We start from the raw sequence: 56687 nt of genomic DNA, 5'->3' as shown, positions 1-56687 counted from the left end.
CGAAGACGTGCTGGGCCTGCCTCGCAACACCCTGAAAGTCGGGATCATGGACGAGGAGCGCCGTACCACGGTCAACCTCAAGGCCTGTATCAAGGCTGCCAGCGAGCGCGTGGTGTTCATCAACACCGGCTTCCTCGATCGCACGGGCGATGAAATCCACACCTCCATGGAAGCCGGCCCGATGGTGCGCAAGGCCGACATGAAGGCCGAAAAATGGATTGGCGCCTACGAGAACTCCAACGTTGATATCGGCTTGAGCACCGGCCTGCAAGGCCGTGCACAGATCGGTAAAGGCATGTGGGCCATGCCCGACCTGATGGCGGCGATGCTGGAACAGAAAATCGCTCACCCACTGGCGGGTGCCAACACCGCATGGGTGCCTTCGCCGACCGCTGCCGCGCTGCACGCGCTGCACTACCACAAGGTTGACGTGTTCGCCCGTCAGGCCGAACTGGCCAAGCGTGCCCCTGCGTCGGTGGACGATATCCTGACCATCCCGCTGGCAGTGAACCCACAGTGGACCGCCGAACAGATCCAGAACGAACTGGACAACAACAGCCAGGGCATTCTGGGTTATGTGGTGCGCTGGATCGACCAGGGCGTTGGTTGCTCGAAGGTGCCGGACATCAATGACGTCGGCCTGATGGAAGACCGTGCAACGCTGCGTATTTCCAGCCAGCACATCGCCAACTGGCTGCGTCATGGCATCGTCACCGAAGAGCAGGTGATGGAAAGCCTCAAGCGCATGGCGCCAGTGGTGGACCGTCAGAATGCCGGTGATGCGCTGTACCGTCCGCTGGCACCGAACTTCGACAGCAACATCGCCTTCCAGGCGGCCGTCGAACTGGTGGTGGAAGGCACCAAGCAGCCCAACGGCTACACCGAGCCGGTCCTGCACCGTCGTCGTCGCCAGTTCAAGGCTGCCAATGGCCTGTAACTGAGCACTGACGCCGGACACAAAAAAGCCCTGATCGAAAGACCAGGGCTTTTTTATTCCACGCTCCGCGTGGGAATGCCTCTACGGACGCTCCGCGTTCGGCTCTTAACGGGACGCGGAGCGTCCCGGGCTGCATTCCCACGCAGAGCGTGGGAACAATCCCTGCTAAGGCTCCATCCCCAACTCATGCTTGACCAACTCAAGCAACTTGCCGCTATCAATGGGCTTGAGCAGGAAGTCCACCACGCTCAGGTGCATCGCGGCGATGGCGTCCTTCACGTCGGCGTCGCCAGAGACGATGATGATCGGCATCGCCGCCCGCACCGATTCGCGCACTTGGCGGATCAGCTCCAGGCCATCGACATGTCCCATGCGCAGGTCGGTGATCACCAGGCCAATCGAGGGTTTCTCTTCCAGCATCTTGAGTGCGGTTTCGCCACTGGCGGCCGTCAAGCAACGAATGCCGTCCATTGCCAGAATCTCCGAGAGCAACTCCCGGGCATCCTTGTCGTCGTCGACGATCAGCACCCGCTGGGGCGGCAGGTCGGGTTCCAGCATGACGTCACTGAGCGCCTGGCGCTCGTCGTCACTCAAAATATCGTGGTCGGACATGGCATTCTCTACATGTTCAATTCAATTCCCTAGCACAGTGGTGAGACATCGCTAAGCAGACCTTCAATGTGCACTCCGTCGGAAAATTTTCCAAGAGGGACAAGGTGAGGTTTTTCCTACATTTGCGTAGGGTTTTTCTGTATCAGCATTACAACTGCGTCCTACCTAGACTTACGTCCAATGGGCACCCCGACCGTAGGGGTGGACCATGAATGAGTCATCCGACAACAACAATTCAAAAAGACTGCGGTAATGGTTATGAGTAAAGCGGACGCCTTCACACAGGCAGGGAAAACCGCGGTGTTGCAGAACATCCAGGGTACTTTGCAATTTCTTCAACGCTTCCCGCCCTTCAACCAGATGGAACACGCCCACCTGGCGTACCTGGTAGAACAATGCCAGCTGCGTTTCTACGCCCCCGGCGAGAGCATCATCAAGCCCGCGGACGGTCCGGTTGAACACTTCTACATCGTCAAGCAAGGCCGGGTGGTCGGCGAGCGTCCGCACTCGGCCAAGGGCGGGACCGAAACCACCTTCGAAATCACCACAGGCGAGTGCTTCCCCCTCGCCGCGCTGCTGGGGGAGCGGGCGACACGCACCGAACACCTGGCCGCCGAAGATACCTTTTGCCTACAGCTGAACAAACTTGCATTCATCAAGTTGTTCGCCATTTCCGGCACCTTTCGCGATTTTGCCTTACGGGGCGTTAGCAGCCTGCTGGATCAGGTCAATCAACAGGTCCAGCAAAAAGCCGTGGAAACCCTCGGCACCCAATACTCGCTTAATACCCGCCTGGGCGAATTGGCCATGCGCCATCCGGTGACATGCACCCCAACCACACCCTTGCGCGAAGCCGTGACCCAAATGCACGAGCAGCAGGTCGGCAGCATCGTGATCGTCAATGAACATAAAGCGCCGCTGGGCATTTTCACCCTGCGCGATTTGCGCCATGTCGTGGCCAACGGCATCGGCGATTTCAACGAGGCGATCGAGCGGCACATGACCCCGTCGCCGTTTTACCTGTCTCCAGACCATAGTGCCTTCGATGCCGCGATTGCGATGACCGAGCGGCATATCGCCCATGTGTGCCTGGTCAAGGATCAGCGCCTGTGCGGTGTGGTCTCGGAACGCGATCTGTTTTCCCTGCAACGGGTCGACCTGGTTCACCTGGCGCGCACCATCCGCAGCGCCCAGCGTGTGGAAAACCTGGTGCTGCTGCGTGGCGAAATTGGTCAACTGGTGGAACGCATGCTGGCCCACGGTGCGTCTTCGACCCAGATCACCCACATCATCACCCTGCTCAACGACCACACCGTGTGCCGGGTGATAGAGCTGACCCTGGCTGAGAAAGGCGATCCGGGCATTCCGTTCAGCTGGCTGTGTTTCGGCAGCGAAGGACGCCGCGAACAGACACTGCACACCGATCAAGACAACGGCATTCTGTTCGAAGCGCGGGACGCGGCCCACGCCGCCGAGATTCGCGGGAAATTGCTGCCCATTGCCCATCAGATCAACCAAAGCCTGGCGCTTTGCGGTTTCACGCTGTGCAAAGGCAATATCATGGCCAGCAACCCGGAACTCTGCCTGTCGCGGGTCGAATGGGCCCGACGATTTGGTGCGTTCATTCGCGAAGCCACGCCGGAGAATCTGTTGGGGTCGAGCATCTATTTCGATTTGCGCGTGGTCTGGGGCAGCGAGCAAGGCTGCGAACAACTGCGCCGCGCGATTCTCGACCAGGTGGCCGACAACCGACTGTTCCAGCGCATGATGGCTGAAAACGCGTTGCGCAATCGTCCGCCCGTAGGACGTTTCCGTGAGTTCGTGCTGGCGCGTAAAAATGGCGAAAAAGCCACGCTGGACCTGAAGATCCAGGGCCTGACCCCCTTTGTCGACGGGGCGCGGTTACTCGCCCTCGCCCACGGCATCGAAGCGAACAATACCCTGGAGCGCTTTCGCCAACTGGTGGCCAAAGAGGTCATCGAGCCACTGGATGGCGCAGCGTATGAAGAGGCCTATCACTTCATCCAGCAAACCCGCATGCAGCAACATCAGCTACAGACCCGGGAGAATTTGCCTTACTCCAACCGGGTCGACCCCGACAGCCTCAATCATCTGGATCGACGCATCCTGCGCGAATCCCTGCGCCAGGCCCAACGCCTGCAAAGCAGCCTGTCCCTGCGATACCAATTATGAGCTACCAACTATGAGCCTTTTTTCATGGTTGCGCCCCGCCGGCCCGAGCTTGTCCGCGGACCTGCAACAACGCCTTCAACGCCTGCCTGTGGTCCAGGGATTAAGTGAATGCAGCCTGCGCGAACAGCGCTGGGTAGTGCTCGACCTGGAAACCACGGGACTGAACATGAACAAGGACCGGGTACTGTCTATCGGCGCCGTGGTGATCGAGGATGGCGCGATCGATTTCAGCCGGCAGTTCGAGCGCACCTTGCAATGCGACGAACTCAAACTCGGACCCAGTGTGCTGATTCACGGCTTGGGGCCCAGTGCAATCGCCGCCGGCAGTGACCCGGCTGAGGCGTTGCTCGAGTTCATGGAGTTTGTCGGCGACAGCCCGGTGCTGGCCTTTCATGCGCCTTTTGACCAGCACATGCTCGGACGCGCATTGAAAGAGCACCTGGGCTACAAGTTGCAACATCCCTTTATGGATGTTGCGGACATCGCCCCGCTGCTGTGCCCGCAGGCCAATATCCGCGAGGCCGGCCTGGACGAATGGATCGATTGGTTCAAGCTGGAAGTCTTCGAGCGCCATAACGCCAGCGCCGACGCCCTGGCGACCGCCGAACTGGCGCTGATCCTGTTCAGTCGCGCACGGCAGCAGCAGATTCACAGCCCGCTGAACCTGCAACAGCGGTTGAACCAGTGGAAGCGGCGGCAGCAAACGCCATCTTTCTAACGGTCACGCCGTTCCGTGTAGGAGCTGCCGCAGGCTGCGATCTTTTGATCTTGGAAATCAAAATCAAAAGATCGCAGCCTGCGGCAGCTCCTACAGGGTCATCCGACAATCTCCTACCCGACCAACGCCAATTGCTTTCACTCCCCCGCCTCTGACACAATCGCGAACAATTCTCGTTAGTTAATATTTCCCAATCGGTGATGCTGCGTGTCGTCAGTTCCAAGCCCCCAAAGTGAGCTCGTCGGTGCGCTATATCGCGACCACCGCGGTTGGCTACTGGCCTGGCTACGGCGCAATGTCGCCTGCCCGCAACGGGCCGAGGACCTGAGCCAGGACACTTTCGTGCGCTTGCTCGGGCGCGAAGAACTGAAAGAGCCGCGCGAGCCGCGGGCATTACTGGTGGCGATTGCCAAGGGCCTGCTGTTCGACTACTTCCGCCGCGCCGCGCTGGAGCAGGCTTATCTCACCGAACTGATGCTGATTCCAGAAGCCGAACAACCGTCGGTGGAAGAACAGCAAATGATCCTCGAAGACCTGAAAAACATCGATCGCCTGCTCGGCAAGCTGTCGAGCAAGGCCCGCGCGGCGTTCCTCTACAATCGACTCGATGGCCTCGGCCACGCGCAAATCGCCGAGCGCCTTGGTGTATCGGTGCCGCGAGTGCGCCAGTACCTGGCCCAAGGCATCCGTCAGTGCTACATCGCCTTGTACGGGGAGCCGACATGAACCCGGTCAGTTCCAAGCCGGTGTCGGCACAGGTGCTCGACGCGGCCATCGCCTGGCAACTGTCCCTGGACTCCGGCAGCCCTGTGGAACGCGAAGAGTTCGCCAAATGGCACGCCGCCCACGAAGAACATGCCCGCGCCTGGCGTCAATTGGGCATGCTCGACCAGCGTTTCAGCGTCGCCAGCGGCCCGGCCCGCACCGCCCTGCTGCAATCGCGCGAAGGCATTCGCCGCCGGGTGCGCAAGCTCGGCAGCGGCCTGGCCAGCATCGTTGCGGTGTTCGGCCTGGCGCTATACGCCGGTGAGCGCTATCTGCCGATCGATTATTGGCTGGCCGACCAGCGCACCGCCACCGGCGAACAACGCACGATTCGCCTGGACGACGGCACCCTGATCAACCTCAACACCCACAGTGCCGTGGACGTGCGCTTCGATGACAAGCAGCGGCGGGTCATCCTCCAGGAAGGCGAAATACTGATCGAAACCGGCCACGGCGACGCACGGCCGTTCATCGTTGAAACCCGCGAAGGCCGCATGCGCGCCTTGGGCACAAGGTTCCTGGTCAAGCGTGAAGAGCAAGGTACGCGCCTGAGCGTGTTGCAATCGGCGGTGGCCGCCCATCCGCAATCAAGTCCTGAGGAGCAGGTCCTGCGCGAAGGCCAGCAAATGCTGATTCGCAGCGACGGCCTGGGCCCGATTGTCGCGCTCAACCTCGGCGCCGATGCCTGGACCCGCGGCATGCTGGTGGTGGACAACGCGCGACTGGAAGATCTGGTGCATGAAATCGGTCGCTATCGCCCGGGTCTACTGGGTGTGGCGCCGGAAGTGGCCGACCTGCGGATCACCGGTAGCTTCCCGTTGCAAAACACCGACCTCGCCCTGAGCGCGCTGTTGCCAACGCTGCCGGTGCAGATTGAGCATCGTACGCAATGGTGGGTGACGGTGGCGGCGAAGACCGAGGCCAGGCCCTAAAAGGTGCTGCGTCAGTGAAGCCGCCTTCGCGGGCAAGCCACGGTCACAAAATTACCGGTCAGTGCAGAACCTGTGGCAGCGGGCTTGCCCGCGATGAGGCCATCAGATCCGCCACAAAACCCAACTTTATTGACTGAATCTAAATTATTTCCATCCAGCCCTATCACTTTTTGATTTTCGTTCGGTACTTAGGCAATTGAGAAGTATTCACTTTCAGGAGCCGCCGTATGTCCCGTTCGTTAGACGCCTTGTTGCGCCCCGGTTTGCTGGCGCTTGCCATTGCTCTTTGCACGCCTTTGGCCAGCAGCCAACTGGTCGCCGCTGAGCAGGCGTCCAGCGTTCGTGCCTACAACCTGCCGGCCGCACCACTGGCCAGTACCCTGAACCAGATTGCCAGCCAGGCCGGCCTGGCGTTGTCGTTGAACCCGTCGCTGGCCGCCGGCAAGCGTTCGGCCCCGGTCCAGGGCCAGTTCGACGCTGCCGGCGCCCTGCGCGAAGCCCTGCGCGGCACCGAGCTGCAACTGGAGCAAAGCGGCGGCACCTACACCCTGGTGGCCATGCCTGAGGGCGTGATGGCTTTGCCGGCAACCAGCGTCATCGGTGTAGAAGCAGAGACTGAAAACGCTTGGGGTCCGGTGCAAGGCTACCTGGCCAAGCGCACCGCTGCCGGCACCAAGACCGACACGGCACTGGCCGAAGTACCGCGCTCGATCTCTGTTGCCACCCGCGAGCAGATGCAAGACCGCGCCGTACAGAATCTCGATGACGCCGTACGCTACATGCCCGGGGTCATTGCCAGCAGCTACGGCAGCGATAGCCGTGCCGAGTGGCTGAAAGTTCGTGGATTTGAGCCCACTCAGTTTCTCGATGGATTGCAGCTGCCAAAGGGCACTTACACCATGCCGAAAATAGAGACTTGGGACCTGGAGCGAGTAGCCCTGCTGCGCGGCCCTGCCTCCTCGCTTTACGGCCAGACACCGCCTGGCGGCCTGCTCGACATGGTCAGCCGACGCCCTGATGCGTTGGCCAGCAACGAAGTGCAATTGCAAGTTGGCAGCTATGAGCGTAAGCAGATCAGTTTCGACAGTACCGGTCCGGTCGATGACGAAGGGCGTTTTTTGTACCGTGTCAGCGGTGTGGTGCGCGATAGCAACACCACCATCGAGCACATCGACGACAAGCGTTACAACATCGCTCCCAGCCTGACCTGGAACATCGATCCCGATACCAAACTCACTTTCCTTAGCCAGTACAACCGTGACGATACCGGCACCACCAGCCAGTTCCTTCCGCTACAGGGCACCAAACTGTCCTCGCCCGCTGGAGAAGTGAAGTTCCACAAGAATCTTGGCGATCCGGAATGGGAGTTCTACGACAAGACCTATTACGCGTTGGGATATGCCTTTGAGCATCGGATGAACGACGTTTGGCAGTTCCGTCAGAACCTTCGCTATACCAAGAGCGATCTGTCCTTCCAGAGCATTACCGCGGGCGGTTTCTATGGTTCGGTCGAAGACGACGGCACCCTGTCCCGGGGTGCCAACGTAGTTGACGAAGACCTCAGCCAGTTTGCCGTGGATAACAATTTCCAGGGCGATTTCGACACCGCTGCCATCAGGCACACACTGTTGCTGGGGCTGGATCACCAACGCGTCAACACCAACTACAAATGGCTGTTCGGCAACGCGCCAACCAGCAACATCACCCACCCCATCTACGGCCAGGACTTCAGTAACGTCCAATACACCGCGTTCAATGACTACAACCAGAAGACCCATGACACAGGCCTCTACGTCCAGGACCAGATGGCCCTCGACAACTGGCGCCTGACCCTGGGCGGTCGTCAGGACTGGCTGCACACGGATTCGACGTTCTACAACATGAACAATGCCAAGGACACCCGCGACGACACCCACTTCAGCGGCAACGCGGCCATCAGCTATGTGTTCGACTCCGGCTTCACTCCCTACATCTCCTATGCCGAATCCTTCCAGGCAGAAGCGGGTGGCGCCAACGGCGAGGCATTCCGCCCCGGAACCGGCAAGCAATATGAAATCGGACTCAAGTACCAACCACCGGGCATCGACATGCTGTTCACAGCCGCCGCCTATGACCTGACCCGCAAGGACATCGTACTCAGCGACACCCTGGGCGTATCTCGCCCTTTGGGTGAAGCGAAAGTCCGAGGCTTCGAGCTGGAGGCAACCGGCAACGTCAACGAAAACCTGAACCTGACGGCTTCGTACACCTACGCCAACAGCAAGATGACCAAAGTCACCGATCCGCTGGACAAAAACCGCCCGCTGCCACTGACCCCGGAAAACCAGGCCGCTGCATGGGCTGACTACACCTGGCATACCGGTTTCCTAGACGGCTTTGGAATCGGCTTTGGTGTGCGCTATATCGGCGAAACCGACAACATCGCCATCGGCAGCATGGCCTTTGTTCGCGATCCGTCAGACGGCCACAGCGATGCCTATACCGTCTATGACGCGGCCGTTCATTACGACCTTGGCCGCCTGGACAATGCACTCAAGGGCGTCAGTGTCAGCGTCAATGCCAACAACGTATTCGACAAGGAATACATCTCGACCTGTGACGGTTTCTACTGCTACTACGGCGACCGCCGCAACGTCATGGCCAGCCTTGACTACAAGTGGTAACGACTTGATTTGACACGCCCGGTACCCAGGCCGTCCTTCGAGGACGGCCTGGGTATTTCTGGAGGCCACGAAATGAAAAGTAAAACAATTCGCCGCTGGTCCTTTGTCCACACCTGGACCAGCCTGATCTGCACGGTGTTCCTGCTGATGCTGGCATTGACTGGCCTGCCGTTGATTTTTCACCATGAGATCGACCATTTGCTGGGCGATGCCGCCGAGTTGAAGCAAATGCCGGCAGATACGCAGCAACTGAATCTGCAGCAGCTTGTGCAGGCAGCTGAAAAGCATCGTCCCGGTGACGTCATGCAGTATTTCGGTTTCGACGAAGATGAGCCCAACGGCGCAATCGCGATCATGGCGGCCACCGCCGGCACCGAGCCGAACTCGTCCCACACCTTCATGCTCGACACCCGCACCGGCGAAGCGCTGGAGATGCCGTCGGCCAATGGCGGCTTCATGATGGTCATGCTGCGCTTGCATGTAGACATGTTCGCCGGGCTGCCGGGCAAATTGTTGCTGGCGTTCATGGGTTTGCTGTTCGTCGTCGCGATCGTGTCCGGCACCGTGCTGTACCTGCCGTTCATGCGCCGCCTGAAATTCGCCACCGTGCGCCAGGACAAATCCACCCGCCTGCGCTGGCTCGACCTGCACAACCTGATCGGCGTGGTGACCCTGACCTGGGCCCTGGTGGTCGGCGTAACCGGCGTGATCAGTGCCTGCGCCGACCTGTTGATTGCCGCGTGGCGCCACGACAGCCTGAGCGCGATGGTTGCGCCGTATCGCGATGCGCCCCCGCTGACGCAACTGGCGCCGGCTACACGTTTGCTCGACATCGCCAAGGAAGTCGCACCCGGCATGCAACCGGATTTCATTGCCTTCCCCGGCACGCGGTTCTCCAGCGAACACCATTACGCGGTGTTCATGAAAGGCAGCACACACCTGACCTCGCACTTGCTGACACCGGTGCTGATCGACGCCAGCACCCTGGAAGTCACCGCCGTGGCCGAGCGCCCCTGGTACATGGACGCCATGGGCATGTCGCAGCCTTTGCATTTCGGTGACTACGGCGGCATGCCGATGCAAATCCTCTGGGCCACCCTGGATGTGCTGACGATCATTGTGCTTGGCAGTGGCGTTTACCTGTGGGTGGTGCGGCGCAAGGCGATGAAACCCGTACTGGAAAAAGCGGAGAGCGTGGCATGAGGCCCCGGCAGTCGAGTTTCTGGAAGGTGTTCGCCACCCCGACCGTAATCGCCTTGTTCAGCGCGGGCGGGTTGTTTGCCGCGTTGCTCGGCGATGGCGTTTGGGATGGCCTGAGCTGGCTTGGATTAGGCATCCCTGCCGTCCTCGCCCTGCGCGGCCTCCTGCATCGCCGGTAACGTGCATCCCCCTGTAGGAGCGAGCATGCTCGCGAAAAACCTGAGAACGCCGCGTTCATTCAGGCTGCCCTCGTCATCGTTGACGACCATCGCGAGCGCACTCGCCCCTACAGGTTATACGATGACACTCTGTCCCGCCCGTCGACTCACCCTGCAAAATCCCTGACATATTTGTTGACACATTCATCCTTGCACTCCTATAAATGCGAATGTTGTACGACAACCTACAACAATGGCAGCGCCCATAACTCCAAAAATAAAATGATGGTGAAGAGATGAAAGTCAAAGGCATCCGCTGGTGGATGGTCGGTTTGGTAACGGCCGGCCTCATAGTCAACTACCTGGCTCGCAATACCCTCTCAGTGGCCGCGCCGACCCTGATGAGCGAAATGAACATCTCCACCGAACAGTACTCGCACATCGTCGTCGCGTGGCAGGTTTGCTATGCGCTGATGCAACCGGTGGCCGGCTACATCATCGATGCCATTGGCACCAAAATGGGCTTCGCCATTTTCGCTTTCGCCTGGTCGATTGCCTGCGCACTGGCTGCGCTGGCGAGTGGCTGGCAGGGCCTGGCATTCGTTCGAGGCCTACTCGGGCTCACGGAAGCAGCGGGCTTGCCGGCGGCCGTAAAAGCCACTACCGAATGGTTTCCGGCCAAGGAACGTTCGGTGGCGATCGGTTGGTTCAATATCGGTTCGTCGATTGGCGCACTGCTGGCGCCACCCTTGGTGGTCTGGGCAATCCTGCACAGTGGCTGGGAACTGGCCTTCCTGATCGTCGGCGGCCTTGGAGTGCTCTGGAGCTTCCTGTGGGTAATCCTCTACAAACATCCTCGGGATCAAAAGCGCTTGGGCGATGAAGAGCGCAATTACATCCTCAGCGGCCAGGAAGAGCATTTCAAGGAACCGGCCACTCAAAAAGGCAGCTGGAAGAAAATCATCGGCAGCCGTAATTTCTACGCCATCGCCAGTGCACGGATTCTCTCCGAACCAGCCTGGCAGACCTTCAACGCGTGGATTCCGCTGTACCTGATGACCGAGCGGCACATGAACATCAAGGAGATCGCAATGTTCGCCTGGCTGCCGTTCCTCGCCGCCGACCTTGGCTGCGTGCTCGGCGGTTATCTGAGCCCGTTCTTCCATAAGCACTGCAAAGTTTCGCTGTTCACCTCGCGCAAAATGGTCCTGCTGTTCGGTGCCTCGTGCATGATCGGCCCGGCGTGCATCGGCCTGGTCGCCAGCCCGTACACGGCGATTGCGCTGCTATGCATCGGCGGCTTCGCGCACCAGACATTGTCGGGGGCGCTGTATGCGATCACCTCTGACTCGTTCGGCAAAAACGAAGTGGCCACGGCTACCGGCATGGGTGGCATGTTCGGCTACCTCGGCGCGGCCGCTTTCACCCTGGTATTCGGCGTGATGGTGACCAAGATCGGCTACAGCCCACTGTTCGTGACCCTGGCGATCTTCGACATCGTCGCCGCGTTCATCGTCTGGACCGTTGCCCGCGAGCTTAAGCCTCAGCAGGCTGTTGCGGGCCCGGAGGGCACATTGCAACCGGCGGGCTAACCACCCCCCGGGTGGGAGCGAGCCTGCTCGCGAAAGCGGTGTGTCAGACAGCATTGATGTCAACTGACACGGCCTCTTCGCGAGCAGGCTCGCTCCCACCATTGAATGTGATCTTGAGCTCTCGCCGCCACACGTTATGCTGCGTGACACCGCCACCATCAACCGAGTCACTGCCATGTCTACCCCGAGCATGACCCTGTACCACAACCCCCTCTCCCCCTTCGTCCGCAAAGTCATGGTGCTCTTGCACGAAACAGGTCAACAGGACCGCGTTGCCCTACAGAATTGCGTGCTCACACCGGTTGATCCGGACCAGACCCTGATCGACGACAACCCCTTGAGCAAGATCCCCGCCCTGCGCCTGGCCGATGGCAGCATCATCCACGACAGCCGGGTGATCCTCGACTATCTGGATCACCAGCACGTCGGCAACCCGCTGATCCCCCGCGAAGGCTCGGCCCGCTGGCGGCGCCTGACACTCGCCTCCCTGGCCGACGGCATCATGGACGCCGCGGTACTGGTGCGCTACGAAATCGCCCTGCGCGCCCCGGAAAAACACTGGGACCAATGGCTCGACGGCCAGCGCGACAAAATCCGCCGTGCCCTGGCGTTGCTGGAAAAAGACGCGATGGCCGAGCTGGCCAGCCATTTCGACATCGCCGCGATCGGTGTGGCCTGTGCGTTGGGGTATCTGGATTTGCGCCATCCGGATCTGGACTGGCGCGAAGCGAATCCGCAGTTGGCGGCGTGGTATTTCGAGGTGAGTCAAAGGCCTTCGATGTTGGCGACGATGCCTAAAGTGTGATCCCTATCCAGATAACCACCCTAGCAGTTCTAATAGTGGTCAAGAATGGATAAAGCGCCGATGCTTAAGGTCCAGCCATATGGACCTTGAGCGGAGTTCGAGCCATGCCCACACAGTCACGCATTACGATTCTGCTGGCAACCGATCAACAGCAATCGGTGTTGAATGCACGCGACTCGGGGCGAGCCCATCCCCTCTCCTACACCCCCTACGGCCATCGCCCACTCGTAAGCTGTTTGCTCAGCCTGCCCGGCTTCAATGGCCAACCGCCAGATCCGGAGACTGGACATTATCATTTGGGCAATGGGTATCGGCAGTTCAATCCGGTGTTGATGCGGTTTCATTGCCCGGATAGTTGGAGCCCGTTTGAGGAGGGGGGGTTGAATGCGTATGGGTACTGCTTCGGGAATCCGATAACTGGCAGCGACTCCACAGGACACACACCTGTCTTTATCAAATCCGCCCTGAGGGGACTCGGGCTTATGAAACAGTCCGCGGCTAAAGGTGCACAAAACATATCGCAGACAGTGGCCAGTCGCGCGGGTGCCTCAATAGCAAGTCAAGTACCTGAGGTATCGAACGCTGGCACCCTAATTGGCAGCGGTTCAAATCTTGTAGGAACCTATAAGCCCGGCCAGGCTTATCAGCGGTTAGGGGGCATTGATTATAACATCTATATAAAACCTTTTAAGAGCTCCAAAGGCTATGACAATATCAAAATCAAGGCAGCCGCACGACGCCCCGAAAGCACTCTTCCTAATCTGACACTGTCTGATTTTCACAAACTGCGTTCGAGCACAAAAGGTAAGAATATTGGAGAGCCGGCTGCTTTGGAGCGTCGACTTATGGAGACCGTCTCCGGTAGATTCGACCAATCCTCACCTGAGTTTTCAGCTTTGCAGAAAAAATTTCAGATGTCTCTAAATCAGGAAAGTACAAGCACTCGTGAAAACGTGATGTTCAAAAAAGTTGCTGGCGGCGTAAGGGAGATTCGCCGCTGAAGCGTTTTAGAATAAGTAGAAACAAGGGGACAGATGTACTTTGATTCGGCAGCATTGGGCTATTGATTGTTGCACCATGGCCTATCTGTTCTGCAAGTAGGCAATGGCTGAAAAAGGATCGATGCTCAAGGAACAGCTTTTGGACATTGCTCGGAGCTCAATCAATGACTAATCCTTCACGTAAAACGATACTGTTGGCAACCGATCAACAGCAGTCGGTGCTGAACGCCCACGCAACGAATCAAGCCCATCCCCTCGCCTACTCACCCTATGGCCACCGTCCATGGGATAACGGTTTTCTCAGCCTACTTGGGTTCAATGGCGAACTTCCGGACCGATTCACCGGGCATTATCATCTGGGGAAAGGGTATCGGCAGTTCAATCCGGTGTTGATGCGATCTAACAGTCCGGATAGTTGGAGTCCGTTTGGGGAGGGAGGGATCAATGCGTATGCTTATTGTTCTGGAGATCCCATTAATAGAGTAGATCCAACAGGGCATTCATTTTGGGCACTTTTACCCTTCGTCCGACCGTCAAAATCTTTAGCAAAAGTTCCTACTATCAGTAAAAAAACAATAGACACCGCTGCCAGAATTGCGAATATGCAACAGGGGATGCTCTACAAAAAACAAACGCTAGGCTATCAACTCGGCGACAAAGCCTCCAGGCTGGATCTGAACGGCAAAAGCGTTGAAAAAATCAATAAATACACCAACATTATCAAGGAAAACAACGATATATTAAAAGACAAAACAAAACAATTACTTGATCAAATGCCAGACTCCCAGGAAAAGGCGACAGCAGTTAAAAACTTTCGGGATCATTTCATTCAATTTCCAACCGTCATAAATCCCACCTCGCATAAAGATCGTGCAGTCGTGGAACTCCATTCACAAGCAATGTACTTCCAAACACAAAAAAACCATATAGAACACCTCCAGAAAATTCAAAGAAGGCAACGACCAGCAATCGCAAACTCATCCATAAGACAACTCACATAAATACCATCAACTATAAGATCGCCTTAAAAGACTCAAGAGAATAAATGAACATTGTCAATCAACAATCCGGCTTGTCCGCCGTAAACCTGCGAGCCGGATTCACCGCCGCGCCAAACTCGCGCAACGCCTTGGCGCCGATCAACAATGGGTAATTGAAGCTACTGCGATCCGTCAAATTGACCTCGACCGTGCGTTTCACATTGCCCAGGCACAATTCCAGATCGACCACCGGTCGCTTGGTGGGCGCGATCACTTCGCTGTCATCCTCGTCCTCTTCGGAACGGGTCTTGATCTTGCTGATGCGCGCGACCTTGTGTTCGTAAACCTTATTGCTCGCATCCTTCGTGGCGAGGCGGAAGCGCACCCAGTCTTCGCCGTCGCGGGTGAAGGTTTCGATGTCCTTGGCCGACAGCGACGCGGTCAGGGCGCCGGTGTCCATCTTGGCCTTGAGGACTTCGCCGCCGATTTCCGGTAGCGCGATGTATTCGTAGCGACCGTACAGGGTCGGCTCGGCAGCCATGACCGGTAGGGCGATGAGTGAAAGCAGTGCAAGAAGGGATTTCACGTACTGGGAGTCCTTGAGGGTGGGCAGCGCAATTTTAGACCGTTGTTGAATAGATCGTTCCCACGCGCCGCAAAGGATTGCCTCAACGTACGCTTCGCGTTCGGCCCCTGATTTGGGACGCAGAGCGTCCCGGGCTGCATTCCCACGCAGAGCGCGGGAACGATCGGTGTCAGGAGGTTAGCGCGTCAAAGGTGAAACATTCGTCACCGGCGATTTGGCCTGCCGCCCGAAGCTGCTTATCATGGCGCGCCCAAACGCTTCCAAGAGTTCTTTATGCGCCGCCTGCTCACCGGCTGTTTCGTTACATTGCTGCTGTTGCTCAACACCCTGGTCCTGATCGGCCCCTTGATGGTGTTTGCCCTGCTCAAGCTGGTCCTGCCCGGCCGTTTGCGCGATTACGCGTCCTGGGTGGTGATGTGGATTGCCGAGACCTGGTCGGAAATCGACAAGCTGATCTTTCGCCTGTGCATCCCCACGCGATGGGATATTCGCGGCGGCGACGATCTGCGCCGTGACACTTCGTATCTGGTGATCAGCAATCATCAGTCCTGGGTCGATATCCCGGCGCTGATCCAGACGCTGAACCGACGCACACCCTTCTTCAAATTCTTTCTCAAGAAAGAACTGATCTGGGTGCCGTTCCTCGGCCTGGCGTGGTGGGCGCTGGATTACCCGTTCATGAAGCGCTACAGCAAGGCGTTCCTGGCGAAACACCCGGAACTGGCTGGCAAGGATCTGCAGATTACCCGGCAAGCTTGCGAGTTGTTCAAGCGCCAACCGGTGACGGTGGTCAATTATCTGGAAGGCACCCGTTTTACCACCGCCAAAAGCGTTCAGCAGCAGTCGCCGTTCACTCACTTGCTCAAGCCCAAGGCCGGTGGCGTGGCGTTTGTGCTGGCGGCGATGGGTGAACAACTGGATGCGGTGCTGGACGTGACTGTGGTGTATCCGCAGCAGGCGATCCCGGGGTTCTGGGACTTGATCAGCGGTAAGGTGCCGAGGGTCATCGTCGACATCAAGACCCGCGAACTCGACCCGGAGCTGTGCCAGGGCGATTACGAAAACGATCCGCTGTTTCGCGAAAAAATCCAGAACTGGGTCAACCAGCTCTGGATCGAGAAGGACCGGCGTATCGACAATTTGCGCGCCGAGAGTCGCTGAGTCAGCTACCGGTGCTGGTGCCGAAGCCTGTGCCTGTGCCTGTGCCCCAGATGCTGCCCAAGCTACTTAGCAGGGAACCGCCGACGCCTTGTTGACCTAGGTACTGCAGGATCACCGGGGTAAACATCCCGATCATGCCGGTGTCCATGCCCAGGGCGCTGAAGGCGTTGTTCAGGTCATTGGTGTCCTTGACGTTGCCCAGGGCGTTATCCAGCCCTGCGGCCTTGCCGCTCGAACCGAGCAAACCGGCGAGCGCCCCCAGCTCTCCCCCACCCGAGAGAATGTCGATGCCCGGCACGCTTTTGGCCAGCTCCGAATAATCGGTCGAACTCAGCTGATTCTTCGCCAACCCAAGCATCGCCCCGGCGCCGCCGACGGCTTGCTCTGGCGTGATGTTCAATTGGGTCAGCGCGCCCAGCAGGTCTGCTGTCTCAGAGGTCGGCGCCGCCTCCGTGGCCTCGTTGCCCTTCATGCCGGAAATGGCACTGGCTGCATCGCTCAGGCTGAATTGTGCAAAAGCCGGGCTGACCACCAGGGTCATGAGCGATGCCAGGACAAAACCGCGTGAAATCTTCATTCAGACATCCTCTTGCGTCGAGAAAAAACACCCGGCTTTCGGGCGCAAAGCTGCCGGTTTGACCGGGCAGCCGCGGGCATGTTCCTCAGGCCTGCATCCATTTCTCATCCGTTCGTCACAAAGGAGCCCTGAAGCCTGCGGCAATATCAGATTTTCAAACGAAAAAGTGATGTGCACACGCAGCTCTAAAAAACGCGCATTGAGCAAATGCAACTTACAAAAAAAGGGCGATCCAAGATCGCCCTTTTTTACCTATACAGCGTTTACGCCGCACTGAACAACTTATGCGGATCAATCACAAACTTCTTCGGCACGCCCGCATCAAACTCGCCATACCCTTCAGGCGCCTGATCCAGGCTGATCACCTGCACACCCACCACTTCGGCAATGTTGATGCGATCCCACATGATCGCCTGCATCAACTGGCGGTTGTACTTCATCACCGGGGTCTGACCGGTGTGGAAACTGTGGGATTTGGCCCAGCCCAGACCGAAGCGGATGCTCAGGCTGCCCATTTTCGCGGCGGCGTCCACGGCGCCCGGGTCTTCGGTGACGTAAAGACCTGGGATGCCGATCTTGCCAGCTACGCGTACTACGCCCATCAGCGAGTTGAGCACGGTGGCCGGAGCTTCGTGCTTCACGCCGTCATGGCCGTGGCCGCGGGCTTCGAAACCTACGGCGTCGATGGCGCAATCCACTTCTGGCTCGCCCAACAGTGCGGCGATTTGCTCGTGCAGCGGGGTGTCCAGGGACAGGTCGGCGATTTCGAAACCCTGGGCCTTGGCGTGGGCCAGGCGCACGGTATTGACGTCACCAACAACTACCACTGCCGCACCCAGCAGGCGGGCGGAAGCCGCGGCCGCGAGGCCAACAGGGCCGGCACCGGCGATGTAAACCGTGCTGCCTGGGCCAACACCGGCGGTCACTGCGCCGTGGTAGCCGGTCGGCAGGATGTCGGAGAGGCAGGTCAGGTCGCGGATTTTTTCCATCGCGCGATCGCGATCCGGCAGTTTCAGCAGGTTGAAGTCGGCGTAAGGCACCATCGCGTATTCAGCCTGGCCACCGGTCCAGTCACCCATGTCGACGTAACCATAAGCACCACCGGGACGTGCCGGGTTAACGCTCAGGCACACGCCGGTGTGCATTTCCTTGCAGGAACGGCAGCGCCCGCAAGCCACGTTGAACGGCACGGATACCAGGTCGCCGATCTGCAGGTTCTCGACGTCGCTGCCCTTCTCGATTACTTCACCGGTGATCTCGTGACCCAGGACCAGGCCGGTTTGCGCAGTGGTACGGCCGCGCACCATGTGCTGGTCGGAACCACAGATATTGGTGGAAACCACGCGCAGGATGACGGCGTGGTTGATTTTCCTGCCGCGCGGGTCCTGCATTTTCGGATAGTCGATTTTCTGTACTTCGACCTTGCCAGCGCCGAGATACACCACACCACGATTGCCAGACATGCTTTCACCTCGCTGTTGTTTTTATGGAACCGCACTGCCCAATCAGGCAGCGCGTTAAGTGCTCGGGTACAGATGCTGTTTCTTGTATTGCCTGTTATGGCCTCTTCGCTGGCAAGCCAGCTCCTACAGGAGATCGCGGTCAACTGTAGGAGCTGGCTTGCCAGCGAAGGCGATCTAAAGAACGACCGTACGATTGGCGTTCAAGAACACTCTTCTCTCAATGTGATAACCCACCGCCCGGGCCAATGTCAGCCCTTCGATATCGCGCCCCTTGGCGATCAGGTCTTCCGGGTAATGACTGTGATCCACCACCTCGACGCCCTGGGCGATGATCGGCCCTTCGTCCAGGTCGTTGTTGATGTAGTGCGCCGTGGCACCGACCAGCTTCACGCCTTTGTTGTAGGCCTGGTGATAGGGTTTGGCACCCTTGAAACCCGGCAGCAGGGAGTGGTGGATGTTGATCGCCCTGCCGTCGAGTTTGCGGCACAGCTCCGGCGACAGCACCTGCATGTAGCGGGCAAGAATCACCAACTCGGCACCGGACTCCTCGATCACCTGCAAGACCTGACGCTCCTGGGACGGTTTGTCGTTCGGGTCCAGCGGGAAATGGTAGTACGGGATCTGGTGCCAGTCGGCCAGCGGCTTGAGGTCCGGGTGGTTGGAGACCACGGCGACCACGTCCATCGATAATTGGCCGATGCGTTGGCGGTAGAGCAAATCGTTGAGGCAGTGATCGGCCTTGGAGACCATGATCACCACTTTTGGCCGGTAATGCGGCGGCGTCAGTTCGAAGACCATGCCGAAGGATTCACCGCGTTCGGCCAGGCCTGCGCGAAACGACTGTTCGTCGAAACCCTCCGGCTGACGGAATTCCACACGAATGAAGAAACGCCCCGAGAGGCGATCATCGAAGGAGTGGTGTTCGGTGACATAGCAGCCCTGCTCGAACAAAAAGCGGGTCACCGCGTCCACCGTGCCGAGCACGCTGGGGCAGTCGGCGGTCAAAATCCATGTGTCTGGGGCGCGGCTCATAGTGCGGTGACTCCTGAGGCATCGATAAACGAAAGCTGCATCTTGTGGGAGCGAGCCTGCTCGCTCCCACAGTTGATCGCCTCCATGACTGGCTCTAATCAAGCCTGAACGCTAAGGCCGTATTCGGCAGACGCATCCTGCAACCACAACCACCAGTAGTCCGAGAAACTGCGACGAATCAGCAGCTCCCAGGTGTCTTCAGCGGTGTGACGGATCACCAGTTGCGATTTGGCGAACACCGTGCCGACAGCTTTGCCCACCGGGAAGTTGTTGGGGTGCACGTCGTAGCTGGTGGACTTCATCAATACCTGGCGCACGTTCGGGCCGCTCAGTTCGAGAATCTGCTGGCCACCGCTGACGTTGACGATCTGGATGTGCAGGTCGCCCAGCGCTTTGCGCAGTTTTTGCTCGGCGGCGAATTCTTCGCCGGTCGGCACGATCAGCAGCCACTCATCCGGCCCCATCCATTGCAGGCTGGTCTCGCCTTTGACGATAACGGTCAGCGCGCTCGGCAATTCGATGCCCAGGGCCTTGTGCACACCCGCGGCAAATGCGGCGTCGTGGCCATCACCACGGATGGTCAGGTGACCGAGGAGTTTTTTCTCACGCACGGTCACGCCGGCGTTCTTGCGACCCTTGCCCACCAGGCTGGCGAGGTCGGCGTGATGCAGCGACGACTCGGCCTTGGCCCCATTGGTTGGGCGTTGTTGGTAAACATTGGCTGCGGTCATAAAGCACCTGTCTTGAATTCTGTTGGTTCCGGCCCTTGTGGTGGCATTACCGTCGCCTTCGCGAGCAAGCCCGCTCCCACATTTGACCGCGTTCCCCTGTGGGAGCGGGCTTGCTCGCGAATCGATCAGACGACTCGCAGCAATTGCCCGCCCACAGGCCCCGAAGCCGCTTACACGTTCTGGCGTTCGCCTTTCGGATCGAAGAACACCGAGGAAACGATTTCCGCCTCGATCACGCTGCCATCCGCCAGTGGCGCGAACACACGTTCGCCCATGCGGTTCAGGCCGCCCTTGACCACGCCCATGGCAAACGAATAGCCCAGGGAGTTGTGCAAGTAGCTGGAGGTCACGTGACCGACCATGGTCATCGGGATGGCTTGCTTGGTGTTGAACACCAGTTGCGCACCTTCCGGCAGCCACTTGTTCGGATCGATCGGCTTGAGGCCGACCAACTGCTTGCGCTGATCACGCACGCAGTCTTCACGGTTCATCCCGCGCCAGCCGATCCACGAGAACGGTTTGTTGCGACCGACACACCAGCCCATGTTCAAGTCGTCGGGGGTCATCGAGCTGTCAGTGTCCTGGCCGACGATGATGAAGCCCTTCTCGGCCCGCAGTACGTGCATGGTTTCGGTGCCGTACGGCGTCAGGTTGTACTTCTTGCCCGCGTCGACGATTTTTTCCAGCACGCCCATGGCGTAGTCGGCTTGCACGTTGACTTCGTACGACAGCTCACCGGTAAACGAAATCCGGAAAATCCGCGCCGGCACGCCACCGACCAGGGCTTCTTTCCAGGTCATGAACGGGAAGGCTTCGTTGCTCAGGTCGGCGTCGGTGACTTCGCTGAGCAGCTTGCGGCTGTTCGGCCCGGACAGGGTCATGGTTGCCCAGTGATCGGTCACGGAAGTGAAGTACACCTTCAGGTCCGGCCATTCGGTCTGGTGGTAGATCTCCAGCCATTGCAGCACGCGTGCAGCGCCGCCAGTGGTGGTGGTCATCACGAAATGGTTGTCGGCGAGGCAGGCGGTTACGCCGTCGTCGAAGACCATGCCGTCTTCTTTGCACATCAGGCCGTAGCGGGCCTTGCCCACGTCGAGCTTGGTCCAGGCGTTGGTGTAGATGCGGTTGAGGAACTCGCGTGAATCCGGGCCCTGGATGTCGATCTTGCCCAGGGTCGAAGCGTCCAGCAGGCCGACGCTGTCGCGCACGGCTTTGCATTCGCGCTTGACTGCCGCGTGCATGTCTTCACCGGATTTCGGGAAGTACCATGGACGTTTCCACTGGCCAACATCTTCGAACTCGGCGCCATTTTTCAGGTGCCACTGATGCAGTGCGGTGTAGCGCACTGGCTCGAAGATGTGCCCACAGTGACGACCCGCTACCGCGCCGAAGGTCACCGGCGTGTAGTTTGGACGGAACATAGTGGTGCCCATCTGCGGGATGGTCACGTTCAGCGAACGGGCAGCAATGGCCAGGCCGTTGACGTTGCCGAGCTTGCCCTGATCGGTGCCGAAGCCCAGCGCGGTATAGCGCTTGACGTGCTCGACCGACTCGAAGCCCTCGCGGGTCGCCAGTTCGATGGCGGCGGCGGTGACGTCGTTCTGCAGGTCGACGAATTGCTTCGGCGCCCGTGCGGTGTTCTTTTCGTGCGGCACCTGGAACAGTGCCAGGGTCGGCTCTTCCAGACGGGTCAGGGCTTTTGGCAAGGTCGCTTCGACCGCACCGAAACCGGCTTCGCTGGCAGCGCGAACACCGCCTTCAAAACCGTCAGCCAGGGAATCGCCGAGGCCGTAGACGCCGTTGATGCCACCGACGCATACACGTTTCTGCGGTGCTTCGCCCGGTACGAAACCAAGGATATCTTCGCGCCAGATCGGCTTGCCGCCCAGGTGCGAGGCCAGGTGAACCACCGGGCTGTAACCGCCGGAACTGGCGACGATGTCGCAGTCGAGCCATTCACCAGGGCTGGTGACTTTGTGGCCTTTGACATCGATCGCGGCCACGCGGGCTGCGGTCACGTGCTTGGTGCCACGGGCCTCGATCACGGCGCTGCCGGTGAGGATGCGGATGCCCTTGGCGCGTGCTTCTTCCACCAGCGCACCGCGCGGGTTGCTGCGGGCGTCGGCGACGGCCACCACTTGCAGGCCGGCATCGAGCCAGTCCAGGGCCACGCGATAGGCGTGGTCGTTATTGGTCGACAGCACCAGCTTCTTGCCCGGTGCTACACCGTAGCGGCGCACATAAGTCGAGACGGCACCGGCCAGCATGTTGCCCGGCACGTCGTTGTTGCCGTAGACCAATGGACGCTCGTGAGCGCCGGTCGCCAGCACGACACGCTTGGCGCGAACACGGTGGATGCGCTGACGTACCTGGCCAATCGGCGCGCGGTCGCCGAGGTGATCGGTGAGGCGTTCGTGAATGGTCAGGAAGTTGTGGTCGTGGTAGCCGTTGACCGTGGCGCGCGGCAACAGCAGCACGTCCGGGGTGTTCTTCAGCTCGGCGATGACGCTGGCGACCCACTCGGTCGCAGGCTTGCCGTCGAGGCTTTCGCGGGAGTCGAGCAGGCTGCCGCCGAACTCTTCCTGTTCGTCCGCCAGGATCACCCGGGCACCGCTACGCGCAGCCGCCAGGGCAGCGGCCAGGCCTGCAGGGCCGGCGCCGACGATCAGCACGTCGCAGTGCTGGTTCATGTAGTCGTAGGTGTCCGGATCGTTCTCGGTCGGCGAGCGACCAAGACCGGCTGCCTTGCGGATGTACTTCTCGTAGGTCATCCAGAACGATTGCGGGTACATGAAGGTTTTGTAGTAGAAACCCGGTGGCATCAGCTTGCCGCCGACCTTGCCGAGAATCCCCATCATGTCGTTGTTCACGCTTGGCCAGCCGTTGGTGCTGGTGGCGACCAGGCCCTGGTACAGCGCTTGTTGCGTGGCGCGCACGTTCGGGATTTGCGTGGCTTCGGTGGCACCGATCTGCAGCACCGCGTTCGGCTCTTCGGCACCGGCGGCGAAGATGCCGCGCGGACGGGAATACTTGAAGCTGCGACCGATGATGTCGACGCCGTTAGCCAGCAGTGCTGCGGCCAGGGAGTCGCCTTCAAAGCCTTTGTAGCTCTGACCGTTGAAGGTGAATGTCAGGACTTTGTTGCGGTCGATCCGTCCGCCGCTGGACAGGCGATTGATCTGGCTCATACCTTCTCTCCCAGAGCCGTGGTGGCCGCTTTCGGGCTATCGGTCTTGTCAGTGAATTGTGGCTTGGTGCCGATCTTGTAGGTTTCGAGAATCTCGTAGGTCACGGTGTCGCGGGTGACGTTGAAGTACTGGCGGCAACCGGCAACGTGATCCCACAGCTCGTGGTGCAAACCGCGAGGGTTATCGCGGAAGAACATGTAGTCGCCCCACTCCTCGTCGGTGCAGCTGTTGGGGTCCAGTGGGCGCGGGATGTGCGCCTGGCCGGATGCGTGGAATTCCTCTTCGGAGCGCAGTTCGCCGCAGTGAGGACAGAAGATATGCAACATGGGGATTTCTCCTGTTAGTGGGCAACCGCAGCAGCGCCGTGTTCATCGATCAACGCACCGTTGTGGAAACGGTCGATGGAGAATGGTGCGGCCAACGGGTGCATTTCACCCTTGGCCAGGCTTGCGGCAAACACGTTGCCCGAGCCAGGTGTTGCCTTGAAGCCACCGGTACCCCAACCGCAGTTGAAGAACATGTTCGGGACCGGGGTTTTCGAAATGATCGGGCACGCATCCGGCGTGGTGTCGACGATGCCGCCCCACTGACGGTTCATGCGTACGCGGGACAAGACCGGGAACATCTCGACGATGGCCTGGATGGTGTGCTCGATCACCGGGTACGAACCACGCTGGCCATAGCCGTTGTAACCATCGATACCGGCGCCGATCACCAGGTCGCCTTTGTCGGACTGGCTGATGTAGCCGTGTACGGCGTTGGACATGATCACGCTGTCGATAATCGGCTTGATCGGCTCGGACACCAGTGCTTGCAGCGGGTGGGATTCGATCGGCAGACGGAAACCGGCCAGCTTGGCCATGTGCCCGGAGTTACCGGCGGTCACTACGCCGACGCGCTTGGCACCGATGAAGCCCTTGTTGGTTTCCACGCCGATGCACACGCCGTTTTCCTTGCGAAAGCCAATCACTTCGGTCTGCTGGATCAGGTCCACGCCCAGTGCGTCGGCGGCACGGGCAAAGCCCCAGGCCACGGCATCGTGACGGGCCACGCCGCCGCGACGCTGGACGGTTGCGCCCATCACCGGGTAGCGGGTGTTTTTCGAGCAGTCGAGGTACGGGATCTCATCGGCCACTTGCTTGGCATCGAGCAGCTCGCCGTCCACGCCGTTGAGGCGGTTGGCGCTGACCCGACGCTCGGAATCACGGATGTCCTGCAGGGTGTGGCACAGGTTGTAGACGCCGCGCTGGGAGAACATCACGTTGTAGTTCAGGTCCTGGGACAGGCCTTCCCACAGTTTCATTGCGTGTTCGTACAGGTGCGCCGACTCGTCCCACAGGTAGTTGGAGCGAACGATGGTGGTGTTGCGCGCGGTGTTACCGCCGCCCAGCCAGCCTTTCTCGACCACGGCCACGTTAGTGATGCCGTGTTCCTTGGCCAGGTAGTAGGCCGTTGCCAGGCCATGACCGCCACCGCCGACGATGACCACGTCGTAGACCTTTTTCGGGGTCGGCGTGCGCCACATGCGCTGCCAGTTTTCATGGTGGCTGAGAGAGTGTTTGAAGAGGCCGAAGCCCGAGTAGCGTTGCATAGTCATTTACTCCAAAACCGCACTCAGCGATAAACCGGGAAGTCCGCGCACAGAGCCGACACTTGCTGCGCAACATTGGCCTCGACGTCGGCATCGCCGAGGTTGTCGAGGATGTCGCAGATCCAGCCGGCCAGCGTCACGCACTGGGTCACCTTGAAGCCGCGAGTGGTCACCGCCGGGGTGCCGATACGCAGGCCGGAGGTCACGAACGGCGACTGTGGATCGTTCGGGACAGCGTTCTTGTTCACGGTGATGTGGGCGCGACCGAGGGCTGCATCCGCCTCTTTGCCGGTGAGGCCCTGACGGATCAGGCTGACCAGGAACAGGTGGTTGTCGGTGCCGCCGGACACTACATCGTAGCCGCGTTTGATAAACACGCCGGCCATGGCCTGGGCGTTGTCGATCACTTGTTGCTGGTAGGCCTTGAAGCCTGGTTCCAGCGCTTCCTTGAAGCACACCGCCTTACCGGCGATCACGTGCATCAGCGGGCCACCCTGGGCACCGGGGAACACTGCAGCGTTGAGCTTCTTCTCGATTTCTTCGTTGGACTTGGCCAGGATCAACCCGCCACGTGGACCGCGCAGGGTCTTGTGGGTGGTGGTGGTGACCACGTCGGCATAAGGCAGCGGGTTCGGGTAGAGGCCTGCGGCGACCAGGCCGGCAACGTGGGCCATGTCGACGAACAGCAGCGCACCGACTTTGTCAGCGATCTGACGGAAACGTGGGAAGTCGAGGGTCTTGGAGTAGGCCGAGAAGCCGGCGACGATCATCTTCGGCTTGCACTCGACGGCCAGGCGCTCGACTTCGTCGTAGTCGATCAGGCCGGTCTTGGTGTCGATGCCGTACTGCACGGCGTTGTACAGCTTGCCCGAGGACGACACTTTCGCACCGTGGGTCAGGTGACCACCGTGGGCCAGGCTCATGCCGAGAATGGTGTCGCCGGCGTTCAGCAGGGCCAGGTACACGGCGCTGTTGGCCGAGGAACCGGAGTGCGGCTGCACGTTGGCGTAGTCGGCACCGAACAGCTGCTTGGCGCGTTCGATGGCCAGGGCTTCAACCTTGTCCACGTGCTCGCAGCCACCGTAGTAGCGCTTGCCCGGATAGCCTTCGGCGTATTTGTTGGTCAGGCCGCTGCCTTGCGCTTCCATCACGCGTTTGCTGGTGTAGTTCTCTGACGCGATCAGCTCGATGTGATCTTCCTGGCGTTGCTCCTCGGCATTCATCGCCGCCAGCAGTGCATCGTCGTAACCCTGGATCTGGTCTTGCTTGCTGAACATCGCGTCTCTCCCAGCGGCGGCACTGCGCCATTCGTCTCGGTGAGGCACTGGCTTTTCGGCAGTGCCCTTTGATAGCGATGGTATGACCGGCTTCGAGTCGTCAAATGCCTACGCGCGCCACGCAAAGGTGCGTTTACGACATGGCGGGAAATGGACATGCCGAACACAGTCGCAAGACCGATACGACCCCCTGTGGGAGCGGGCTTGCTCGCGAAAGCGGTGGGCCAGCAACATGGATGTCGCCTGACACGCCCTCTTCGCGAGCAAGCTCGCTCCCACAGGGTTATGCGGCGATCTGACGGACAATTAGCAACACCAGGAAATGCACGGGATACAACGCATACGCCCAGCGCCGCATCGGCGGTGGTTTTACGTCACTGGCGTGTCGCAACAGGAACAGCCCCAGCCATGGCGCAATCAGGCAAGTGGCAATGGCCGCCATCGCCACCTCATTACCCTGTCGAACGGAGTAATAAAGCACCTGCCATTGGTTGGCCGCCAGGCACACCACTCCCGGCAACAGCGCGAAATACCAGGGACGGCGGATCACCAGCAGCAGCGCCAGCGGCAACATCACGCCGAAGAATCCGAACATCAGTTGGGGCGCAAACAGTGCCGCCAGCACGACGGCGCCGGCCGCCACCAGACGCGCCTGCAGGGTCCGGTCCTGCCAGCCGCGCACCACCAGCAGACCGAGTGCCAGCGTGGGCATCACATTCAACGTGTCGGGGCCGGGAATGAACATTCGGTAGGGAATTTCACTCACTGCGCTAAACATCAGTAACCAACCCAGATAGCGCCACTGTCCGCTGGTCTCCACCGCCGGCTTGCGCGCCAGATTGATCGCCATCGCCAGGCAAAACCACGGGAACGCCAAGCGCCCCGGCACATACAGCCAATCGGCGGAGTAACCTATATATCGCAGGTGATCGAGCACCATGCTCAAAAGCGCCAGCCACTTGAGTAAATCCAGTGCACGGTCGCGCTGCTTTAAGTGTGTAGCCGTGTGCATAATTGCCCGACATCCTTGTAATGTTCTGACAGTGACATCCCGTGCGCCTCCCGAACGATCTTCGGTACAGTGCGCACCATCATCGACCACGAGGCGCTTCACCATAAGCGCCCCGACCACGGAAGCAGGCCATGACCGATAAGAGCCAACAATTCGCCAGCGACAACTACTCTGGCATTTGCCCTGAAGCCTGGGCTGCCATGGAGCAGGCCAACCATGGCCACCAGCGCGCTTACGGCGACGACGAATGGACCGCCCGCGCGTCCGACGGTTTCCGCAAATTGTTCGAAACCGACTGCGAAGTGTTCTTCGCCTTCAACGGCACCGCCGCCAACTCGCTGGCCTTGTCGTCGTTGTGCCAGAGTTACCACAGCGTGATCTGCTCGGAAACAGCCCACGTCGAAACCGACGAATGTGGCGCCCCGGAATTCTTCTCCAACGGCTCCAAGTTGCTGATCGCCCGCACCGAAAACGGCAAACTGACGCCGGAATCGATCCGTGAAGTCGCCCTCAAGCGCCAAGACATTCACTACCCCAAACCCCGCGTCGTGACCCTGACCCAGGCCACCGAGGTCGGCAGCGTCTACACCCCGGACGAAATCCGTGCCATCAGTGCCACCTGCAAGGAGCTGGGCTTGAACCTGCACATGGACGGCGCACGGTTCTCCAACGCCTGCGCGTTTCTCGGGTGTACGCCAGCGGATCTGACCTGGAAGGCCGGTGTTGATGTGCTGTGTTTCGGCGGTACTAAAAACGGCATGGCGGTGGGAGAAGCGATTCTGTTCTTCAACCATAAGCTGGCTGAAGACTTCGATTACCGCTGCAAACAGGCTGGGCAACTGGCGTCGAAAATGCGCTTCCTCTCGGCACCCTGGGTCGGCATCCTGGAAAACGAAGCCTGGCTCAAATACGCGCGCCACGCCAACAGCTGCGCGCAATTGCTGGCTGAACTGGTGAGCGACATTCCCGGAGTGGAACTGATGTTCCCGGTGCAGGCCAACGGCGTGTTCCTGCAACTGTCGGAACCGGCCATCGCCGCGCTGACCGCCAAGGGCTGGCGGTTCTACACCTTCATCGGCAACGGCGGCGCACGCTTCATGTGCTCGTGGGATACCGAAGAAGAACGCGTACGGGAATTGGCGCGGGACATTCGGGAAGTGATGTCCCACTAACCCGTAATGAGCGTTCCCACGCTCTGCGTGGGAACGCAGCTCGTGACGCTCTGCGTCACAACGATGTTCGACTCCACACTGGCGGCGAAGCAGGAACGCGGAGCGTCCCGAGAGGCATTCCCACGCAGAGCGTGGGAACGATCATAGTGAGCGAGATCAGAACTCGATGCGCACATCGCCCTTAGGCACACTGCAGCACGACAGGATGTACCCTTCGGCTTCGTCTTCCTCGGTGATCCCGCCGTTGTGCTCCATCTCCACTTCACCTCCCAGCTTCAGCACCTTGCAGGTGCCGCAGATGCCCATGCCGCAGGCTTTCGGGATCAACAGGCCAACCTTGGCCGCGGCAGCATGAACGGTCTCGCCAGGCGCCACGCGAATGCTTTTGCCCGAAGTGATGAACTCCACTTGATGCAGATCGGCCGCATCGACTTCCGGTGCTTCGGCCGCCTGTTCAGCGTGTTCCACAGCGTCGGCACGCGCCTCTGGCGGCGTCGCGCCGAAGGATTCCTCGTGATAACGCTTCATGTCGAATCCGGCGGCTTCCAGCAGACGCTTGACCGCATTCATATACGGTGTCGGACCGCAGCAAAATACTTCCCGCTCCAGGAAATCCGGCGCCATCAATTCAAGCATTCTGTGGTTGAGGTAACCGCGATAGCCGGCCCAAGGCTCACCCATACCGTGCTTCTCGCAGATCAGGTGCAGGCTGAAGTTGTCGATCCGCGACGCCATGTGCTCCAGCTCGCGGTGGTAAATGATGTCCTTGGGCGAACGGGCGCTGTGGATAAACACCATGTCGACATTGCCGTTGGTGTCGTAGAACCAGCGCGCCATGGACATGACCGGCGTGATACCAACGCCGCCGCTGAGGTAAAGCACCTTTGGCGCAGTGAAATCCATGGCGTTGAACAGGCCGACCGGCCCGTGTACCGCCAGCTCCTGGCCTTCGTGCAAGGTATCGTGCAGCCAGTTGGAAACCTTGCCGCCCGGCACTCGCTTGATGGTCACCGAAAAGCTGTACGGCACCGACGGCGAGCTGGAAATGGTGTACGAACGCATGATCTGCTGGCCTTCGATTTCCAGCTCCAGGGTGACGAACTGCCCCGGCTTGAAGAAGAACATGATCGGCTGGTCGGCCATGAAGCAGAAGGTGCGCACATCCCAGGTTTCCTGGATGACTTTGACACAACGGACGATGTGCCGACCATTGGCCCAGGTCTGGGTGGTTACCGGGTTCAGGAAGCTGTTGGACATGCTGATCTCCACGGCCGACTGTCGGCCTTCATGTTGGCGATTCTGCGTATAGCGCGAAATAGCCATTTACCTATCTGCGACATTCACATGCTTATCGCGACCAGCCCCCAACGACCGGGGCTTGCGCGTCGGGAACAGATTGCACCATGTCGCCCATGGATAAGGTTCTGGCCAGCGCCGGCCCCACACTCGCCCCATACCAAGACACAATCTCTACACCTTGCGTAGCACCCTTAGCAGTACACCTGATCAGCCACTTTCGCCGGCCACGCAGATGGCCTTTGAGGATTAAACGATGGACGTCACTACTACCCTGAGCCTGGGCGATCCGCTGGAACCCGCACGCAAGGCCACCGCGCAGATGCTGCAAGAGCGCGAGCGCACGTTCTCGCTGCCGCAGCCTTTCTACTCTGACGAGCGCCTGTTTGATATCGACATGCAGGAAATCTTCCAGAAAGAGTGGTTGATCGCCGGTATGACCTGCGAAATCCCAGCCAAGGGCAACTACCTGACCCTGCAAGTGGGCAAAAACCCGATTATCGTGATTCGCGGTGCGGAGGGCGTGGTGCATGCCTTCCATAACGTCTGCCGCCACCGTGGTTCGCGCCTGTGCACCAGCGAAAAAGGCAAGGTCGCCAAACTGGTCTGCCATTACCACCAGTGGACCTACGAACTCGACGGTCGCCTGCTGTTCGCCGGCACCGAAATGGGCGCCGATTTCGACATGAAGCAGTACGGCCTGAAGCCGGTGAACGTGAAGACCGCCGGTGGTTACATCTTCATCAGCCTGTCGGAGAATCCGCCAGCCATTGATGACTTCCTGTCGACGCTCAGCCATTACATGGAACCGTACGACATGGAAAACACCAAGGTGGCGATTACCACCACCTTGATGGAAAAGGCCAACTGGAAGCTTGTGCTAGAGAACAACCGCGAGTGCTACCACTGCAATGCCTCGCACCCGGAGCTGCTGAAAACCCTGCTGGAATGGGACGACGTCACCGACCCACGCGCCGACCAGGCGTTCAAGGACCACGTGGCCGCCTCCGCCGCTGCCTGGGAAGCCGAGAAGATCCCTTACGCCCACGCCAGCTTCGGCCTGCGTAACCGTATCGTGCGCATGCCGTTGCTCAAGGGCACGGTGTCGATGACCCTGGACGGCAAACAAGGCTGCGCCAAACTCATGGGCCGCATCAAGAACCCGGACCTGGGCTCGATGCGCATCCTGCACCTGCCACACTCGTGGAACCACTGCATGGGCGACCACATCATCGTGTTCACCGTGTGGCCGATCAGCGCGCAGGAAACCATGGTCACCACCAAGTGGATCGTGCACAAGGACGCCGTTGAAGGTGTGGATTACGACGTGGACCGCATGCGCCAGGTCTGGGACGCCACCAACGACCAGGACCGTCGCCTGGCCGAAGAGAACCAGCGCGGCATCAACTCCACGGCATACCAGCCAGGCCCGTACTCCAAGACTTACGAGTTCGGCGTGGTGAACTTCGTGGATTGGTACAGTGAGCGCCTGCTGAGCAACTTGGGCGCCGAACCTGCGTCGTACCTCAAAGGCGTCCCTGTCCAGGGCTAACGCCCACGCCCCCCCCTGTAGGAGCGAGCATGCTCGCGATGAACCTGAGAACGCCGCTGGGTGTCAGGTTGCCAACGTTATCGTTGACGTTCATCGCGAGCATGCTCGCTCCTACAAGGGCGGGTTCGCTCACGAACTCATATCCAAACCACCTATTTAGCACTGTACGAAATATGATCTATTTCGTTCAGAGCTATACCGCGCGTGCCTCCCAGCCTTCCGCAAACAAGTTATCCACAACTCCACCCACAGCAAATGGGGACAACTGTGGAATTGTTGAAAATTTTTTCCACAAAAGCCAAAGAAAATCCGTGACTTATCCAGAACACGGGTTTTCCATGGCAGCTGATCAATTATTAATCAAACTTCTGAAACGCACGATACACGTGGCCTGCAGCGGATCGCGAACACCTTATCCACAGAAGCGCCAACAGACTTTGGGGGCAACTCTTGCGCCTCTGTGGAAAAGCGCTGAAAGCCACGATTTTCGCGGGTTTGCGCAGGGGATAACCGTTAAAAACCTCTCTTTGATCAATTTTTAACCAGAATCCTGAAAGCCGCTATTTATAAGGCCCTCAGCAGTAAGCAAACATCTTATCCACAGAAGCGCCAACAGAGATTGGGGGCAAGTATGGGCCTGCACCTGATAAAAAAGCGTTGGAAAATCGCTACTTATCCTGGTTATTTTTTGATCTAAGACTTCAAGGCCACGGTTTTTATGGGGCGGAGCAAGGGGCGAACATGTTATCCACAGAAGCGCTAACAGGGATTGTGGGTAAACAGGTCAATCCTTATTGATGCGGATTGACCGCACGCCAGCCCAGCAAAAACGAAGGTGGAATGGCAGGACCTCAGAAAACTCCGTAGAGCCGTGTCTACCCTAACAGCGCTCAATGAAATGTAGCTCAACGAAGCTCGATTATTCTCTGATCTTCCGAGCGTCAACCGCTGGCGGGGCGGGCATTTCCGGTGTAGGAATATTGATCGTAATCGGGAGGTCCACATTCAGGACCACATTCGGCTGAGCAGGCGGTTTAACGACCTTCGCCGAATCAGACCAGCCCACAATGTTTTTGACGTTATCCCTGACGGTTTTCCACAGTACGTTTTTCTGATAGGCCGTCTTCACCGCAACAGCGCCACGCGTCACAGCGCCGGCTAACAGAGCTGTGGTACCTGCGGCGGAGATGTACGTTCCGATTGGGTTTCCAGCCACACTGATGGCCGCACCGGCAGCAGTGCCGACAGAACCAAGCAGGCTGAATCGCGTGGCATGCAACGCGACACCGGAAACTTTGGGCCCGAACACCATGCCCGCCGGGATGACGGTATGCAGCGCTATAAGCAGGCCTCGCTGAACAACCTGAAAAATAGCCGATAGATATTGACCCGTCGGATCCGTGTAGTTGACCGGGTCCCCCATGCAATAGACATAGGCGTTCAACCCTCCCTTATCAAACGGGCTTAACCTATCAGGACTGTGAAACCGCATCACCACTGGGTTATAGACCCGATACCCATTGCCCAAGTGATACCAACAGGTAGGGTTTTCTTTGAGTTGCCCGTTGAAACCCAAGCGCCCTCTGGCAAGACTCTCGCCACTTTGCAGGCCATACGGGGAATACAAGAAGTGGTTCGGACTGCTGCGGTCCAACTCGGCGAGTACGCTTTGTTGCAGGTCAGTCGCCAGCAAAAACGTTTGGGAAGACCGCGGATTGGCTGCTGGGGAGCGAGCTAAGGGCTGGGGCTGGCGTGAAATGTGCATTTTCCGCTGCGTCCTCAGAAAGGCGTTATTAACCCGCAGCGACATGCCTGATTCGAAGTCGGAACCACAGCCCAACCCTGCGGAGAAAGTGGGTATTAACTATTAAATACCCTACCAAACTGCCCGTTCCGCCAACACTAGCAGCTCTGCTAGTTTTATCCGCCAGCAGGAGCCCACTAAGGCCGATACATCAAATAGGCTTCCCCGGTGACCCGAATCATCGGATGCGGCGTGATCTGGCAGGTATCGACAATACGGAAGCCATGACGCTCGTAAAACCGACGGGCGCCGGTGTTCGCCGCGTAGTCGATCAAGCTCAAGCCATTGAGCCCAAGCCGGTTCGCGCGGTCGTAGGCGTAGGCAAGGAACTGCTTGCCCAGTCCCTGGTTGCGCCAGCCTTCATGCAGCGCCAGGCTGGAAATATAAAGGGTGTCGGGGATTTCCATCCTGGCGTACGGCGCCAGCACCGGGTCGGTCACCGGGGCTGCGAACGGATCGTGACGCATCACGTAGCTGTGCAGCATGCCAATGACTTTACCTTCGGCTTCGGCGATCAGGCAGTTCTGCCAGGAAAAATCCACATCGTCACGGGCGTAACGCAGCGCCCCTACATCCAGCAGATCCTGCCCAGGTTCTGCTATCTGGCTCCAGATATAATCTGCAGCACCTTCCGATGAAATCTGGAACAAACGCGCAATCTCGCGCGCATCCGCGCGCACTGCCGAACGAAATTCAACTGCCATTGACCTGCCCCCAAATGGACCGCTAGCGGACCACACCTTCTTCGATCAGCAACTTAAGGATGGCTTCAGCCCCCGCCTGCGCCGTCACGCCCTTGAGCACTTGCCCGCCACCACCACTGGCTTTCGCCGTTGCGGCCTTCATGCGATCGGCGCCGCTCTTGGCCTTGATTACCTTCAAGCGCTTCGGCCGTGGCTTGGCCGGTTGCAGGGTAGCGACTGCCAGCAATTCGTCGTCGATGACTTCCACATCATTGGCCTGCAGTACCCCGCGCCGGGCCGGGCCGTAGGCGCTCTGCCGAGGCTTGGGCGCGGCGTTATCCACTGTAGCGAGAAACGGCAACCGCACCTTCAAGCGACGCCGCTGACCGCGCGGCAAGGCTTGCAACACCAGCGCCGAACCGCCATCGATGGACTCGACCTGCGCCAACCCCACCACCAGCGGCCAACCAAGGCCTTCGGCCAGCAGGAACGGCAGCATGCCCGAGCCCTCGCCGGTCTCCGCCTGGCTGCCGGTCAGGACCACCTGTGCCCCGGCATCGCGCAAATAAGCGGTCAACGCCGGCAGCGCATCGGCGCCTTGCGGTTGTTCAAGCACATGCAATTGTTCCAGCCCCATGCCCAGGTAGGCGCGCAAGGCCGGTTCGCCAACGTCGCCGGCGTGCAGCACCTGCAAGTTATCCCCAGCCAGCTGCAAGCCCAGCTCCACCGCCCGTGCATCCTGTTCCGCGCGACGTGGTCGACCGGAAGTCGGGTGGGCGCCGATGGACACCAGGCTGATGATTTTCGTGCTCATAACCCTTTCCTTCCCTTAAGCCGCATCGCGCTTGGCGTCGTTGCGGTAGGCTTCTACCGCCGCGATCAAGGCCCGAAGAATCTCGGCACTTTCGCCGATTACCGACAGGTCGGCCCGTTTGATCATGTCGCAACCCGGGTCGAGGTTGATCGCCACCACCTTGTCGCAGGCACCGATGCCCTGCAGGTGCTGGATTGCCCCGGAAATCCCCACCGCCACATAGACCCGCGCGGTGACCCAGGTGCCGGACGCGCCGACCTGACGGTCGCGGGCCATGAAACCATCGTCCACCGCCACCCGCGACGCGCCTTCGGTTGCTCCCAGTGCTGCGGCGGTCTGGTGGAACAAGTCCCAATCCTTGACCCCATTGCCACCGGAGAAAATGAATTCGGCTTCGGCCATGGGAATCGCCGCGGGGTCCACTGCCACCGCCCCCAGGTCCTCGATGCGCGAGAGACTGCGGGCGACGGCTGTGGATAACTCCACCGGCAGTACTTCGTGACGGGTTTCGCTGACCGGCTCGGCGCATTCGACGGCAGCCAGGATCAACCGTGCAACCGGACGCGCCAGATCTTGCAAACCGGCACCGGCGCGACCAATGCACTCCTGATCCTTGACCTGCCAGACCCGCGTGGCCGGGCGTTCGCCCAGGGCAGCGGCAAAGCGCCGACCCAATTCGCCACCGCCGCTGCGACTGTCCGGCAGCAGCCAGTGACGTGGGTTGAACTGGTTATCCACAGCCCGCAAGCCCTGGACGCGTTGTTCCGGTGCATAACCGCTGAACTCTTCGCCTTCGAGCACCAGCAGGCGATCGACGCCGGCTGTGGAAAACGCGTTTTCCTTGTGTTCGCCGAAGACCACGGCCAATACCGCGCCGTCCGGGCCGGCCAACTGGTGAGCCAGCCCCAGCAAGTCACGATCGTGACTGCTCAGGCGGCCACCAACCATGTCCGGCACCACGCAAATGTAGAATGCCGGCGCAGGCACCTGATGCAGCGGCAATTGCACTTCAACAGCGGCCGTACGCTTGGTCGCCCCGCCTTGCTGGGCTCCACTGCGGTCGATTCGCTTGATGCCGTTAGGGCCGATGAAACCGATGCCGTGCGGGTTCTTGCGAATGACGCCGTTGGGCCCCATCCAACTGTGCTGCGCCGGTTGCATGGCGGCGTGCAGAGGGTGCAGGCGGTTACGGGCGATCCATTCGGCACGGGGGTCGCGGCGGATAATGTCGCTCATCAGTGCACCTCCGCGGGTTCACGTTTGGCCGGCGTAGCCGACTTTGGGGCTTGATCTTCCAGGAGCGCGTCGGCCACCAGTTCGGCAATGTCCTTGATCAACGGTCGTGGTTCGACCACACCTTCAAGCATCGCGGTGCACTGGGGGCAGCCCACGGCCACCAGTTCGGCGCCCGTCTCACGGATGTCTTCCATGCGCATGTCGGGGATACGCTGCTTGCCCGGAATGTCGGTGATCGGCGCACCGCCGCCACCGCCGCAGCAGCGCGAGCGGAAACCGGAGCGTTGCATTTCCTTGACCTCGATGCCCAGCGCACGCAGAACCTGACGCGGCGCCTCGTATTCGCCGTTGTAGCGGCCGAGGTAGCACGGGTCGTGATAGGTCACGCTGTCGCCTTTGTGCTGGCCAAGGTTCAGCGCGCCGGCGTCGATGATTTCCGCCATGTAGGTGCTGTGGTGCTGCACCAGGTAGTTGCCATCGAAAGCGCCGTATTCGTTTTTCAGCACGTGGAAGCTGTGTGGATCGCAGGTGACGATGCGATTGAAGCTGTACTTGGCCAAGGTCTGGATGTTGCGCTTGGCCAGCAACTGGAAGGTCGCCTCGTCGCCCAGGCGTCGGGCCACGTCACCGCTGTCGCGCTCTTCGAGGCCAAGGACCGCGAAGTCGATTTTTGCCGCTTTCAGCACTTTGACGAACGCGCGCAAGGTGCGCTGGTTGCGCATGTCGAAGGCGCCATCGCCCACCCAGAACAGCACGTCGGTGGATTTCTTTTCGCTGAGCAGATTGAGGTTCAAGTCCGCCGCCCAGTTCATCCGACCGCCTGGCGCAAAACCGCCCGGGTTGTCGGTGGCGATCAGGTTTTCCAGGACTTCAGCGCCCTTGTTCGGGGTCGCGCCTTTTTCCAGGGTCAGATGGCGACGCATGTCGACGATGGCATCGACGTGCTCGATCATCATCGGGCATTCCTCGACACAGGCGCGGCAGGTGGTGCACGACCACAGGGTTTCGGCGTCCACCAGACCGTTGACGATCGGTTGATGCGGATTACCGGCGTGTTCACCGATGGGCTTGCCCGGATACGGACTGCCGGCAAATTTGGCATCGGTGCCGCCAGCCAGGCCGACGACCATGTCCTGGATCAATTTTTTCGGGTTCAACGGCTGGCCGGCGGCGAAGGCCGGGCACGCGGCTTCACATTTACCGCACTGCACACAGGCATCGAAGCCGAGCAATTGGTTCCAGGTGAAATCCTTGGGTTTTTCCACGCCCAGTGGTGCGCTTGGGTCGTTCAGATCCAAGGGCTTCAGACCGGTGGAACGACCGCCGCCAAAGCGCTCCGCGCGACGGTGCCAGGCCAGGTGCAGGGCACCGGCGAAGGCATGCTTCATCGGCCCGCCCCAGGTCATGCCGAAGAACAGCTCGGACACGCCCCACAGCACGCCAATCCCGAGGATCACCACCAACAGCCAGCCGCCGAAGTTTTCCGGCAGGATACCGGCCACCGGCAGGGTCACCAGGAAGAACGACACCGAAAATGCCATCAGGCTTTTCGGCAGGCGCATCCACGGGCCCTTCGACAGGCGCGAAGGTGGATTGCGCCGACGCAGGTAAACAAAGACCGCACCGACGAACATCACCGCCGACATCAACAACAACGCATAACCGAGGAAGCGGTTATGCAATCCGAACCCATGCACCAGAATCGCCAGCACGATGGACGCCACTGCGCCGCCGGCCGTCGCGACGTGGGTGTTGGCAATGTATTTGTCCCGCGCCACTACATGGTGCAGATCGACCATGTAACGCTTGGGCATGGCGAACAGGCCGCCGATCAGATCGACCTTCGAGGCCCGGCCTCGGCGCCACATGTTTACCCGTCGCAATGCGCCGAGAGCCGCGAGGCCCAGGGCAGCAAAGATCAGGATGGGAAGAAGGGTGTTGAGCATGGTGAAGCTCCCAAAGACCGCGGGGTCTCATGTGGGAGCGGGCTTGCTCGCGAATCCGGCGACGCGGTGTATCAGGTGTACCGCGTTATCGTTCTTCGCGAGCAAGCCCGCTCCCACATTGGTTCAGTGTGATTTTAGAAGTCCTTGCACAACCGCAACGCATCGTAGATCGCCGCATGCACGTTACGCTGGGCCACACAGTCGCCGATGCGGAACAACAGGTAGCCGTCGCCGCTCTGTTCCAGGCATGGCTGCGGCTTGATCGCGAACAAGGCTTCGACGTCGATCTGGCCTTTGTTGCGCGAGCCTTCCTTCATCGCGTAGTAGATCTCCTCGTCCGGACGCACGCCGTTCTCGATGACCACCTGGTCCACCACCCGCTCCTCCTTGGCGCCGGTGTATTCGTTTTCCAGCACCGCTATCAGCTTGTCGCCTTCGCGGTAGACCTTCTCCAGCATCATGTCGCCGGTCATGATCACTTCTTTCGGATACATGCTGCGGTAGTAGGTCGGGAACGAGGTACCGCCAATGGCCACGCCTGGCTTGATGTCGTCGGTGACGATCTCGACCTGGCTGCCCTTGTCGGCGAGGAAGTCGGCGGTCGACATACCGGTGAACTCGCAAATGGTGTCGTAGACCAGCACGTTCTTGGCGGGTGCAACCTTGCCGTCGAGAATGTCCCAGCTGCTGACCACCAGGCCTTCAGCCGCGCCCCAGTGCTCGTTCTGCTCGATGAACGGATGACCACCGACGGCCAGCACCACTACATCCGGACGCAGGTCCATGATGGTCGGCGCATCCGCCGCGGTGCCCAGGCGCAGGTCGACTTTCAACCGCGCCAGCTCCAGCTGATACCAGCGGGTGATACCGGCGATCTGGTCACGCTGCGGCGCTTTCGACGCCGTGGTGATCTGGCCACCGATAAAGTCCTTTTTCTCGAACAGGGTTACGTCGTGGCCCCGCTCGGCAGCCACACGGGCGGCTTCCATCCCGGCAGGACCGGCACCGACCACCACCACTTTGCGTTTAACGCCGGTGGTTTTTTCGATGATGTGCGGCAGGCCCATGTATTCACGGGAAGTCGCGGCGTTCTGGATGCACAGCACGTCCAGGCCCTGGTACTGACGGTCGATGCAGTAGTTGGCACCGACACACTGCTTGATCTGGTCGACCTGGCCCATCTTGATCTTGGCGATCAGGTGCGGGTCGGCAATGTGCGCGCGGGTCATGCCGACCATGTCGACGTAACCGCCTTCCAGGATACGGGTGGCCTGGTTCGGGTCCTTGATGTTCTGCGCGTGCAGCACCGGCACCTTGACCACTTCCTTGATACCGGCGGCCAAATGCAGGAACGGCTCCGGTGGATAACTCATGTTCGGAATCACGTTGGCCAAGGTGTTGTGGGTGTCGCAACCCGAGCCCACGACGCCGATGAAATCGAGCATGCCGGTGTCGTCGTAATACTTGGCGATCTGCTTCATGTCTTCATGGGACAGGCCGTCCGGGTGGAACTCGTCACCGCAGATACGCATGCCCACGCAGAAATCGTCACCGACCTCCGCGCGCACCGCTTTCAACACTTCCAGGCCGAATTTCATGCGGCCTTCGAAGGTGCCGCCCCATTCGTCGGTACGCTTGTTGACCCGCGGGCTCCAGAACTGGTCGATCATGTGCTGGTGCACCGCCGACAGTTCGACACCGTCCAGGCCACCGGCCTTGGCGCGGCGTGCCGCCTGTGCGTAGTTGCCGATCACCCGCCAGATCTCTTCCGGCTCAATGGTCTTGCAGGTAGCGCGGTGCACCGGCTCGCGCACGCCCGACGGCGACATCAGCGTCGGCCAGTTGAAGCCGTCCCAGCGCGAGCGACGGCCCATGTGGGTAATCTGGATCATGATCTTGGCGCCGTGCTTGTGCATGGCGTCCGCAAGATTCTGGAAGTGCGGGATGATGCGGTCGGTGGACAGGTTCACCGAGCTCCACCACTCTTGCGGGCTATCGATGGCGACGACAGACGAACCGCCGCAGATCGCCAGGCCGATCCCGCCCTTGGCCTTCTCTTCGTAATACTTGACGTACCGGTCGGTGGTCATGCCGCCGTCGGTGGCATAGACCTCGGCGTGCGCGGTGCTGAGCACGCGGTTGCGGATGGTCAGTTTGCCGATCTGGATCGGCTGGAACATTGCTTCGAAAGCCATGGCGGGTTCCTCGACTTACAACGGCTTGACGGTGAACAAGCCGTCTTCGTGGCCCTCTTCGGAGCCACCGTAGACTTGTTCGGCCACGGTGCGGATCTTGCTGCCGCGAGCGGCAAGGATCTGGTCCATCGCGCCGGCAAACCAGCCAGTGAACATGTAGTCGACCTTGCGCCCGACCTTGCCGTACACGTAGACGAATGCCGAGTGTTCGAGCTTGACGCTGCAGGTGCCTTTGTCGAGGTCGATGTCCTGGATCTTGAACAGCCCCCAGCCGCGTTGCGACAGGCGCTTCATGTAGTGCTCGAACACCGCAACGCCTTCGAGGCCATGGCATTCGGCTTCTTTTTCACACCAGTGCCAGGCGGACTTGTAGCCGGCCTTGTAGAGAATCTCGGCGTAAGCTTCGGCGCCCAGCACTTCCTCGATGCCCATGTGGTTATTGACGAAGAAATGACGCGGCACATACAGCATCGGCAGGGCGTCGGACGTCCAGACACCGGTTTCGCTGTCGACTTCGATAGGCAATTGCGGGGCGATCTTGGCCATGGAAACTTAACTCCAGAAAAATTTTGTTGTCGCCTGCGGCGCGGACGGCCGCAGGAAAGGATTCAGAAGAGCGGTGGCTTATTCGCCCCAGACGTCTTTCAAGACATTCACCCAGTTCTCGCCCATGATCTTGCGCACTACGCGCTCGGAATGGCCGCGCTTGAGCAAGGTTTCGGTGAGGTTCGGGAACTCGCCGACGGTGCGGATGCCCAGCGGGTTGATGATCTTGCCGAAGCTGGTCAGGCGGCGGGCGTAGCCCTTGTCGTGGGTCAGGTACTCGAAGAAGTCCTGGCCGTGACCCTGGGTGAAGTCGGTACCGATACCGATCGAATCTTCACCGACGATGTTCAGGGTGTATTCGATGGCTTCGGCGTAGTCGTCGATGGTCGAATCGATGCCCTTGGCCAGGAATGGTGCGAACATGGTCACACCGACGAAACCGCCGTGGTCGGCAATGAACTTCAGTTCTTCATCGGACTTGTTGCGCGGATGCTCCTTGAGGCCCGACGGCAGGCAGTGGGAGTAGCACACCGGCTTTTTCGATTCGAGGATGACTTCTTCGGACGTCTTGGAACCGACGTGGGACAGGTCGCACATGACGCCTACGCGGTTCATCTCGGCAACGATTTCACGACCGAAGCCCGACAGGCCGCCGTCACGCTCGTAGCAACCGGTACCGACCAGGTTCTGGGTGTTGTAGCACATCTGCACAATACCGACGCCCAGCTGCTTGAACACTTCGACATAGCCGATCTGGTCTTCAAACGCATGGGCATTCTGGAAACCGAAGAGGATGCCGGTCTTGCCCTGCTCCTTGGCCTTGCGGATGTCGGCGGTGGTGCGCACCGGAATCACCAGGTCGCTGTTCTCGCGGATCAGTTTCTGGCTGGCGGCGATGTTGTTGACGGTGGCCTGGAAGCCCTCCCATACCGACACGGTGCAGTTGGCTGCGGTCAAACCGCCCTTGCGCATGTCTTCGAACAGTTCACGGTTCCACTTGGCAATAATCAGCCCGTCGATAACGATGCTGTCGGCGTGCAATTCGGCTGGGCTCATCAGGCTGTCCCCTTGTTAGCGATTCATGCGCCGAATCGTCTGTCGGCGCTTTGGGGCCAGCATATGCCTCGGTGCATTGGTAGCCGGGTGCAAAAACGACAGGGGAATTGCCGAAAGCGTCAATCCGCGACAAAGGGTCGTCGCAAGGCACAATTGCCGACCTGTTCAAGGCAATCCGCTTGGGCCAGAATTCGCCACATCTCTTGATGCTTCACTGGATGGGAGCGGCAACCACATGAAATTCATCGTCCTGGCCTTGGCACTGATTGCGACCGGCGTACACGCCGCCGAGGAGTCTGAAGACACCCCCTGCGACAAAGTCGAAAACGACGTCCAGACCCTGGAATGCTCCGCCTTCAGCAAAACCACTGCTGAAGACTTGCTGAGCGAAAACTACAAAAGCCTGAACGAACGCATGCAGTCGCTCTACGGCAAGAACCCGTCGCAACTGGCCGACATCACCGCCAAGATCAAGGCCGCCCAGCAACAATGGCTGAAAACCCGCGACGCCGACTGCGCCATCGAAGCCTTCCCGGCCACCGCCGGCAGCAAGGCGTTCACTATTGCGCAGAATGATTGCGTGGCGCGGATGAGTGACGAGCGGTCGGAGTTTTTGGAGACGATTGGGCAGGAGTAACGCCGAGCAACATCCCGACATGCTTAGTTTATTGGCCAAGAGAGAAATATAAGTAAAGATTGGCAAATCTTATAAAAGACTTATATTCTCTCATGAACAGTATTCACTGGACTCGAAAGGCCGTTAAGCAGCTTTTGAAATTGCATTCCGTTCACCAGATCCAGGTTCGTGATGCCGTTTCGGCGCTGACTGACATGCCTGATACAGGCAACGTCAAAGCACTGGTCGGTCATGACTACGCCTACCGACTTCGAGTAGGTAACTATCGGGTCATGTTCGATTGGGATGGCGCAGTCAAAGTGATCAGTATTCAAGAGGTCAAAAAACGCGATGAACGCACCTACTGACGTTCAAATCATCAACGACGCAGACGGAAATCCTGCTTTCGTGGTCATTCCCTACGCACAATATGTCGCGCAAAAGATTGAACCCGATCTGATTCCCCATGAAGTCGTCAGCCGCATTGTCGATGGCGCGACGCCGATTCGCGCCTGGCGCGAACACTTGAACCTTACACAGGATGAAGTGGCCAAACGCATGGGCATCTCCCAACCGGCCTTCGCCCAGCAGGAAAACGTCGCGAAGCCGCGCAAGGCCACCCGCGAAAAAATTGCCGCGGCGTTTGGCATCACCGCCAATCAACTGGAGCTGTAAGCTTCACGCCTTCAGCCAGAAAAGGGATTCACCATGAAAGTCTGCGGCATCGAAATCAAAGGCAGCGAAGCGATCATCGCCGTGGCAGCTCTCGAGGGTTCCACGCTGAGCCATGTCGCGCTTGCGACCAAGAAAATCGCCCTGGAGGATGACGACGAAGCCGCCAATGTCAAAGTATTTGCCGCTCAGGTCGCATCCTTTGTTCGCGAGAACTCGATAGATCGAATCGTGATCAAGAAGCGCAGCAAGAAAGGTGAGTTTGCCGGTGGGCCGACCACGTTCAAGATCGAGGGCGTTTTTCAGTTGCTGGAGAATTGCGAGGTGACGCTGATGTCGCCGCAGACGATCAATGCGCAGGCCAAGAAGCACGGTTTTGAGCCGCCGGAGACGCTGAACAAGTATCAGCATGAGGCATACAAGGCTGCCTGCTCGGCATTACTGAAGAAGTAACAGAACCTCCAGACAATGACGATCAAATGTGGGAGCGGGCTTGCTCGCGAAAGCGGTGTGTCATTCGATAAATATTTCGCCTGATATACCGTTTTCGCGAGCAAGCCCGCTCCCACATTGAGTTATATGTCGATTCTGGAAACCCGATTCAGTCAGCGCCATCAGGCTTTGGCGGTACGCCGATCCTCCCGTGGGCACCGCTCGAACTTTGCCCGATAACTGCGGGTGAAATACGACGGCGATTCAAACCCGCAGGCAATACTCACCTCCAACACACTCATATTGGTCTGGCGCAGCAGTTGCCGGGCTTTCTCCAGCCTCAGGCGCAGGTAGAAATTGCTCGGTGTGTCGTTCAGGTGCAGGCGGAACAAGCGCTCCAGCTGACGCCGGGTGACTTTGATCGATTCCGCCAATTCCAACGTACTCAGCGGCGGCTCGCTGTGCTGCTCCATCTCGCCAATCACGTGAACAAGCTTCTTGTTGCTGATGCCATAACGCGTCGCGACTTCCATACGCTGGTGGTCTTTACGCGGACGGATGCGCCCGAGCACGAACTGTTCGCTGACCTGGATTGCCAGTTCCGGGCCATGGGACTGGGCGATCAGATCCAGCATTAAATCGATCGATGCGGTCCCGCCAGCGCTGGTGATGCGTCGACGGTCGATCTCGAATAACTCTTGGGTGACGCTGAGCTGCGGATAGGACTCCTTGAAGGCGTCGATGGCCTCCCAGTGCAGGGTCAGGCGATGGCCGTCGAGCAAACCTGCCTCAGCGAGGATGAAGCTGCCGGTGTCAATAGCGCCGAGCGTCACGCCTTCGTTGTCGAGGCGACGCAGCCAGTGCTCCAGCGCCGGGGTGGCGAATTTCAGCGGTTCGAAGCCGGCGACCACCCATAACGTCGCGCCTTTTTTCAACGGCTCCAGCGCCGCGTCGGCGTTGACCGACATTCCGTTACTGGCCAGCACCGCCCCACCATCGGCGCTCAATACATGCCAGCGATAGAGCTCGCCGCGAAAGCGATTGGCAACCCGCAATGGCTCGATGGCCGAGATAAATCCAATCGCCGAGAAACCCGGCATCAACAAGAAATAGAAATCCTGGGACATGGAGCGCACTCGATTGGCGGGTAGCGAGAGGGCGGGTAGCGTGAAGACGTTGATACGCCACTTGCAACAGGCATTCAAGAGCACAGGTCGCTGCAGTGCAAGAGTCGGTCGCCGCAGTGCGCTTTCGTGGCAGATTAGCTGCGTAACGTGACATCACCGGCGCACAGACGACCGGACCCACAATAATGAAACTGCCGAGGAACCTGAGAATGAAACGACTGATCAGCAGCTGTGTTCTTGCACTCAGTGGTACCGCTTTGCTGAGCGCCAGTGTCATGGCAGCCGAACCGGCGTCGTGCCAGAACGTGCGCATGGGCGTGGTGAACTGGACCGACGTGATCGCCACCAGTGCGATGACCCAGGTATTGCTCGACGGCCTCGGCTACAGCACCAAACAAACCAGCGCCTCCCAGCAAATCATCTTCGCCGGGATTCGCGATCAGCGCCTGGACCTGTTCCTGGGTTACTGGAACCCGCTGATGACCCAGACCATCACGCCGTTCGTCGACGCCAACCAGGTCAAGGTGCTTGAAGCGCCCAGCCTGAAGGACGCCCGCGCCACCCTCGCCGTTCCGACCTATCTCGCCGACAAGGGTCTGAAAACCTTCGCCGACATCGCCAAGTTCGAAAAAGAGCTGGGCGGCAAGATCTACGGCATCGAGCCCGGCTCAGGCGCCAACACCCAGATCAAGGCGATGATCGCCAAGAACCAGTTCGGCCTCGGCAAGTTCCAGCTGGTCGAGTCCAGCGAGGCCGGCATGCTCGCGGCGGTGGATCGCGCCGTGCGCCGCAAGGAAGCCGTGGTGTTCTTCGGCTGGGCACCGCACCCCATGAACGTCAACGTACAGATGACCTACCTTACCGGAAGCGATGACGCCCTAGGCCCGAACGAAGGCATGGCCACGGTCTGGACCGTGACCGCGCCGAAATATGCCGAACAGTGCCCCAACGTCGGTCGCCTGCTGAGCAACCTGACGTTCACCGCCGAAGACGAGAGCCGGATGATGCAGCCGCTGCTGGATCACAAGGACGCCTTCGAGTCCGCCAGACAGTGGCTTAAGGATCACCCGCAAGACAAGCAGCGCTGGCTCGAAGGCGTGACCACCTTCGACGGCAAGCCTGCGGCTGAAAACCTCAAGCTGACCAGCAAGTAACCCTTAATCAAACCACCGATTCGCAGCCCGACAGGGCTGCGAACGGGACCACCACGCCTGAAGGAAACCGCCAAATGAACCACGACGTCATCATCACCTGCGCACTCACCGGTGCTGGCGACACGACCGCCAAGAGCCCACATGTGCCGGTCACTCCGAAACAGATTGCAGCCGCTGCCGTGGAGGCCGCCAAGGCCGGCGCTACCGTGGTTCACTGCCACGTTCGCGATCCCGAAACCGGCAAGTTCAGCCGTGACGTGGCGCTGTACCGCGAAGTGATGGAGCGCATCCGCGAAGCCGACGTCGACATCATCGTCAACCTCACTGCCGGCATGGGCGGCGACCTGGAAATCGGCGCGGGCGAGAACCCGATGGAGTTCGGCCCGAACACTGACCTGGTCGGTCCACTGACCCGCCTGGCGCATGTCGAAGAACTGCTGCCGGAAATCTGCACCCTTGATTGCGGCACACTGAACTTCGGCGATGGCGACACTATTTACGTCTCTACCCCGGCACAGCTGCGTGCGGGCGCCAAACGCATCCAGGAATTGGGCGTGAAGGCCGAACTGGAGATTTTCGACACCGGTCACCTGTGGTTCGCCAAGCAGATGATCAAGGAAGGCCTGCTCGACAACCCGCTGTTCCAACTGTGCCTGGGCATCCCGTGGGGCGCACCGGCCGACACCACCACCATGAAAGCCATGGTCGACAACCTGCCGGCAGACGCCGTGTGGGCCGGTTTCGGCATCGGCCGCATGCAAATGCCGATGGCCGCGCAAGCCGTGCTGCTGGGGGGCAACGTGCGAGTCGGGCTGGAAGACAACTTGTGGCTGGACAAGGGTGTTTTGGCAACCAACGGCCAACTGGTCGAACGCGCCGGCGAAATCCTCAGCCGCCTCGGCGCCCGTGTACTCACGCCTGCTGAGGGCCGCAAGAAAATGGGCCTGAAACAGCGCGGTTAATCCCCCACACCCAACCCTGTAGGAGCCGGCTTGCTGGCGATGGCGCCGGTATAGCCACCACCTATTCTGTGACAGGAATGCCGCCTCGCCAGCAAGCCGGCTCCTACAGGGAACCACCGAACTCTCCAGGATGTGACAATGACCTTCATTACCGAAATCAAAACCTTCGCCGCACTGGGCAGCGGTGTCATCGGCAGCGGCTGGGTATCCCGCGCCCTCGCCCACGGCCTCGACGTGGTGGCCTGGGACCCGGCCCCCGGTGCCGAAGCCGCCCTGCGCCAACGCGTCGCCAATGCCTGGGGCGCCCTTGAGAAACAAGGCCTGGCGCCCGGAGCCTCGCAGGATCGCCTGCGCTTTGTCGCAACCATCGAAGAATGCGTGCGAGACGCCGATTTCATCCAGGAAAGCGCTCCTGAGCGCCTGGAACTGAAACTGGAGCTGCACAGCAAGATCAGCGCTGCGGCCAAGCCCGATGCCTTGATCGGCTCCAGCACCTCCGGCCTGTTGCCGAGCGAGTTCTACGAGAGTTCGACCCACCCGGAGCGCTGTGTGGTCGGGCACCCGTTCAACCCGGTTTACCTGTTGCCATTGGTGGAAGTGGTCGGCGGCAAGAATACCGCCCCCGAAGCCGTGCAGGCGGCAATGAAAGTCTACGAATCGCTTGGCATGCGCCCGCTGCACGTACGTAAGGAAGTGCCGGGATTCATCGCCGACCGCTTGCTCGAAGCGCTGTGGCGCGAGGCGCTGCACCTGGTCAACGACGGTGTGGCGACGACCGGCGAAATCGACGACGCGATTCGTTTTGGCGCCGGTCTGCGCTGGTCGTTCATGGGCACATTCCTGACCTATACCCTGGCCGGTGGCGACGCCGGGATGCGTCACTTCATGGCACAGTTCGGCCCGGCCCTGCAGTTGCCCTGGACCTACCTGCCGGCGCCGGAACTGACGGAGAAACTGATCGACGACGTGGTGGATGGCACCAGCGATCAGTTGGGTAAACACAGCATTTCGGCGCTGGAGCGCTATCGTGATGATTGCCTGCTGGCGGTGCTGGAAGCGGTGAAGACCACCAAAGAGAAGCATGGGATGGCGTTCAGCGAATAAACCTTAAATTATGAGGCCTGTAGTACCGGCCTCTTCGCGAGCAAGCCCGCTCCCACATTGGAATGCATCCACCCTGTGGGAGCGGGCTTGCTCGCGAATGCGGTAGTCCAGGTATCTAATCACTCGGATCAGTCACTATGCCCACCCTCACTACCTATCAAACCCGCATCATCCCCGACTGGGTCGACTACAACGGTCACCTGCGCGACGCGTTCTACCTGCTGATCTTCAGCTACGCCACCGACGCCCTGATGGACCGCCTCGGCATGGACAGCAGCAACCGCGAAGCCAGCGGCAACTCGCTGTTTACCCTGGAACTGCACCTCAACTACCTGCACGAAGTGAAGCTCGACGCCGAGGTCGAGGTGCACACGCAAATCATCGGCCACGACAGTAAACGCCTGCACCTCTACCACAGCCTGCACTTGGTGGGCGACGACAAGGAGCTGGCGGGCAACGAGCAAATGCTGTTGCACGTCGACCTCGCCGGACCACGCTCAACGCCATTCAGCGAGCAGACCCTGGGCCGGCTGCAAGCCATGGTCGCCGAACAGAGCGACCTGCCCGCCCCCGCCTGCATCGGCCGAGTGATCGCATTGCCGCCAAAAAAATAACAAGGAGATCCCATGAACACCGCCGCCGCTTTTGCCGATTTCCGTACTTATCCGCTGATCAGCGCGCTGACAGGCGTGCAGGCCATGGCCGATCGTATCCTGGTGACGTGGGCCGACAACCGCGTCAGTCCCTTCCACCACCCATGGCTGCGGGACAATTGCCCGTGTCCGCAGTGCGTCTACACGGTGACGCGCGAACAGGTGCTGGAAATCGTCGATGTGCCAGACAACCTGGCGCCTGTCCAAACCAGTGTCGACCCTGATGGTTGCCTGAACGTGCAGTGGCAGGATGGCCACCTCAGCCGCTTCGACCCTGGCTGGCTGCGGGCCCACGCCTATGACGACCAGTCCCGGGCCGAGCGTCTGGCAAGCAAGCCCAGGGCCAGGCTTTGGCACAGTGATATGCAGTTGCCGGTGTTTGATTATCAAGCACTGATGAACGACAACCAGGTGCTATTGCAATGGCTGTTGGCCGTGCGTGACACCGGCCTGACCCAGGTCCGTGGCGTACCCACCGAGCCTGGCTCGCTGAAGCTCGTCGCCCAGCGCATTTCCTTCATCCGCGAGAGCAATTTCGGCGTGCTGTTCAATGTGCAATCCAAGGCCGACGCCGACAGCAACGCCTACACCGCTTTCAACTTGCCACTACACAGCGACTTGCCGACGCGCGAGTTGCAACCGGGGCTGCAGTTCCTGCATTGCCTGGTCAACGATGCCGAGGGTGGCGAGAGTATTTTCGTCGACGGTTTTGCCATCGCCGAGGCGTTACGCCAGGAGGACCCCGAGTCGTTCCGTAGCCTGTGCGAAATCCCCGTGGAATTCCGCAATAAAGACCGTCACAGTGACTATCGTTGCCTGGCGCCGATCATCGCGCTGGATACCTTGGGGCGGGTCTCGGAAATCCGCATGGCGAACTTTCTGCGAGGACCGTTCGATGCATCGGTGGAGCAGATGCCCAGGCTCTATCACGCCTATCGCCGCTTCATAGCGATGACTCGCGAGCCTCGATTCAGGCTGATGCAAAGACTCAACCCTGGCGAACTCTGGTGCTTCGACAACCGCCGCACCCTGCACGCGCGCAACGCCTTCGATCCTGCCACTGGAGCACGGCATTTCCAGGGTTGTTATGTGGATCGGGATGAGTTGTTGTCGCGCATCCTCGTGCTACAGCGTTAAACCGCGTCATCGTTCTTCGCGAGCAAGCCCGCTCCCACAGAGGATTTGCGCATGACGCAGATCAAATGTGGGAGCGAGCCTGCTCGCGAAGGCGACTGTACAGACCACACAGAAACCACAGGCAAAAAAAAGCCCCGATCAAGCCGTGACAGGATCGAGGCAGAGGGTACTGTTGAGGAGCTGCCGTGGGAGGGTGACCAAACCCTCGTGAAGCAAGCTGGGTCCAGTGTGCCGACTCTCAGCGCAGGTAAATAGCACGAAAACGACCTGTTCATAGTCAATGCTGCCATAACGACAAATCGCCCTTGCCGCCACTGCGTGCCACTACCAGAATCGACCCACGACATCATTCCCAGAAGAAGGATTTGCGTCATGATGCACGCCGATTTGATAGACCAGGAAGACCTGTTGGGCCAGCTCAAGTCATTGGGTTTTCAAGTGCCGAGCGGCGCCACCGCCGAGCAGGCTTGCGAGTTTGCCGTGCGAGGTTTGAACAACGAACGGGCCATCGTGCTGCGCACCATGGTCAAGCAGATGTACACCAGCAGCGCGACAATCCTGCCGGCTGTGCGCCAGGCCATCGACAAGCAATTGCTGCCAGCCTTGGCGCAATACCAACAGAGCCACACCACCCGCTAAAACGCCTTCGCGAGCAAGCCCGCTCCCACATTTGGAATGCATTTCAATGTGGGAGCGGGCTTGCTCGCGAAGAAGGCGCCTCGGTCTAGAGCCTTACGCTAGCGAAAGTCGACTCATTACGCGCCTGACTCAACGCCGACAACGGCCCGGACAACGGTGAAAGCACCAATGCCTGTGGCAGCGGCATCATTGCCACTTGCTGCGTGGTGTTGGACCCTACGCGCTCGTCGCGTGGCGGAATGCCGAAGTATTCGCGGTAGCACTTGGAGAAGTGCGGCGTGGACACGAAGCCACAGACCGACGCCACTTCGATGATCGACATTGGCGTTTGCTTGAGCAGTTGCCGAGCGCGGATCAAGCGCAGCTTCAGGTAGTACCGCGAAGGCGAGCAATGCAGGTACTTCTGGAACAGCCGCTCCAGCTGACGACGGGACACGGCGACGTACACCGCCAGTTCGTCGAGGTCGATCGGCTCTTCGAGGTTGGCTTCCATCAGTGCGACGATTTCCTGCAGTTTCGGCTGGTTGGTGCCGAGCATGTGCTTGAGCGGTACGCGCTGGTGATCCTGTTCGTTGCGGATGCGCTCGTAGACGAACATCTCCGAGATCGCGGCCGACAGTTCGCGCCCGTGATCGCGGCTGATCAGGTGCAGCATCATGTCCAGCGGCGCGGTGCCGCCGGAGCTGGTGAAACGGTTACGGTCGAGGGTGAACAGGCGGGTACTCATGGCCACCCGTGGAAACGCTTCCTGCATCGCCGCCAGGCATTCCCAGTGCACACTGCAATCGAAACCATCGAGCAGGCCGGCGCACGCCAGGGCCCAGCTGCCGGTGCACACCGCACCCAGGCGACGGGACTGCCGCGCCTGGCTCTGCAACCATGACACGTGTTCGCGGGTAACAGTGCGTTGAATACCGATACCGCCGCAGACAATCACGGTGTCCATTGGCGGGGCTTTGTGCATGGAGGCATCGGGGGTGATTTGCAGACCGTCACTGGCCCAGACTTGCCCGCCATCGACGGTGAGGGTGGTCCAACGATACAGCTCGCGACCGGACAGCTGGTTGGCCATACGCAGTGGCTCGACTGCGGATGCCAGGGAAATCAGCGTGAAATTGTCCAGTAACAAAAAGCCGATGGATTGTGGCGCACGGTTCTGGGGTTGGGCCCCGGAGTTGAACGTCGTCATCGCGGTATCTCCTCACACAAAGCGGGTGATGGCCTCAGGCGGAGGCTCTTGTTATTGCCATCGTTCTCGCGTGGGAGACGGGCTTTGTAATGACAGAGCAAATGCCATGCCTAAATTTGAATGCGCGTTCAATAACTCCTAAAAACGACGTCGGAATGTGTCTATATATGACGCGCAGGGAGTAAGGGTTATAAGTGCCATCAATGGCGGCAAGCGCTCTGCCCCGTTGCGTGTGAGCAAATCGGTAGCACTTGTGGGAACAGGGCTACAGGGAGCTCTGTAAGAGTGTCACCGCAGGCACGGGGTGACGGGCGGTCCGGGACGGGGCGGACCTGATTTTGAGGTCAGGTACTTATCTGTTAGCGACGCGCCAAAAGGTGGCGCGTTTTAAATCGGATGATCACTTTACGCGCAATTTTGACTGGTAGAGCCTCGTGTGTAGGAGCCGGCTTGCTGGCGATAAACGATTACGCGGCTTGACTGATTCACCGCGTCGCCTGAATCGCCAGCAAGCCGGCTCCTACACTCAGCACTCAACCGCGCTGACAGCCAACCCACCCCGCGACGTCTCTTTATACTTGTCATGCATATCGGCACCGGTATCGCGCATCGTGCGGATCACCCGGTCCAGGGAGATAAAGTGCTGGCCATCGCCGCGCAATGCCATCTGGGCCGCATTGATCGCCTTCACCGCGGCAATCGCATTGCGCTCGATGCACGGCACCTGTACCAGGCCGCCCACCGGGTCACACGTGAGCCCCAGGTTGTGCTCCAGGCCGATTTCCGCCGCGTTGCACAGTTGTTCCGGTGTGGCGCCCAGGATTTCTGCCAAGCCTGCCGCCGCCATGGCGCAGGCCGAGCCGACTTCGCCCTGGCAACCGACTTCGGCACCGGAGATCGAGGCGTTCTTCTTGCACAGAATCCCGACCGAAGCTGCGCCGAGCATGTAGTCGACGACATTGGCGTCGGTCACGTCCTCGCTGAACTTCATGAAGTAGTGCAGCACCGCCGGGATGATCCCGGCCGCGCCATTGGTCGGTGCCGTGACCATGCGCCCGCCGGCGGCGTTCTCTTCGTTGACCGCCAGGGCGTACAGGTTGACCCACTCCATGGCGCTCAGCGTCGAGCCGATCACGTTGGGCTTGTTCAGCTCCTGCAAGCTGCGATGCAATTTCGCCGCGCGACGGCGCACGTTCAGCCCGCCGGGCAGGATGCCCTCGTGCTTGAGGCCTTGCTCGACGCAATCCTGCATGGCGCGCCACAGGTGCATCAGGCCACTGCGGATTTCCTCTTCGCTGCGCCACACCTTCTCGTTGGCCATCATCAGTTCGGCCACGCGCAGGTTGTGCTTTTTACACAATTCCAGCAGCTCGGCGGCGCTGGAAAAATCGTACGGCAGTTCGGTGCGATCCATGTCGACCACCCCGCTGCTGGCTTGCGCCTCATCGACGACAAAACCGCCACCCACCGAATAGTAGGTGTCGCGATGCAACTCGCCGTCATCGCCCTCGACAATCAGGGTCATGGCATTGGGATGGAATGGCAGGTTTTCGTCGATCAGGCGCATGTCCCGAGCCCAGATGAACGGCACCGGCAGGCGGCCATCGAGTAACAGCGTGTCGGTTTCGCGCAGGGTGGCAATGCGGATGCCGATTTGCGACGGATCGATCGCGTCCGGCCACTCCCCCATCAAGCCCATGATCACCGCGTTGTCGCTGCCGTGGCCGATGCCGGTGGCCGACAGCGAACCAAAAAGCTGTACTTCGACACGCCGAACCTGCTCAAGCTGCCCGCGTTCACGCAAGCCCTGCACGAACAGCGCCGCGGCCCGCATAGGCCCCACGGTGTGTGAACTGGAAGGGCCGATGCCGATTTTGAACAGGTCGAAAACACTGATAGCCATTACTGCCGGACTCCTGGATGTGCCAACTCCAGGCGCAGAAGCGCCCGGTGACGGAGCTGCTACGCTCAAGCTGCAATCCGTCGTGATGGCCGCATCATCAGGCTTTTATCCTGTCGTTCGACGTCTCACACCGACGCACTCATGTCCACGAACGCCGCGTGTCTTTCACGTCGTGTTTTCGCCGTTTTTTTGCGGCTCAGACGGACAAAAGAGGCTGAAAAAAGCTGTAAACGACGTCACCGACACTGGATGCGACCATCCCTGTACTGGTTACGACGCACCCTGTAGGCGTCAGATTTTCACTGGTACATGATCGTAACGACTCGATTGCAAGGCGCCGTGGTAGAGATGTCTCCAGAACGCCATCCAACCGCAACCTATAAGTGCGGTGGTTCCAGTCGGAAACTACTGCCAAAAAAAACACCAAGGAGTCCATCCATGAAAGGTTCCCCGTCGTTGTTGTTGGCCGCCCTGCTTAGTCTGCCGGTTATGGCGCAAGCCGCCGAACCTGCTCAATGCAGCACCGTAAACTTCTCCGATGTCGGCTGGACCGACATCACCGCAACGACCGCCACCACCAGCGTCGTGCTCAACGCCCTCGGCTACAAGACCAAGACCACCATGATTTCCGTGCCCGTGACCTACAAGTCCCTGGCCGACGGCAAGAACATGGACGTGTTCCTCGGTAACTGGATGCCGACCATGGAAAACGACATCAAGGCCTACCGCGATGCCGGCACCGTGGAAACCGTGCGCACCAACCTCAAGGGCGCCAAATACACCCTCGCCGTGCCACAAGCCCTGTACGACAAAGGGCTGCATGATTTTGCCGACATCGCCAAGTTCAAGAAGGAACTGGACGGCAAGATCTACGGCATCGAGCCCGGCAACGACGGCAACCGCCTGATCCAGAGCATGATCGACAAGAACGCCTTCGGCCTCAAGGACGCAGGCTTCAAGGTCGTCGAATCCAGCGAAGCGGGGATGCTCTCCCAGGTCGACCGCGCACAGAAACGCGACACCGCCGTGGTTTTCCTCGGCTGGGCGCCGCACCCTATGAACAAGCGCTTCAAGATTCAATACCTGACCGGCGGCGACGATTTCTTTGGCCCGGATTTCGGTGCTGCCACCGTGGCGACCAACACCCGCAAGGGTTACGCCGAGGAGTGCAGCAACGTGGGCCAACTGCTGAAAAACCTGGAGTTCACTGTCGACATGGAGAGCGAACTGATGGGCAACATCCTGGACGACAAGATGAAGCCTGACGCGGCCGCCAAGGCCTGGTTGAAAAAGAATCCACAGGTGCTCGATACCTGGCTCGCTGGCGTGACCACCATTGACGGTAAACCAGGCCTGGAGGCCGTGAAAGCCAAACTCGCGCCTTGAATCGGGGAGCATCGCTTATGCCGGGCGGCTCACGCCGTCCGGGCTGTTAATTTCCTTGCATGCGGACGTTCACTACCATGCTGATTGATCAGAAAATCCCTTTAGGCCAGCACATCGCGAGCTTTGTCGAATGGTTGACGCAACACGGCGCCAACACCTTCGACGCCATTGCCGTGACGCTGGAAACGATGATCCACGGCGTGACTTTCGCGCTGACCTGGTTCAACCCGCTGGCACTGATCGGCCTCATCGCCCTCCTGGCCCATTTCATCCAGCGCAAATGGGGGCTGACCGCTTTCGTCATCGCCTCCTTTCTGCTGATCCTCAACCTGGGGTACTGGCAGGAAACCATGGAGACCCTGGCCCAGGTGCTGTTTGCCACTTTGGTTTGCGTGGTCATCGGCGTGCCACTGGGCATCGTCGCGGCGCACAAGCCAATGTTCTACACTTTTATGCGTCCGGTACTCGATCTGATGCAGACCGTACCGACCTTCGTTTACCTCATTCCTACCCTGACCCTCTTCGGGCTGGGTGTGGTGCCAGGCCTGATCTCCACGGTGGTATTCGCCATCGCCGCGCCGATCCGCCTGACCTACCTGGGCATCCGCGATGTCCCGCAAGAACTGATGGACGCCGGCAAGGCCTTTGGCTGCTCGCGTCGCCAGCTACTGACACGGATCGAACTGCCCCACGCCATGCCGAGCATCGCGGCCGGCATCACCCAGTGCATCATGCTGTCGCTGTCGATGGTGGTGATTGCGGCACTGGTGGGCGCCGACGGACTGGGTAAACCGGTGGTCAACGCACTGAACACTGCTGATATCGCCCTGGGCTTCGAAGCGGGCCTGGCGATCGTACTGCTGGCGATCATGCTCGACCGTATCTGCAAACAACCCGACGCGAAAGTAGGGGGTGACGCATGAGCATAATTCGCTTCGAAGACGTCGACGTGATCTTCACCAAGGATCCACGCGAAGCACTGAAACTTCTCGATCAAGGCTTGACCCGTAGCGAGATCCTGAAAAAGACCGGGCAAATCGTTGGCGTCGAAAAGGCCAGCCTGGATATCGAAAAAGGTGAAATCTGCGTGCTGATGGGCCTGTCAGGCTCCGGTAAGTCCAGCCTGCTGCGTTGCATCAACGGTCTCAACACTGTCAGCCGTGGCAAGCTGTTCGTCGAGCACGAAGGCAAGCAGATCAACATCGCGTCCTGCTCCGCTGCCGAGCTGAAAATGATGCGCACCAAGCGCATTGCGATGGTGTTCCAGAAGTTCGCCCTGATGCCTTGGCTGACGGTGCGCGAGAACATCAGCTTCGGCCTGGAAATGCAGGGCCGTCCGGAGAAGGAACGCCGGAAACTGGTCGATGAAAAACTTGAGCTGGTGGGCCTGACCCAATGGCGCAACAAGAAACCCGATGAGCTGTCCGGTGGCATGCAGCAACGTGTGGGCCTGGCCCGTGCGCTGGCGATGGACGCCGACATCCTGCTGATGGACGAACCGTTCTCGGCACTCGACCCGCTGATCCGCCAGGGCCTGCAGGACGAACTGCTGGAGCTGCAACGCAAGCTGAGCAAGACCATTGTGTTCGTCAGCCACGACCTCGATGAAGCCCTGAAGCTCGGCAGCCGTATCGCAATCATGAAAGACGGCCGGATCATCCAGTACAGCAAGCCTGAAGAAATCGTCCTCAACCCTGCGGACGACTACGTGCGGACCTTCGTCGCCCACACCAACCCGCTGAACGTACTGTGCGGGCGCAGCTTGATGCGCACCCTGGACAACTGCAAGCGCATCAACGGCTCGGTGTGCCTCGATCCGGGCGGCGATTCGTGGCTTGACCTCGCCGAAGGCAACACCATCAAGGGCGCACGCCAGAACGGTGCGAGCCTGGACCTGCAGAACTGGATTCCAGGTCAGGCGGTCGAAGGCCTGGGCCGCCGGCCGACGCTGGTGGATTCCAACATCGGCATGCGCGACGCACTGCAGATTCGTTATCAGACCGGCAACAAACTGGTGTTGCACGACAACAACAAAGTGGTCGGGATTCTCGGCGACAGCGAGCTGTACCACGCGCTGCTCGGCAAGAACCTGGGCTAAGGCCACACACACAAAAACGCCGCGAGAGATCGCGGCGTTTTTATTTGTGGGAAATCGGCTCACCCAGCAATGCGGCTGATGACCCCTTCGCGAGCAAGCCCGCTCCCACAGGGGAATGCATTCCAAATGTGGGAGCGGGCT

General features: G+C 59.7%; 52 protein-coding genes and 2 pseudogenes (1 of these 54 running past the window's edge). 30 read left to right on the top strand and 24 right to left on the bottom strand.

All coding sequences use genetic code 11. The features are described from left to right. Positions 1-937, top strand: the 3' portion of a protein-coding gene (locus tag QLG10_RS25405; protein WP_110750475.1) for a malate synthase G. 1241 nt of this gene lie to the left of the window's left edge; only the last 937 of its 2178 coding nucleotides appear in the window; its start codon lies beyond the left edge, outside the window; it ends in the stop codon at positions 935-937. 165 nt (positions 938-1102) lie between these two features. Here the strand turns inward: QLG10_RS25405 and QLG10_RS25400 are convergent, their stop codons facing one another. Further along, a complete protein-coding gene (locus tag QLG10_RS25400) occupies positions 1103-1549 on the bottom strand; it encodes a response regulator (protein WP_110750473.1) in 447 nt (148 codons plus the stop codon). 258 nt (positions 1550-1807) lie between these two features. Here QLG10_RS25400 and QLG10_RS25395 point away from each other — a divergent pair, with 258 nt between their 5' ends. From QLG10_RS25395 to QLG10_RS25365, 7 genes are all read left to right on the top strand, one after another. Further along, a complete protein-coding gene (locus tag QLG10_RS25395) occupies positions 1808-3742 on the top strand; it encodes a putative nucleotidyltransferase substrate binding domain-containing protein (protein WP_349016960.1) in 1935 nt (644 codons plus the stop codon). A gap of 10 nt (positions 3743-3752) precedes the next feature. Then, positions 3753-4460 carry a 3'-5' exonuclease gene (locus tag QLG10_RS25390; protein ID WP_110750469.1) on the top strand — a complete coding sequence of 236 codons (708 nt, stop codon included), beginning with the start codon at positions 3753-3755 and terminating at the stop codon, positions 4458-4460. 207 nt (positions 4461-4667) lie between these two features. Then, positions 4668-5186, top strand: a complete 519-nt coding sequence (locus QLG10_RS25385; protein ID WP_110750468.1) for an RNA polymerase sigma factor — start codon at positions 4668-4670, stop codon at positions 5184-5186. Further along, entirely contained in the window at positions 5183-6157 is a 975-nt protein-coding gene (locus QLG10_RS25380; RefSeq protein ID WP_188263485.1) for a FecR family protein, read from the top strand. The genes QLG10_RS25385 and QLG10_RS25380 overlap by 4 nt, the downstream gene beginning before the upstream one ends. A 227-nt stretch (positions 6158-6384) precedes the next feature. After that, positions 6385-8820, top strand: coding sequence for a TonB-dependent siderophore receptor (locus QLG10_RS25375; protein ID WP_282488227.1), 2436 nt, complete (start codon positions 6385-6387; stop codon positions 8818-8820). A 72-nt stretch (positions 8821-8892) separates the two neighbouring features. Further along, positions 8893-10023, top strand: coding sequence for a PepSY-associated TM helix domain-containing protein (locus QLG10_RS25370; protein WP_110750462.1), 1131 nt, complete (start codon positions 8893-8895; stop codon positions 10021-10023). Beyond that, positions 10020-10199, top strand: a complete 180-nt coding sequence (locus tag QLG10_RS25365; protein WP_248678081.1) for a hypothetical protein — start codon at positions 10020-10022, stop codon at positions 10197-10199. Before QLG10_RS25370 ends, QLG10_RS25365 begins: the two co-directional genes overlap by 4 nt. Positions 10200-10211: 12 nt before the next feature. Here the strand turns inward: QLG10_RS25365 and QLG10_RS25360 are convergent. Next, a pseudogene (locus tag QLG10_RS25360) lies at positions 10212-10289 on the bottom strand (outer membrane lipoprotein carrier protein LolA); the annotation flags it as partial. A 185-nt stretch (positions 10290-10474) separates the two neighbouring features. Here QLG10_RS25360 and QLG10_RS25355 point away from each other — a divergent pair. The 5 genes and pseudogenes from QLG10_RS25355 (at position 10475) to QLG10_RS25335 (ending at position 14577) form a co-directional block, all read left to right on the top strand. After that, the gene (locus QLG10_RS25355; RefSeq protein WP_110750456.1) at positions 10475-11770 is read left to right on the top strand and encodes an MFS transporter; all 1296 of its coding nucleotides are present in this window, start codon (positions 10475-10477) and stop codon (positions 11768-11770) included. A gap of 175 nt (positions 11771-11945) precedes the next feature. Continuing rightward, positions 11946-12575 carry a glutathione S-transferase gene (locus QLG10_RS25350; protein ID WP_110750513.1) on the top strand — a complete coding sequence of 210 codons (630 nt, stop codon included), beginning with the start codon at positions 11946-11948 and terminating at the stop codon, positions 12573-12575. Positions 12576-12703: 128 nt separating this feature from the next. Then, positions 12704-13030: pseudogene (locus tag QLG10_RS25345) on the top strand (RHS repeat-associated core domain-containing protein); the annotation flags it as partial. Positions 13031-13057: 27 nt separating this feature from the next. Then, positions 13058-13576, top strand: a complete 519-nt coding sequence (locus tag QLG10_RS25340) for a hypothetical protein (protein WP_282488232.1) — start codon at positions 13058-13060, stop codon at positions 13574-13576. A 164-nt stretch (positions 13577-13740) separates the two neighbouring features. Beyond that, positions 13741-14577 carry an RHS repeat-associated core domain-containing protein gene (locus tag QLG10_RS25335; RefSeq protein WP_110750452.1) on the top strand — a complete coding sequence of 279 codons (837 nt, stop codon included), beginning with the start codon at positions 13741-13743 and terminating at the stop codon, positions 14575-14577. A 58-nt stretch (positions 14578-14635) separates the two neighbouring features. On the opposite strand, the gene QLG10_RS25330 is transcribed toward QLG10_RS25335, so the two are convergent. Then, a complete protein-coding gene (locus tag QLG10_RS25330) occupies positions 14636-15142 on the bottom strand; it encodes an ATP-dependent zinc protease (RefSeq protein WP_110750450.1) in 507 nt (168 codons plus the stop codon). A gap of 273 nt (positions 15143-15415) precedes the next feature. On the opposite strand from QLG10_RS25330, the gene QLG10_RS25325 reads away from it, so the two are divergent. Further along, a complete protein-coding gene (locus QLG10_RS25325) occupies positions 15416-16303 on the top strand; it encodes an acyltransferase (protein WP_110750448.1) in 888 nt (295 codons plus the stop codon). Between the two features lies 1 nt (position 16304). On the opposite strand, the gene QLG10_RS25320 is transcribed toward QLG10_RS25325, so the two are convergent. From QLG10_RS25320 to QLG10_RS25280, 9 genes are all read right to left on the bottom strand, one after another. Continuing rightward, positions 16305-16880 carry a DUF2780 domain-containing protein gene (locus QLG10_RS25320; RefSeq protein WP_282488226.1) on the bottom strand — a complete coding sequence of 192 codons (576 nt, stop codon included), beginning with the start codon at positions 16878-16880 and terminating at the stop codon, positions 16305-16307. A gap of 263 nt (positions 16881-17143) precedes the next feature. Next, positions 17144-18343: a formaldehyde dehydrogenase, glutathione-independent gene (fdhA, locus tag QLG10_RS25315; RefSeq protein ID WP_282488225.1), complete on the bottom strand. Its 1200-nt coding sequence runs from the start codon at positions 18341-18343 to the stop codon at positions 17144-17146. 174 nt (positions 18344-18517) lie between these two features. Next, on the bottom strand, positions 18518-19375 hold the full coding sequence (gene purU, locus QLG10_RS25310; protein WP_110750444.1) for a formyltetrahydrofolate deformylase: 858 nt from the start codon (positions 19373-19375) through the stop codon (positions 18518-18520). Positions 19376-19473: 98 nt separating this feature from the next. Beyond that, positions 19474-20106, bottom strand: a complete 633-nt coding sequence (soxG, locus tag QLG10_RS25305; protein WP_282488224.1) for a sarcosine oxidase subunit gamma family protein — start codon at positions 20104-20106, stop codon at positions 19474-19476. A 170-nt stretch (positions 20107-20276) separates the two neighbouring features. Further along, positions 20277-23294 (bottom strand): sarcosine oxidase subunit alpha, encoded by a 3018-nt coding sequence (locus tag QLG10_RS25300; RefSeq protein WP_110750442.1) that lies wholly within the window; start codon positions 23292-23294, stop codon positions 20277-20279. After that, a complete protein-coding gene (locus QLG10_RS25295; protein WP_008057118.1) occupies positions 23291-23620 on the bottom strand; it encodes a sarcosine oxidase subunit delta in 330 nt (109 codons plus the stop codon). The genes QLG10_RS25300 and QLG10_RS25295 overlap by 4 nt, the downstream gene beginning before the upstream one ends. A gap of 14 nt (positions 23621-23634) precedes the next feature. Next, the gene (locus tag QLG10_RS25290; RefSeq protein WP_007980419.1) at positions 23635-24885 is read right to left on the bottom strand and encodes a sarcosine oxidase subunit beta; all 1251 of its coding nucleotides are present in this window, start codon (positions 24883-24885) and stop codon (positions 23635-23637) included. A gap of 23 nt (positions 24886-24908) precedes the next feature. Then, positions 24909-26162, bottom strand: coding sequence for a serine hydroxymethyltransferase (gene glyA, locus QLG10_RS25285; RefSeq protein ID WP_110750440.1), 1254 nt, complete (start codon positions 26160-26162; stop codon positions 24909-24911). 283 nt (positions 26163-26445) lie between these two features. Continuing rightward, on the bottom strand, positions 26446-27174 hold the full coding sequence (locus tag QLG10_RS25280; protein WP_110750438.1) for a TraX family protein: 729 nt from the start codon (positions 27172-27174) through the stop codon (positions 26446-26448). A gap of 131 nt (positions 27175-27305) precedes the next feature. On the opposite strand from QLG10_RS25280, the gene QLG10_RS25275 reads away from it, so the two are divergent. Then, entirely contained in the window at positions 27306-28346 is a 1041-nt protein-coding gene (locus tag QLG10_RS25275; protein ID WP_282488223.1) for a low specificity L-threonine aldolase, read from the top strand. 156 nt (positions 28347-28502) lie between these two features. On the opposite strand, the gene gbcB is transcribed toward QLG10_RS25275, so the two are convergent. Then, positions 28503-29603 (bottom strand): glycine-betaine demethylase subunit GbcB, encoded by a 1101-nt coding sequence (gene gbcB / locus QLG10_RS25270; protein ID WP_188263478.1) that lies wholly within the window; start codon positions 29601-29603, stop codon positions 28503-28505. A gap of 295 nt (positions 29604-29898) precedes the next feature. Between gbcB and gbcA the strand changes: the two genes are divergently transcribed. After that, on the top strand, positions 29899-31194 hold the full coding sequence (gbcA, locus tag QLG10_RS25265) for a glycine-betaine demethylase subunit GbcA (protein ID WP_110750432.1): 1296 nt from the start codon (positions 29899-29901) through the stop codon (positions 31192-31194). Positions 31195-31223: 29 nt separating this feature from the next. Beyond that, positions 31224-31736 carry a hypothetical protein gene (locus QLG10_RS25260; RefSeq protein WP_188263477.1) on the top strand — a complete coding sequence of 171 codons (513 nt, stop codon included), beginning with the start codon at positions 31224-31226 and terminating at the stop codon, positions 31734-31736. A 377-nt stretch (positions 31737-32113) separates the two neighbouring features. On the opposite strand, the gene QLG10_RS25255 is transcribed toward QLG10_RS25260, so the two are convergent. From QLG10_RS25255 to QLG10_RS25220, 8 genes are all read right to left on the bottom strand, one after another. Then, complete coding sequence (locus tag QLG10_RS25255; RefSeq protein WP_282488222.1) at positions 32114-32959, bottom strand: RHS repeat-associated core domain-containing protein; 846 nt, start codon at positions 32957-32959, stop codon at positions 32114-32116. A 176-nt stretch (positions 32960-33135) separates the two neighbouring features. Further along, positions 33136-33702 (bottom strand): GNAT family N-acetyltransferase, encoded by a 567-nt coding sequence (locus QLG10_RS25250; protein WP_110750428.1) that lies wholly within the window; start codon positions 33700-33702, stop codon positions 33136-33138. Between the two features lie 22 nt (positions 33703-33724). Then, positions 33725-34495, bottom strand: coding sequence for an electron transfer flavoprotein subunit beta (locus tag QLG10_RS25245; RefSeq protein ID WP_110750426.1), 771 nt, complete (start codon positions 34493-34495; stop codon positions 33725-33727). A gap of 15 nt (positions 34496-34510) precedes the next feature. Then, entirely contained in the window at positions 34511-35731 is a 1221-nt protein-coding gene (locus QLG10_RS25240) for an electron transfer flavoprotein subunit alpha/FixB family protein (RefSeq protein ID WP_282488221.1), read from the bottom strand. Then, complete coding sequence (dgcB, locus tag QLG10_RS25235; protein WP_188263475.1) at positions 35731-37677, bottom strand: dimethylglycine demethylation protein DgcB; 1947 nt, start codon at positions 37675-37677, stop codon at positions 35731-35733. Before dgcB ends, QLG10_RS25240 begins: the two co-directional genes overlap by 1 nt. 134 nt (positions 37678-37811) lie before the next feature. Then, positions 37812-39872, bottom strand: a complete 2061-nt coding sequence (gene dgcA / locus QLG10_RS25230) for a dimethylglycine demethylation protein DgcA (protein ID WP_110750421.1) — start codon at positions 39870-39872, stop codon at positions 37812-37814. A 15-nt stretch (positions 39873-39887) separates the two neighbouring features. Further along, positions 39888-40418 carry a DUF5943 domain-containing protein gene (locus tag QLG10_RS25225; protein WP_020796073.1) on the bottom strand — a complete coding sequence of 177 codons (531 nt, stop codon included), beginning with the start codon at positions 40416-40418 and terminating at the stop codon, positions 39888-39890. Positions 40419-40496: 78 nt separating this feature from the next. Beyond that, positions 40497-41474, bottom strand: coding sequence for a dipeptidase (locus QLG10_RS25220; protein WP_008019494.1), 978 nt, complete (start codon positions 41472-41474; stop codon positions 40497-40499). A 235-nt stretch (positions 41475-41709) separates the two neighbouring features. Here QLG10_RS25220 and QLG10_RS25215 point away from each other — a divergent pair, with 235 nt between their 5' ends. From QLG10_RS25215 to QLG10_RS25200, 4 genes are all read left to right on the top strand, one after another. Then, positions 41710-42111 (top strand): lysozyme inhibitor LprI family protein, encoded by a 402-nt coding sequence (locus QLG10_RS25215; protein ID WP_110750511.1) that lies wholly within the window; start codon positions 41710-41712, stop codon positions 42109-42111. 92 nt (positions 42112-42203) lie between these two features. Beyond that, positions 42204-42458, top strand: coding sequence for a type II toxin-antitoxin system RelE/ParE family toxin (locus QLG10_RS25210; RefSeq protein WP_282488220.1), 255 nt, complete (start codon positions 42204-42206; stop codon positions 42456-42458). Next, positions 42442-42765: a helix-turn-helix transcriptional regulator gene (locus tag QLG10_RS25205; RefSeq protein WP_179056962.1), complete on the top strand. Its 324-nt coding sequence runs from the start codon at positions 42442-42444 to the stop codon at positions 42763-42765. Before QLG10_RS25210 ends, QLG10_RS25205 begins: the two co-directional genes overlap by 17 nt. A gap of 33 nt (positions 42766-42798) precedes the next feature. Beyond that, complete coding sequence (locus tag QLG10_RS25200) at positions 42799-43215, top strand: DUF3010 family protein (protein ID WP_179056961.1); 417 nt, start codon at positions 42799-42801, stop codon at positions 43213-43215. A 161-nt stretch (positions 43216-43376) separates the two neighbouring features. Here the strand turns inward: QLG10_RS25200 and QLG10_RS25195 are convergent, their stop codons facing one another. Further along, positions 43377-44321 (bottom strand): GlxA family transcriptional regulator, encoded by a 945-nt coding sequence (locus tag QLG10_RS25195; protein ID WP_282488218.1) that lies wholly within the window; start codon positions 44319-44321, stop codon positions 43377-43379. Between the two features lie 209 nt (positions 44322-44530). On the opposite strand from QLG10_RS25195, the gene QLG10_RS25190 reads away from it, so the two are divergent. The 6 genes from QLG10_RS25190 (at position 44531) to QLG10_RS25165 (ending at position 49970) form a co-directional block, all read left to right on the top strand. Continuing rightward, complete coding sequence (locus QLG10_RS25190; RefSeq protein ID WP_110750410.1) at positions 44531-45475, top strand: choline ABC transporter substrate-binding protein; 945 nt, start codon at positions 44531-44533, stop codon at positions 45473-45475. A 74-nt stretch (positions 45476-45549) separates the two neighbouring features. Continuing rightward, a complete protein-coding gene (locus QLG10_RS25185) occupies positions 45550-46437 on the top strand; it encodes a 3-keto-5-aminohexanoate cleavage protein (protein WP_282488217.1) in 888 nt (295 codons plus the stop codon). A 138-nt stretch (positions 46438-46575) separates the two neighbouring features. Beyond that, the gene (locus QLG10_RS25180) at positions 46576-47541 is read left to right on the top strand and encodes an L-carnitine dehydrogenase (RefSeq protein ID WP_110750406.1); all 966 of its coding nucleotides are present in this window, start codon (positions 46576-46578) and stop codon (positions 47539-47541) included. A gap of 137 nt (positions 47542-47678) precedes the next feature. After that, positions 47679-48155 carry a thioesterase family protein gene (locus tag QLG10_RS25175; RefSeq protein WP_110750404.1) on the top strand — a complete coding sequence of 159 codons (477 nt, stop codon included), beginning with the start codon at positions 47679-47681 and terminating at the stop codon, positions 48153-48155. Positions 48156-48167: 12 nt separating this feature from the next. Continuing rightward, positions 48168-49331, top strand: coding sequence for a gamma-butyrobetaine dioxygenase (locus tag QLG10_RS25170; RefSeq protein ID WP_110750402.1), 1164 nt, complete (start codon positions 48168-48170; stop codon positions 49329-49331). 372 nt (positions 49332-49703) lie between these two features. Next, a complete protein-coding gene (locus QLG10_RS25165) occupies positions 49704-49970 on the top strand; it encodes a hypothetical protein (protein WP_110750400.1) in 267 nt (88 codons plus the stop codon). 85 nt (positions 49971-50055) lie between these two features. Here the strand turns inward: QLG10_RS25165 and QLG10_RS25160 are convergent, their stop codons facing one another. After that, positions 50056-51159: a GlxA family transcriptional regulator gene (locus tag QLG10_RS25160; RefSeq protein WP_007975492.1), complete on the bottom strand. Its 1104-nt coding sequence runs from the start codon at positions 51157-51159 to the stop codon at positions 50056-50058. Between the two features lie 526 nt (positions 51160-51685). Further along, a complete protein-coding gene (locus QLG10_RS25155) occupies positions 51686-53062 on the bottom strand; it encodes an L-serine ammonia-lyase (protein WP_282488216.1) in 1377 nt (458 codons plus the stop codon). Between the two features lie 438 nt (positions 53063-53500). On the opposite strand from QLG10_RS25155, the gene QLG10_RS25150 reads away from it, so the two are divergent. From QLG10_RS25150 to choV, 3 genes are all read left to right on the top strand, one after another. Further along, positions 53501-54448: a choline ABC transporter substrate-binding protein gene (locus tag QLG10_RS25150; protein ID WP_020796088.1), complete on the top strand. Its 948-nt coding sequence runs from the start codon at positions 53501-53503 to the stop codon at positions 54446-54448. Positions 54449-54525: 77 nt separating this feature from the next. Then, a complete protein-coding gene (gene choW / locus QLG10_RS25145; protein WP_020796089.1) occupies positions 54526-55371 on the top strand; it encodes a choline ABC transporter permease subunit in 846 nt (281 codons plus the stop codon). Then, positions 55368-56546: a choline ABC transporter ATP-binding protein gene (gene choV / locus QLG10_RS25140; protein ID WP_020796090.1), complete on the top strand. Its 1179-nt coding sequence runs from the start codon at positions 55368-55370 to the stop codon at positions 56544-56546. The genes choW and choV overlap by 4 nt, the downstream gene beginning before the upstream one ends. The last annotated feature ends 141 nt before the right edge of the window (positions 56547-56687 follow it).

The organism is Pseudomonas sp. V98_8 (assembly GCF_029967975.1).
Lineage (GTDB): Bacteria > Pseudomonadota > Gammaproteobacteria > Pseudomonadales > Pseudomonadaceae > Aquipseudomonas > Aquipseudomonas umsongensis.
This window is presented reverse-complemented; position numbering and strand designations above follow the sequence as displayed.

What these genes read in the sequence shown, in the direction of transcription:
- QLG10_RS25190 (WP_110750410.1), top strand. Translation starts at nt 44,531, where the DNA reads ATGAAACGACTGATCAGCAGCTGTGTTCTTGCACTCAGTGGTACCGCT.
- QLG10_RS25325 (WP_110750448.1), top strand. Translation starts at nt 15,416, where the DNA reads ATGCGCCGCCTGCTCACCGGCTGTTTCGTTACATTGCTGCTGTTGCTC.
- QLG10_RS25290 (WP_007980419.1), bottom strand. Translation starts at nt 24,885, where the DNA reads ATGCAACGCTACTCGGGCTTCGGCCTCTTCAAACACTCTCTCAGCCAC.
- QLG10_RS25275 (WP_282488223.1), top strand. Translation starts at nt 27,306, where the DNA reads ATGACCGATAAGAGCCAACAATTCGCCAGCGACAACTACTCTGGCATT.
- QLG10_RS25195 (WP_282488218.1), bottom strand. Translation starts at nt 44,321, where the DNA reads ATGTCCCAGGATTTCTATTTCTTGTTGATGCCGGGTTTCTCGGCGATT.
- QLG10_RS25355 (WP_110750456.1), top strand. Translation starts at nt 10,475, where the DNA reads ATGAAAGTCAAAGGCATCCGCTGGTGGATGGTCGGTTTGGTAACGGCC.
- QLG10_RS25375 (WP_282488227.1), top strand. Translation starts at nt 6,385, where the DNA reads ATGTCCCGTTCGTTAGACGCCTTGTTGCGCCCCGGTTTGCTGGCGCTT.
- QLG10_RS25370 (WP_110750462.1), top strand. Translation starts at nt 8,893, where the DNA reads ATGAAAAGTAAAACAATTCGCCGCTGGTCCTTTGTCCACACCTGGACC.
- QLG10_RS25210 (WP_282488220.1), top strand. Translation starts at nt 42,204, where the DNA reads ATGAACAGTATTCACTGGACTCGAAAGGCCGTTAAGCAGCTTTTGAAA.
- QLG10_RS25220 (WP_008019494.1), bottom strand. Translation starts at nt 41,474, where the DNA reads ATGAGCCCAGCCGAATTGCACGCCGACAGCATCGTTATCGACGGGCTG.
- QLG10_RS25155 (WP_282488216.1), bottom strand. Translation starts at nt 53,062, where the DNA reads ATGGCTATCAGTGTTTTCGACCTGTTCAAAATCGGCATCGGCCCTTCC.
- QLG10_RS25335 (WP_110750452.1), top strand. Translation starts at nt 13,741, where the DNA reads ATGACTAATCCTTCACGTAAAACGATACTGTTGGCAACCGATCAACAG.
- glyA (WP_110750440.1), bottom strand. Translation starts at nt 26,162, where the DNA reads ATGTTCAGCAAGCAAGACCAGATCCAGGGTTACGACGATGCACTGCTG.
- choW (WP_020796089.1), top strand. Translation starts at nt 54,526, where the DNA reads ATGCTGATTGATCAGAAAATCCCTTTAGGCCAGCACATCGCGAGCTTT.
- dgcA (WP_110750421.1), bottom strand. Translation starts at nt 39,872, where the DNA reads ATGGCTTTCGAAGCAATGTTCCAGCCGATCCAGATCGGCAAACTGACC.
- gbcB (WP_188263478.1), bottom strand. Translation starts at nt 29,603, where the DNA reads ATGTCCAACAGCTTCCTGAACCCGGTAACCACCCAGACCTGGGCCAAT.
- QLG10_RS25255 (WP_282488222.1), bottom strand. Translation starts at nt 32,959, where the DNA reads ATGCACATTTCACGCCAGCCCCAGCCCTTAGCTCGCTCCCCAGCAGCC.
- QLG10_RS25200 (WP_179056961.1), top strand. Translation starts at nt 42,799, where the DNA reads ATGAAAGTCTGCGGCATCGAAATCAAAGGCAGCGAAGCGATCATCGCC.
- QLG10_RS25160 (WP_007975492.1), bottom strand. Translation starts at nt 51,159, where the DNA reads ATGACGACGTTCAACTCCGGGGCCCAACCCCAGAACCGTGCGCCACAA.
- QLG10_RS25245 (WP_110750426.1), bottom strand. Translation starts at nt 34,495, where the DNA reads ATGAGCACGAAAATCATCAGCCTGGTGTCCATCGGCGCCCACCCGACT.
- QLG10_RS25395 (WP_349016960.1), top strand. Translation starts at nt 1,808, where the DNA reads ATGAGTAAAGCGGACGCCTTCACACAGGCAGGGAAAACCGCGGTGTTG.
- fdhA (WP_282488225.1), bottom strand. Translation starts at nt 18,343, where the DNA reads ATGTCTGGCAATCGTGGTGTGGTGTATCTCGGCGCTGGCAAGGTCGAA.
- soxG (WP_282488224.1), bottom strand. Translation starts at nt 20,106, where the DNA reads ATGACCGCAGCCAATGTTTACCAACAACGCCCAACCAATGGGGCCAAG.
- QLG10_RS25350 (WP_110750513.1), top strand. Translation starts at nt 11,946, where the DNA reads ATGTCTACCCCGAGCATGACCCTGTACCACAACCCCCTCTCCCCCTTC.
- QLG10_RS25175 (WP_110750404.1), top strand. Translation starts at nt 47,679, where the DNA reads ATGCCCACCCTCACTACCTATCAAACCCGCATCATCCCCGACTGGGTC.
- purU (WP_110750444.1), bottom strand. Translation starts at nt 19,375, where the DNA reads ATGAGCCGCGCCCCAGACACATGGATTTTGACCGCCGACTGCCCCAGC.
- QLG10_RS25150 (WP_020796088.1), top strand. Translation starts at nt 53,501, where the DNA reads ATGAAAGGTTCCCCGTCGTTGTTGTTGGCCGCCCTGCTTAGTCTGCCG.
- QLG10_RS25260 (WP_188263477.1), top strand. Translation starts at nt 31,224, where the DNA reads ATGCTCGCGATGAACCTGAGAACGCCGCTGGGTGTCAGGTTGCCAACG.
- QLG10_RS25320 (WP_282488226.1), bottom strand. Translation starts at nt 16,880, where the DNA reads ATGAAGATTTCACGCGGTTTTGTCCTGGCATCGCTCATGACCCTGGTG.
- QLG10_RS25180 (WP_110750406.1), top strand. Translation starts at nt 46,576, where the DNA reads ATGACCTTCATTACCGAAATCAAAACCTTCGCCGCACTGGGCAGCGGT.
- QLG10_RS25365 (WP_248678081.1), top strand. Translation starts at nt 10,020, where the DNA reads ATGAGGCCCCGGCAGTCGAGTTTCTGGAAGGTGTTCGCCACCCCGACC.
- QLG10_RS25240 (WP_282488221.1), bottom strand. Translation starts at nt 35,731, where the DNA reads ATGAGCGACATTATCCGCCGCGACCCCCGTGCCGAATGGATCGCCCGT.
- QLG10_RS25380 (WP_188263485.1), top strand. Translation starts at nt 5,183, where the DNA reads ATGAACCCGGTCAGTTCCAAGCCGGTGTCGGCACAGGTGCTCGACGCG.
- QLG10_RS25400 (WP_110750473.1), bottom strand. Translation starts at nt 1,549, where the DNA reads ATGTCCGACCACGATATTTTGAGTGACGACGAGCGCCAGGCGCTCAGT.
- QLG10_RS25340 (WP_282488232.1), top strand. Translation starts at nt 13,058, where the DNA reads ATGAAACAGTCCGCGGCTAAAGGTGCACAAAACATATCGCAGACAGTG.
- QLG10_RS25390 (WP_110750469.1), top strand. Translation starts at nt 3,753, where the DNA reads ATGAGCCTTTTTTCATGGTTGCGCCCCGCCGGCCCGAGCTTGTCCGCG.
- dgcB (WP_188263475.1), bottom strand. Translation starts at nt 37,677, where the DNA reads ATGCTCAACACCCTTCTTCCCATCCTGATCTTTGCTGCCCTGGGCCTC.
- QLG10_RS25300 (WP_110750442.1), bottom strand. Translation starts at nt 23,294, where the DNA reads ATGAGCCAGATCAATCGCCTGTCCAGCGGCGGACGGATCGACCGCAAC.
- QLG10_RS25295 (WP_008057118.1), bottom strand. Translation starts at nt 23,620, where the DNA reads ATGTTGCATATCTTCTGTCCTCACTGCGGCGAACTGCGCTCCGAAGAG.
- QLG10_RS25205 (WP_179056962.1), top strand. Translation starts at nt 42,442, where the DNA reads ATGAACGCACCTACTGACGTTCAAATCATCAACGACGCAGACGGAAAT.
- gbcA (WP_110750432.1), top strand. Translation starts at nt 29,899, where the DNA reads ATGGACGTCACTACTACCCTGAGCCTGGGCGATCCGCTGGAACCCGCA.
- QLG10_RS25215 (WP_110750511.1), top strand. Translation starts at nt 41,710, where the DNA reads ATGAAATTCATCGTCCTGGCCTTGGCACTGATTGCGACCGGCGTACAC.
- QLG10_RS25280 (WP_110750438.1), bottom strand. Translation starts at nt 27,174, where the DNA reads ATGCACACGGCTACACACTTAAAGCAGCGCGACCGTGCACTGGATTTA.
- QLG10_RS25250 (WP_110750428.1), bottom strand. Translation starts at nt 33,702, where the DNA reads ATGGCAGTTGAATTTCGTTCGGCAGTGCGCGCGGATGCGCGCGAGATT.
- QLG10_RS25170 (WP_110750402.1), top strand. Translation starts at nt 48,168, where the DNA reads ATGAACACCGCCGCCGCTTTTGCCGATTTCCGTACTTATCCGCTGATC.
- QLG10_RS25185 (WP_282488217.1), top strand. Translation starts at nt 45,550, where the DNA reads ATGAACCACGACGTCATCATCACCTGCGCACTCACCGGTGCTGGCGAC.
- choV (WP_020796090.1), top strand. Translation starts at nt 55,368, where the DNA reads ATGAGCATAATTCGCTTCGAAGACGTCGACGTGATCTTCACCAAGGAT.
- QLG10_RS25165 (WP_110750400.1), top strand. Translation starts at nt 49,704, where the DNA reads ATGATGCACGCCGATTTGATAGACCAGGAAGACCTGTTGGGCCAGCTC.
- QLG10_RS25225 (WP_020796073.1), bottom strand. Translation starts at nt 40,418, where the DNA reads ATGGCCAAGATCGCCCCGCAATTGCCTATCGAAGTCGACAGCGAAACC.